Here is a 57,671-nt window from a genome sequence, read left to right as displayed (position 1 = left end):
CCACGCTGCCAGACGAGCGTAGCTTCGCCTAAGAGCCGGAACTAACCAAGCCGCCGATGCGTTCTCTACATCTATGCTCGAAGATTGACTTTTGAGCCATTTAAAAGATTGCCGACTTTCCCAACCGCGTAACAGATCGTCAATAGAGCGATGCAAACCTATCGCGATCATGGAAACAGACCGCTCGCTTGAGACAATTTTGCAAGACCTCCGCCGTCAGGAAAAGCCAGTGATCTTCAACCAGTATCACCGCCAATTTCTCAATCTTCTGCGGGATGCGATTGGATCGCCTGCACGAAGCTGCCCCGACACCCGCAGAACGACCCTTACCCTTCTGCGAAATGGATGGATCGAGCGGCGCTCAACAAAGATGGCGTCGAATACCGCATAACTGAACTAGGCTTGGCCGAATTGAGCCAGCCACGATAATTGCCATGTCGCACATCGGGGAACGACGGACGTGTCGACTGCTATGCAACTGATCTGGCCACGTGAGGGCGCAAGATGAACGTGCCCTGACGGATTTGCTGGCGCATCGCCGAAAGTTGCTCGCTCAGCTGCAAGCCGTGTCTGGCATCAACCCACAAAACACGGTCAAAGCGATCCAAGAAGAGCTGGCGTTGATCGAAGCCGGCCTAGAAGAGCTTAAACTTCCGCCCGGTTCGCTGCCTGAGAACGAGTGGAGCTAGCGATGCGCGAAAACAAGATCAATTGGGACAAAATCGGCCGGGTGACGGTGCCGGGTCGATACAAGTGTTTCTTCGGATATCTCACCGTCACGCCTGACGAACCTCAATGTGTGGGCACGGTATCCGGACGCGACGTTTACTTTGATCACGCAAACGGAGTATGAGCAGTCAGTTGGGGACCTGGGCGCGTTCGACATCGGCAATCCTGAACGGTATGACGGCACGCCGTCGTCGCCTGCGGCACAGCCTCGATGGGCGCCGTCTCCAAGAGGATAGCGATCGGCGCTACCTCGCGGGTCGTAAACGGAACTCGTAACGGTCAAGAACCCGAAGCATTTGACGCCGTCCATCGCGAGCTGCGACTGCGCGGCCCTCTCTATCCAGATCGTTTCGCCACTTCGGCGACGATTAAATCCCGCTCCTGTAAATAAGCCTTCTGGGTCTCGATCAGGGTGTCTAGGACGGAAAGCGCGAGAGCGAGATCACGTCCCTCGCGCTTGAGCTTGGCGATGACCTTCTCTTGCTGACTGATGTGTTGTTCGCCCTCGCGAAGTCGGCGTTCGGCGACGATCAAACGCTCGCGCAGGCGCGAAAGCGGCCGCTCCTGCCTCCGCTCCGGCTCAAAGCGGGCGAGACGGCGTGGACCACACCAAACCTCGACAGGGTCGTTCGCCACCGCGGCAGAGCCCAGCTGTAGAGCCTCTTCGGCGCTATTGCAGTCGATCTCTTGCGCGTTCAGTGTGCTACCGCAGTCGTCGAGCGTGGAGAGATAGCAGCGCATCGAAGTTTAGCAGCTGTTGTTCAGTCAGGAATTCCGACGCAGGCCTAGACGTTCCTTCTTGAGCACTCACCGGCCCGACCTTTTGGTGCGGCCTCTCAGTTCCCGAATTAACTTCCAGCGGGGATATCAAGCTTAATTTGAAGCTTTGATTGCGGCGACGCACCGGAGGGGTAGCTTTGCGCACCGGACATTGCCCCGTCCGGGTTCACCATGGCGAGGTGGTCGCGCCAAGATACTCGGCGCGGCGACTTCGTTTTGCCGTCGATAGCGCGAGCTTCGTTGTGACGAATGAACCGGACGATGATCCGCTTGACCTCATTGAGATGCGACGACAGATCACGGCTTTGCGCTCGCAGCATTCCGACAATCTCCCGGTCACTGCGATCTTGAACCGTTTCCTTGTTAAAACTGCTTTTCTCTCAGAGCCAAAAGATGCAGCGCACGTGCAACATCTGCGGTCTGAATTCACTCGGACGCTGCGAAGCGTTGAAGCAACCGTCTCGCGGGGCCGATCCGTAAAGCCCAAGTTATATAACGCATAGGCCCTTGCACTCGCCGACGCTGCGCCGATGCTGGATGCAGTCGCGAAGCCGTTCTCGTTTCGCGTATCGAGGCCTTCACGGCGAGGGGCCGTCGCCACAAGCGGCGGCCCGCCCATGAGCGGCCTAGTAAGCACGCCGCACTACTCGGGGCAGAGACGGCTGTCTCGGAGAACACCTGTGGGCAAGCGTGAGCACTGCGGCTTCGTCGGTTTCCAGCGCGATCTTCTGGGTGAGCATCACATCGCCGGCCGCCAGAGCACGTTCGGGAACGAAGCACCAGCCGGTCGCGGGCTGCCCAGATGCGTCGACCTCTACAACATTGCTCACGGTACCATAATGAACTCGATATCGTTTGCCGGTGTGAGAACCTGTGACTTCGCAATAGTTCTTGGCATCGAATTGCGCGCGCTGCTCGGGAGATAACCAATCCCGCAGAAGACGCCGCGCACGGGCTTCCGGGCCATTTTGCTCAATGAAGATCAAATAGAGCGAACGCAGAACGCAACCGCGTACTATCAACGCCTCTTCGTCTGAACAAAAACATTTTGCCGTGCCGCGAACAGTCTAACCGCCGACCAGGCGGGGGTAGAACAGCGTCTCATCGGCAGTCGGATCAAACTTCCCTGCAATCTTGAGATCGCCGGCCGCCGTCCGAGTGGCGGCGGTAAATCCCTGGTCGGTCAATTTTTGAACCGGCGTTCAGCCTCGGCGAGCCCCTTAGGGTCGTCTTGCTCAAAAAAGTGCCTGCGGTCGCCTGTGTGGTCCATTACGATCTGGGCAGCCATAGAATGAACTCCGCAGTTCGTAGCCCCTGACGAGCAAGAAGCTTTCGGACCGAGTTACGTTCCTAAATTCCGGACGCCGGCGCAGCGCACGAAGCTGATCGCGAAGCGGAAGGCGGCTTATGAAGCGGTGCATGGTCCAGCGAAGGCCATCGGCGCCCGCGCGGCCAATAGGACGAGAGGCGGGGCGACGCATCCGCCGACTTGGCGGCTGCGTCCTTCAGCCGACACTGCCGCCAAGACGGGCAAGCCCGAGCGGACGATCCAGCGCGACGCGACCCGCGCCAAGGCGCTAGGCCTTGATCTCGATCGTGTTTCAAGACGTCGCGTACCAACCGTCAGGAAATGGAACGAGCGGCCAGTGCGTGTATGGAAAGACTCACACAAGAAAGCCACTACGATGGTTGCACTAGCACGGTGCGCGATTGTCACCGCTATGGCGCTCGGGGGTGAGGGGGCTCTTCGGGCAAATCTTTGATTTTAAAAAAGAAATGGCGGGAATCCTTCCCTCTCCGGCACCTGACAATCAGCGCCGATTGATGCCCGGTAACATCGCCCAAGCGATAAGGCTGAAATTGCGCGGTTTTGAGGGATTGAGCTTCGCGTTACGGTAACAAACCCTAGCAATTTCAACGATTCTGACCAGACTACGAATCTGAGGACGCTGCGTTCTGAAAAACGGCAAGAGGTCGGCGAGTTCGGTCGATACTGAACTCGAAGTGAGTGATACTCACGGAAACTCGGCATTCATATTGTTTAAGTAACGCGGCCCCGGCGAAAATCCTGCACGGAACTGAGCTGCAGTGTCTCCGCGAAAAAATGGGAGATGCCCGATCTCCTCGTATGCGATTTGATACAAAGCAGCCATCCATACGTAATTTGATCCGGTCGTAAGGCATTTGAGACGTTAGTGCCTTGTTGCTGTGACTTCACGGGTCTCGATAGTGGCGACGACGATCTTTTGCAGTGCGCGGATTGAGAAGCGCTGGCGCTGCCACGCTCCCCCCATCGCTGCTAGTTCGTCCGGTGCAAACCCTGCTACGAAGCCTGCTTCACCGCTCTCACACGCCAGTTCGCGTGCGACGTTTGACGCAAGCGCTGGTAGATGTGCCAGTGTCGCCTCTGGTACGCGTACGATACGGAAGCGGTCTTTGAGCGGCGCTGGCAAGTTATCGACGCTGTTCGCTGTGGCGGTGTAGGAGATCCAGCTCAGATCCACGGGAGCATCGAGACCGACGTCGCGGTGACGGGCGGCGGTTTCGCGATCCAGGAACACCAGAACCGCATCCCAAAGTCGGCTCATGTGTGGAGAGGAGCCGGCCTTTTCGATCTCCTCGATCACTACAGCAGGGTTCGCGGTCAAGCAGGCCGACACAGCACGCATCGGTGCGCTTGGTATGCTGTTCGACCATGCTTTTGGCGAACCCGCGAACTGACCATCGGTGGCGCCGGAGCCATCATAGCGATAGACGCTGATTGCGAGCAGTTCGAACAGGCGCCGAGCCAGGCGAGACTTTCCGCTACCAGGCGGTCCAACGAGTAGGACGGGGCGGATACGAACCGGTTCGCCCTCGCGAAGGTCGCGCAGGACGAGTTCGACAGCGCTGGCGGCATGCGGGAATTCGGATAACAGGGCCGCTCGCACGGCGGCGAGGTCCTTGGTAACCTTGAGCGGCAACTTGGCGCCGACGAGCGCCCTGTATTCGATACGCAGCGAGCCGGTGAGCTTGGTTGCCGTCCTAGCGGGATAGACCACGAAGCTTGGGGGCGGGGGACCGACGTCAACTATTGACAGCGGGATCGAATCTTCCGACTCCTCAATTGGAGCACATTCCGCACGGTCTTCCTGCAACGCGTGCAGTAAATCAGAGGTCTTTCTGGTGTTCGGCATGCAAAAATGTACACCAGAAATTACCGGACGGGTCAATGGTCTGGAGGCGGGCATGGTTAAGCGAGTGCGAGTACGAACAAGCGACGTTAAATACGCTCCCCGCGCCAAGGTCGGTCGCCCCCTTGCGAGCGAGGGTGACGTCCGATCTGACCGCCTGGCGCAGCGTGTTCATCCTGATTTGATTGAGGTTTACGACCAGCGAGCCCGCGAATACGGATTGACCCGGTCGCAGCTGATTGAGCGGGTGCTAATCGACCATGCGAACCAGATCGAGGGAGCGCAGCTCGACAATATCGGCCGGTGGCTCTCCGGCGAAGCATGGGGCGCCCACAAATACATGCGGAAAAACTTGATTCATCCGGTCAGTGGTCTACCGCTCGCGATYGCTTCACGAAAAGAAGCGGAGCACAAGGCGATGCAGGATAAAGCACYGGCGGAGGACGTCGGCCCGAAATCTACGGACAACTCAGCAGCCAAGCGGACCAAACGAAAGTAAGATGATGGTTCTCGCCGCTTTGCAGCGGCCTAAGAGGGAGCGGGGTGCTGATCACACGATTTGGGAGCCCGTAACAGAACGGCAGTAAGCGCTGACTTACTGCCGTTTGAGACTGTCGGGAGCGCAATGTAGGACAACGGTAGAACACCGGTAGAACACATTGCGATCGGTAATCGCCCAAATAATTGAACCACTTAGCAGTCGTCAAAAATGGCCTGCTGAGGTTGACTGCGGCAAGAGAAGAGGTCGCTCTGGCGTCAGTCGAGCATATTGATCTCGGGCTCTTCGAAGTTGCTGTGGACGATGCGGGCAGCGGTGCGGCCCTCACTGACAAGCAAACTTTCCAGCGCCAAGGCGGGGTGATCGTCGATCAGAGATGGTGCGGAGTTATTTCTGCGATTTCCCTATTTGTGGCTTGCAGGGGCAGGTGGGACGATAGGGATGTGAAAAACCACGATGAGACTAATGCTTACGTCCTCTTACACAGAACGGGATTAGTAAATGAAGAATGATCCTGAGAAGTCCCCCGAGACGGCCATTGCGGCGGCCCTGCTCAATGCGTTCGTGATGCAGTTCGAGCCCGGTGTCATCCCTGCACGAGAGGTTCAGAACATGATCTTTGTAATGATGTCGTCGCTCATCGGCGACGGCTACAGCGGCGAGGACATCATGATTGTGCTGCGTCGGCTTCGCAAGCAGCTCAGCAAGGAGGGCACTGCGACCGCCGCGCATTAGCTACTGCGGTCGCTCAGATCGCCTAAGCTATGCTGGAGCCCAAAGGCGACGTGTGACTTGTGATCGTAATGTGACGTGACTGTGTGATCGGCTCTCGATACTTACGATTGCCGGTCACACGAATGCGGCCGTAAGGGCCCGGACATCCGCTCAAGAGGAGCGGCTGTCGATTTGGCTGCCGGCGTTTGACGTCTAATGTTCTGTGCCTACGCTCTGTATGTCGCTGCCGGTCGCGGCTCGAGTTCGATCACCAGCGTGGGATCAAAATCCGGATTTTCGCGCTTGTTGGGACCAAGCGCATATCCGCGCGGGTTCGCGATGACCCGCGTGATACCGATCGTGTAGTCGCGGTTCTGGTGAATGTGACCATGCAACCAGAGGGCCGGAGCATCTTCGCCCATCATCAGATGCTCCAGCGACGATGCATAAAGCCAATCGTGGGAATGGCTTCCAGGCGGGAGGCTCTGGCGCGAAGGGGCCATGTGCGTCACCGCGACCGTCTCGCCGTCGAACGGCGTTGCCAGCACACGCTCGAAATATGCGCGGCTCTCCCGGTGAAGCGCCAGAGACTGTGAGGGCGTGAAGCGATTCTTCGAACCGGAGCCTCCAAAGCGGATCTCTCTGTAGTCATTGTGATAGTCACGTTCCCAGTACCGGCCTTGGTCGGTCCAGCCTTTCTGTGACTGGCTCATGGCATCGCGCGGTGACCAGCCGACTGGCAGCACCGAAAAATCCGTCCACATGGTCGCTCCGATGAAGCGCGTGTCGTCGATCACAACCGTATCGTTCTGAAGCATCGTAATGCCGAGGTTCTCGGCCATCTTACGGCCTCGCGTCATCTGATCTTCGTAGAATGTGTTCTCTTCACCGCTGCCAGTCGGACCGCGGTAGAAGCAATGGTTGCCCGGGACGTACAGGATCGGAGCGCCAGCGAACTTCTCCGCTACCCACTCGAGCCCGCCCGTCATTGGATTATTCAYGTCGCCAATCATCACTGTGACGTCGCAATCAGCTTGCGGGACATCATCCCAGCGGTTGAATTCGTCGTCGATGTGCGTGTCGGAGAGGACGCGGATCTTCACGAGATCGCCTCCGCAGCAATCATCTGATCGCGCTTCGGGCGAACGAAGCGATCAGTGCGCTCACTCGCGGAACTGTCAGTTTCGGTCATTTTGAGTCCTCTGTGACGCCCCGAAGCGGCAATTAAGCATCTGTTAATATCTAAATTGTACACCAGAAAAGATATTAATGTAACCCCAAAAAGAAAGTAGCTGGAATGAGCAGATATGAGACCGATATCAATGCCTACGTTGGCGTTACGGCGGCTTCTGCGATGGTTGGCGCCGCGGCGGTATTCGCGGCAACGAGTGGCTCGATCAACCGCGCCATCATGATTGCGCGAACCAATGCGGTTCGTCGGCTCATCGCCGACCGCATTCGCAGGACTCGCGCAAGCCACCGGCAGCTCGAGCGAGACTTGGCGTTCGCAAAGTGCGATGCTGCCCTTGCTCGCTGGCACTTGGCTAAGCTCGCGAGAAAGCTGCCGCGGGACCTCCGGAGGTGAGATTCCGGTCACTCCCTGGCACGTGCGGTTCGGCACGGCTTTCGAGAACTGGCACGCCCGCGACGGGGATCGCGAGATGCAGATGGCCGTAAATGCCGTCAAATCCGCTTGTGACGAGCTTATCCAGTTCGTTATGGGACAGGCTGACTAACCAGTCGCTGACTATCGGCCTGATGTTCGGAAGTGGTGGCTGGATGTTGGCGATCGCCGCATCGGCCGCCCAGGCCATCGCCAGATTGGCCTCGACATCGCGCGCATGGAACGCATCGTGCGAGTTGGCAAACGGATTATCAGCGCCCACGTCGTGGCCGCTCTCATATTCGTCGTCGAGTATCCCCACAGGCTCGGAGAGCGCGGGGAAGAGCGCGTGCAGGAGACCGCGCAGCGGCAGCATGACAATGTCGAACACCATTTGGACGGCTCGGGCAAGACCAGCGAGAATTGAACGCAACATGACTTCCAGCTCCTGTTGGCATGTTGCAAAACGCAAACATGCTTCGAAGGCCAGTACGGCATGGGATTCTGAAAGTGGCAAACGAGGAAGATCGCGAAAGGTCGTCGTGCTCGCGGCTGATTGGCAAAGCCGCTGCTTTTGAGGTCGGCGTCACGTCCGACGCGRCGATCAAGTGGGAGTGAGAAGCTGCGACTTGAATCGCTTCGATGGATCGTACCGACGAGAAATCGAACGGACTTTAGCCAAGCGGGCCTGATTAATAACCCATCGCCGGCGCGCTCGCCTGGCGCCGTGCCGCTTCTTGCAATAGCGGTCCGACGCCGTACGGTCCGTGGCATGGTTCACCAGAACGGCAATTTCCTTCCGTGACAGACCGGAAGCCTTCATCGAGGCGATCGCAAAGTGTCGCAGCGTGTAGGTGCACACCCGCTTGATGCCGAGCAGCCGACAGGCGGTCTGAAGCCGCGCATTCAGATTAGCCTGGAGACCTTTGCGGCTGCCGTAGATTTGCTCGAACTTACGAATATTGGAGATCCATTCGTCGATTTCGGGGAACCAGCGCGCGCCGTATGGCGACAGGTCGGCCTGGCAGGTTTCGGTGAGGCCGCGACCATTTGTATGCTTTTCCGCGTCGGCAACGAGCAGCATACCCTGGCGCTGAACGTTAAGCATTTCTCCGGGGCGCCAGCCCAGGCGACTGGCCAAAACCAGATACCCCGCGCACCACCTCGCGAATTCGTCGTCCGACGATCGGAAGTAAGCGACAATGGCGCGCAGTTCTTGAACTGGCAGATGCTTACGCGACTTGATCGATGGTGTTTTTGCGGGCTGGGGGCGATCATTCTCAAGCGCATCGAGCAGCACGCCTTCGCAACTTCCCGGCGGGAAGCTGTCGAATTCCAGCAGGCCATCCAGCTCCTGCGCCAGCGCAACTGCATAGCGGCGCACCGTGCTGTCGGCCCAACGGCAGTGTTGCCGCAAGAACCACCGGACCGCGCCGAGCAGTGGAGACGTAGCCGGAGGGCCAGGGTTTTCCCTTCTGAACTGGTTGACCAGTCGCCAAGCTTGCGAGCTGTATGCTCGCTGGGTCTCTGGCGAGATGGAAGTTTCCGGAAACATTTTAGGTCGCCTTAGCCATGTGAGTTGATATCTCGACTCACGTTTGACCATGCGCGTCGGCAAATCCCAAAAAGCCGTTGCAGATCGCGTCGGAGGGTAGCGGTAGGACAACGGTAGGACACATTGCGATCGCTAAAAGGACATATGTTTCAATGGACTACGAGGCTGCCGAAACGGATGTTTCGAGCGCATTGGGCGATAGGCCAAACCAGCCGGCAAAGTGGGGGCTGACAAGTTGCACATCGTTGATGTGCTCCGCACTTCGATGTCGGCCGGGCGTGATTGTCGTCTGCAGTTCGATCCTGATGGGGCGCAATGGCCCAGCTTGTTGGGCAAGCTTGGTTTGTGGTCCAGGGAAGTTTGAGGCGTCCCTTGCGCAATATCCAACAACTCATGTGAGTGTCGGCGCGGCCGTGATCCAGTGAGGTCCGAGGCGAGTCTTACGCCTATCTGCGTGTGCCGTCGGAACGCGGGTCAATCGCGACAAAACCTTAGAGATATGGATGGTCTGTGACACCTCACGGCAGCGACCGCCGCCTGAACTCTCAGCTTAGTTAAATCTGAAAGTCGAGGCGGCCCTCTATTGGTTTGCCGACATCACCGGCGTCGGTCGCGGACCGACCACCACCACCACCACCACCGGCCGCGGCCGGTGGTGGTCGGTGAAGCATGTAGTCAGCGCCGACGTTGGCGCGATCTGTGCCGCAAAACACTCGAAAAGGCGCTATCTGGCGATATCGGCAGGTTGAAAACAGCGTTCTACTTCCGTTTGACGAGATTTATGGGGAGAGCAAACCGGGCTCAATTGCCTTCGAAAAAAACGCAACGCTACGATACGGCCTTGATGCAGTGTGCATCATAAGAATGGAGCAATTGAAATGAAGAAGCTTAGAGTAGACGGCGTTGACGTTGACGTGGAGGCCATACAAGCGGAGCTTGATGCTATCAACCGCGGAGCCACCTCCTTCACCATCACGGACCCCGCGAAGTTGACGAATTTCGCGCGCCTCGCAGAAAAAATGTTGACCTCCTATGATATTGCCAAGAGCGATCGCCCCGGCGCCAAGCTTGTCCTCCGTCCTTCTGGTCCCGCTGCGAACAGCTACAAGTACGCTGTCATCACGACGGAAGTGACGCTCACCCGAACCCGCGCCGGCTGGTATATGACCGATGTGAAGCGCGCCAAGGTCTATCCGAAGAGCCGCCAGCGCCTGGACATCACGATCACGGATCGCGCTGCAAATAACATGGTTAAGCGCTCGCTCGCCATGTTCGGCCGTGTGGCGGCCTAGTCCGCCCGCAAACCAAACACCTCTGATAAAACTCAATGCCCCCCGCGCAGTGCATCGTTGCTGCCGCGGGGACTAGCGTTGGAAAACATTTTCTCTGCTTCCAGGGCTGTAGCCGGGGCTCGCGTCGGATAGAGTAACGGGACGGACTACGAGGGAAATAGTCCGCCGGCATTGTGAAATGCATCTAACAGCGCTTTTGACCATAGCTCCATCGCCTTCAGTTTCTCGGGGATGCGCTGCGCTTGGAAATACCATCGCTTGCCCGTGTCGCCGACGCGGTCCAAGATATCTTTGTGATCTCCAGCAATCTCGTGCGCGATGATCAACGAGGCGGCAGCTTCGATGACACCCGGAGAGTGCGAAAGCGCTTGGCCTAACCATTGCCGAGCCCTTTCTGCTGCGCGCTGACAAGGCGGCCATTGCGCTAGCGAGTGTGGAGACCCGGAAATGGCACGGGGCTCGCAATCCGCGAGCCCCGCTGTGCGCTCGGCAATTTCAGGCCTTGTGATGGACAGTCTGCAGGCCGTAGACCGGCGTCGGGATGCTCTCGTAGCGAGCCTTCAACTGCAGGGAAAGGAATTGCGAGTAATGTCGCGACTGATGCAGATTGCCGCCGTGGAACCATAGGCCGTCCTGCTGCGTCGGCTTCCACATGTTGCGCTGCTCACCTTCCCATGGGCCGGGGTCCKTTGTCGTATTCGAGCCGAGGCCCCAGACCTTGCCGACTTTGTCGGCCATTTCCGGACTCACGAGATCGGCGACAAAGCCGTTCATCGAGCTATAGCCGGTGGCATAGACGATTACGTCCGCTGGCAATTCCTTGCCGTTGTCGAGCCTGACGCCGTTGGGCGTGATTTCCTCGACCTGTCCAGCGCACAGCTTGATTTTTCCGTCAATGATAAGCTGTGAGGCGCCGACGTCGATGTAATAGCCCGAGCCGCGGCGCAGATATTTCATGAATAGCCCGGAATCGTCGTCACCGAAGTCGAGCCTGAAGCCGGCCTTCTCCAGCCCGGCATAGAAAGCGGCGTCGTCCTGACGGATCTTGTCGTAGACCGGCTTTTGAAACTGATTCAATATCCGGTAGGGCAGTGAAGCGAAGATCAGATCGGCCTTTGCCGTCGTCATTCCGCCGCGGACGGCGCGTTCGGAATAAAGATCGCCGATACTCTCCATCAGCGAATCCGAGCGCACAATGTGCGTCGTTGAGCGCTGTACCATCGTTACGTCGACGCCGGCCTCGTATAGCGCAGCGCAGATGTCATGGGCCGAATTGTTCGAGCCGATCACCACCACCTTCTTGCCTTTGTAGCCGCCGGAGCCGGGATGGCGTGAGGAATGGTGTTGCTCGCCCTTGAACGTTTCCATGCCTTTGATTTTCGGCATGTTCGGCTTGGCCGACATGCCGGTCGCGAACACAAGCTGTCTGGGCCGCAGACTAATCTCTTTGCCATCGCGTTCGACGATGACGGTCCATTCCTTCCTGGTGTCGTCCCAACTGGCGCGTTTGGCCGTGGTGTTCGACCAGTAGTTCAGCTCCATGACCTTGGTGTACATTTCCAGCCAATCGCCGATTTTGTCCTTGGGCGAGAACACAGGCCAGTTCTTGGGGAAATCGATGTAGGGCAAGTGATCGTACCAGACGGGGTCGTGCAGGCAGAGCGACTTGTAGCGGTTGCGCCAGGAATCGCCGGCGCGTGCGTTCTTTTCGGCGATGATCGTCGGCACACCGAGTTGGCGCAGCCGGGCCCCGAGCGCAATGCCTCCCTGTCCGCCGCCGATGACAAGCACGTAGGGCTGGGTCTTGAAGCCAAGTTGCTCGACTTCCTCGTCACGCAGTTCCTTCCAGGTCTTGGCGCCGGGATTGACGCCATGCCTGGCGCCGAGCGGTCGGCTGAAGCCAGCCTTTTCCTCATGGGCCTTCAGTTCGGCCATGGTTGTCAAGAGCGTCCAGATCTGACCGTTCTGCAGGCGGATGAGTCCATATCCGCGCGCGACCTCGGTCTCGAACGTGATCCAAGATTCGGTCACGCCGCCGGCCTCGGTTGGCGTTTCACCCTCGGCGATTTTCCAGTTGCGCGGCTTCACATGCGCGAGGCAATGCGCGAGCATGTCGCGGACCTGATCGCGGCCTTCCATGGTCTTGATGTTCCAGGTGAAGGTAACGAGGTCGCGCCAGTAGCATTCCGGAGCGAACATTCCTACGGCGGCGTCGAGATCGCCCGCCGCAAGCGCGGCTTCAAACTTGTCGAGGAAAACCTGGACGCGCGCGCTAAGCGTGGTGTCGAGCATCACTTCCTCCCGGATGTCGTTTGCAATTGTTCTGCGCAGGCCGCACGACCTTACTCCAACCATCGCGGGAATCCAGACTCGCGCGGCAGGGTTCCCGGTCGGCTTCAGCGCCTCTCAGCGCTCGCCTGCAACAACGGCGCTTTGCCCACCGACGATCGGGCAGACTAAGAACTCCATTTGCTGCGGTGCATGCGTCCGGAATTTGGCCCGCAGGCTCCTGTAACGGAGGGGCAGAGCATACCGATTCGCGCTAAGCTGCGGCATGATCCGGGAGATCAACGATGCGATTGTCTAGCCTTGCCACTCTGGCGCTTGTCGCGGGAGCTTCCAGCCCAACTTATGTTTCTATCGTCCTGGCGGCTTCGGAATGTTCCAGATCAATGGAATTGGCGGATTGGGGCGAGAACTCGACCGGCGACATCAGCGTCGCGTCTGGGGACAGTTGCATCTTCCCGATCACGTTGCGCGGCACGGCGAGTAGCTCGGAAATCTCGCAAAAGCCAGCACACGGCAAACTGAAGAAGCTCAACGTTGCGACTTACGAGTACAGGACGAGGGCCAGATACAAAGGAAGTGACACCTTTGCCATCAAAGCAACGGGCAAGGGGCCGAAGGCTTCTGGCACATCGGTCATCACAGTGCACGCGACGATCAAGTAGGCGGGTCGAGCATTGGCGTGACGCCGAGTTGATGCGCGTCGCGTGGGGGCAGGGAGCAATAAGCGTGCCTCAACCCGTCCGAGACGCTCCCAGAACAGCACCCGGTGGCGGATCGTGATCAGGGCCTGGTTGAGAACGTAAGCCAACAGCATCGGCGGAGGTGATTTGAAGGCAGGATCCGGATTGGCCTCAATGCGATTGCGGTCTCGCGCGGGGATGCTCCATCCGCAACTCCGCGAGCTGCTTAAGCGGGTTGGGCCCAGACGCAAACTTGGTTTTGCCGGTATTGCAGCTAAGCTGCTCTCCGCTATGCCCAAAAAGACCCAGCCTCGGAGAGTTGGTTTTCGTTTAGCCAGAGGAGTGCCTGACGAAGACTCAATGGGACCACTCGCTCCCTACCAAGAGGCGGTGGGGTTCCATCTGTTAGATAGAGCAAAAAGCCATCTTTGCTTCGGAAAAGTGCTTCTTTTGCCTCACAACATTCAAGGGACTCTACGTCAAGAGTAGGCAAGCTGCGCTGGACGATCAGCTCCATGTTTTGCAGCATGGCGCTCACGACGCAGACTTCCTCTTAGCAGCCATCAAGTTGACGGCGTGCTGATGGGCAAATTGAACACGGTCCGATTTTCTTCGATCAAAAGCCATGCGCGGCAAAAAAATAGAAGTATGAAATATCTGACGTAGAGCGTGTGCCCCAATGATTAACAAGAGTTAGCGATTCTCGCTTTGTMGCTCGACTAATCGCTAGCGAAAATTGGCGAACYTCAGTGAGACRGTGCGCAAAAAGTAGGAGCTATCGCATCCTCTGGCGGAGCAAGGAGGCGAACGATGCGAACAGTCATTGCCATTGTTGTAACGGTGTGGGCGTCCTCGCCTGTGCTCGCCCTGACGCAGGGGGAGATTGAGGCCAAGCTACGTGCCGCGGGCTATTCGCAGATTCAGGAGGTCCCGAGCGGCAAGATCAAGACCTACCGAGCAATCAAGGAGGGTACGGAGCGGTCGCTCATCGTCGACAGCACCGGCCACATCAAGGAGCTTCGGTAGCGCTCTCGCTGGGTGGCCAGTGTTCGGTCAGGGACGCTGCCGAATACTCGCGCTAGGCGGCCCGCCTACCGTTTGTATCGGTTCACCTGCCGCACGGTCCAGCGGCGGGTGCGGCCTAGCGAGGCCTACCGTTCCGGGAGGTGCGTCGTTGCTGGCCGTACGAGTATCGAGGCGCTCTGACGTGATTGCCGTTCCAATGGCGATGGCCAGTGCGATAGCAGATAGGACTAAAGCTGCTCGATTCGGGTCCATCATTAGACCTCCGCGAAACGGCTCCATAGTGCCGGGATAACGCCGATCTGGTGATTTGGTTCTTAGGTTCGCCCACAAAGGTATCCGAACAACACTCGCGCAATTACGTGTTGGTCGGATAGCGAGGCACAACGATAACGATTGATCAAAAGTCGGAAGCGATTTTGTGGCTCGAAGAGCCGATCAATCAGGCGTAACTGCCTGCAATGACTCAGAGACAAGCATCCGCAAGTATTCGCTTGAAGACCCTTTAGGACGCAGCGGAATGCGCGCTGAGCAACGCGCTTCCCATTGCCGCCACTGGCCTGGGCGCTTGGCGCGCCGCGGCGCTGCGTGCGCCAAGCAATAGCGCGTGGCTGCGGCTCCTCCGCGCCTATGGAAATCGACGAAAACCTGATCCGCCGCGACCTGACGCCGGCGCAACGGGCGAAGCTGATCTCCAAGCGAAAGGCGGCTTGACGGCTCTATAGACAGTTGTGCCAAGGACACGGCGGCAAAATCCGGCAAGTCCGAGCGGTCGATTGAGCGCGACGTAACCCGCGCCAAAGCGCTAGGCTCCAACCTTGATCGTGTCGCCGGGAGGTCGCTGGACAAGAGGCGCTTAACTGGACGCGCGGGCGTGCTGCAGACCACAGTAGCGCTTGTTCCAGATTTAACCTTCCGCGACGACATCAAGCTTAATCCGCGTCTTCGATTGCGCCCGAGCTGCGGAGCGCTAACCTCTCTGCACCGGACATTGCCCCGTCCGGGTTCACCATGGCGAGGTCGTCGCGCCAAGATATTCGGCGCGGCGGCTTTGTTTATCTACCGCAACGGTATGAGCTTCATTTGGCGAATAAGCCCGACGATGACCGGTTCGATCTCGTTGAGATACGACGACAGATCACGAACTTGCGCTCGCAACACTCTGACAATCTTCTCGTCACATCGCGATTGAACCGCTTCCTCGTGAAGATTGCATTTTTATCTGAGCCGAAGGATACGGCACACGTGCAGCAGCTGCGGTCCGAATTCGCGCGGACTCTGCAAAGTATTGAAACGATCGTCACCCGGAAGCCATCTGCGAAGCGATCTGGTGTCGTTAAGCGGCCCAAGTGATACTAACGCAGGTGCGCTCTTGCACTCGCCGGGTCCGGGGCCGATGGTCGATGTAGTCGCGAAGTCGTCCTCGTTTCGCGATCCAAGATTCAGCCGACTTAAGCCGATCGTTTGCGATGGTTCTTGCGGTGTTTGCCTTGGGGGCGCCCGTGCGATCGCTCCAGTACTTTCGGCAGAGAAGCCGCCGCTGGAGGAGCTATTGGCGAGGCTTGCTCGACCTCAACCGGCTCGGCTGGGTCGGGGGGCCGTATGGCCGGCGTTGCACCCAAGGCAGCCTCCTCGAGTTTGGCAAGGAAGTCGCGTCCTTGGTTCGTGATAGTCCATGCGCCGCGTTCACGAGTGATGAGTCCTTGGCTGAACGCATCAAGATCCGGCGCAAGTTCAGCGAGACGCTTCATACGCAACGTCCATTCAGGGCCGCTCGTATAGAAAACCGCGAGATGCAGCTTGATAAGCTCAAGGTTTCCCCGGCCGTCTGGCTGCCCTGCCAAAATCTTCAATATGGAAAGCTGAAAACTCACGCGCGCCACTCGAACGCAACGACTCAATCCTTACAATCTATCGGTTCTGGCCAACGGCTCATAGATCGGCCGTCAAGCTTCTCGCGGAGATGCTTGCTCGGTAAGCCTAACCGCCAAGGTTAATCGTGCCTGGAGGGTCAAAGACAGACTTCGACAAGATAAAGGCGCTTGTAACGGAACCGATCCAGGCGGCTCCTTCCGTTACCGAAACACATCCGCCGATTCGTTAGGCCATAACTCCATCACCGCCAGCCTTTCCAGGATGGTTGGGCCATGAAGTACCGGCGCTTGCCGGTATCGCTGGCGCGGTCCAGATCGGATCTGTGATCGCCTGGCATTTCATGAGCGACGATGAGCAAGGCCGTGCTTTAAGCAAAGTAGGTTTGGTCCAAATTACCGACGCAATACTCCGACGCCGTGGCGCGATCGCGCCCGACGCATTCGAACCGTCGCTCCACAGGTCGAAGTTACATCCGAGTTGCCGTTGGTCTTGGCAGATAGATGCGCGATGCCCGCTCAAAAAACAGTACCAAGATTGTCGATTTTGGCTGTACCACCGCGCGATGTCATGGCGCTCGCGAGTGGGGCGGGATTGCAGGGGCGAACATGCAACATGTGTCATTTGAATGCGGGTGCGGATGAAGCTCGCGCCGCCGCGCATGTTCAACGAGCGGTCACTCGGTTCTCACGATCGTGATTGGAATGACGAACGCCTATAAGCGTATCCCCATTGGGATTGAAATGCACAGCAAGCTCCGGGACGATTTGAATACGGCAGAGAATGACCATCTTGTCGCGCCTGTTGGCGCTTGTCGCAGTCGCGTTATTGCCCGCTATCTCGATTCAGGCGTACAACGAAGTTAACCTTCGACGCGCGCGCCAAGTGGACGTACAGAATCAGGCGCTCGGTCTCGCTAAGCTCGCCGCCGAACAGCAGCAACAGATCGTTCAGGGCATTCGGCAGGTCCTGATTGCGCTGTCCGAACTCCCTGCGATAAAGGCGAAAGATAGCAAGGGGTGCAATGCGGCGATGGCGGGGATGAGGTCCCGGTTTCCGGCTTTCCTCACTTTCGTCGCTACCGATCTGAGTGGCCAGCCCTTCTGCGATACGAACACGGATCGCAAGCCGGTGAATGTCTCCGGGCGTCCCTACTTTGCGGATGCGTTGAAGACGGGCGCGTTTACGGTGGGACAATTCTCGATCGGTCTGTCCGTCGATCGGAAACTCATTCAGTTTGCTCTGCCTTTCTACGGAGATAATGGTCAGCCAGGGGGCGTCATCATTGCGCCTCTCGGCCTGGACTGGTTAGCGGACTACATCGCGCGCGCGGGTGTTCCGGCGGGAGACGCGCTGGCCATCACCGATCGCAACGGCACCTTCCTTGCCCGCTACCCGGACAATGACCGATTTGTCGGTAAGAAATTGGTTCGCGCTGGTGATGGGAGGCAGTATGGCGACGGTCTCGCAGCCGACCTGGTTGATGTCGACGGCGTCGAGAGGATCGTGGGTTTCTCGGCTCTCGGGCCCGATTCTGGGGGACTTCGCGTCAGCTTCGGTCTCGACAAGGCGAACGCCTTTGCCGAGATCCAGAGCCGGACCCGACATGACATCTTCCTCATCGCCCTCAGCGCCATGATGGTGCTGGGCCTGACGCTGCTTGGCGCCCGGCAATTCATCCATCGGCCGCTCGGACTATTGGTTGACGCCGCGAACCGATGGCGCCTCGGCGACTATGCTCGCCGTGTGAACATTGGCGGCAGTTCTGAAATCGCGGGTGTAGCCGGCGCCTTCAACACCATGGCCGATGCGCTGGATCGCCGCGAGCAGGAATTGTCCGATGCAAAAGAGAAGGCCGAGGACGCCGCGGCCCGGCTTACGATGCTCTTCGAAAGCACAACCGACAGCGTCGTGATTGTCGACCACGATTGGCGGATCAGCTTCTTCAACCAGAGGGCCTGGTCTCAGATCGCTCAGGGGCGTGATCTGATTGGAATGCACCTGCAGGCGTCGCTTCTGGATGCCCCCGATACGGGAATCGTCGAGCAGCTTCGGGAAGTCATGTCGGACCGCCGTCCGGTTTCGTTCGAAGCGCACTGTCCTCGTCGTGCCGCTTGGTATGCGATCAACGCGTTTCCTTCTGGCGAAGGGATCGCGATCTTCTTTCGAGACGTCACCGAGCAAAAGCATGCCGTGGAGGCGCGCCAGCGCATCGAGGAGCAGCTTCATCAGAGTCAGAAGATGGAGTCCGTCGGACAGCTCACGGGCGGTGTTGCCCATGACTTCAACAACCTGCTTGCCGTCGTTTCGGGAAACCTTGATCTCATCGAGCGCGCGGCAAATGACGGCAAGATCCGGCGCTTCGCCGCGACTGCGCGGCGCGCCGCCGACCGGGGGGCGAAGCTCACCGCACAGCTCCTCGCTTTCTCTCGACGGCAAAAGCTCAACCCTAAACTGATCAATGCCAGCGAGCTGATCTCCAACTTCCAGGGGCTCGTCCGTCAGGCGGTCGGCGCAGAATGCGAGGTCAGGCTGAAGATCGACGAGCGATTGTGGCTCTGTCAGGTGGATCCATCCCTGCTGGAGACTGCCCTTCTCAATCTAGCGCTGAACGGTCGCGATGCGATGCCGGGCGGCGGAGTGCTCGAGATCGAGGCGCGGAACGTCGTTCTGGACGGGGAAGCCGTCGCTGAATGTCCGGCCGGATCATATGTGAGGCTGTCCGTCTCGGATACGGGGCAGGGGATGTCTCCCGAGGTACGAGACCGGATYTTCGAGCCCTTCTTCACTACCAAGGAAGTTGGCAAGGGCACTGGCCTCGGTCTCAGCATGGTGTATGGCTTCGTCCGGCAATCCGGTGGCTATATTTCAGTCGAAAGTGCCCCTAACGCCGGCACCACGATCTCACTGTACCTGCCGAGAGCCAATCAGGAGGCTCGCGACGAGGTGGAAGCCGAACAGACCCGGGCTATGCCGGGAGGCTCCGAGCGAATTCTTTTGGTCGAGGACAATGAAGATCTGTTGGAAGTCGTGTCTGCAATGCTGACGAGCTTTGGCTATCGGATTCGCCTTGCTCACAACGGTACCGAAGCCATCCGGATTCTCGACAGCGATCAGGGGTTCGATCTTCTGTTCAGCGATGTCGTCATGCCGAATGGTCCCAATGGCGTCGAGTTTGCTCGCGAAGCAAAGCGGCGGATCAGCAGGATCAAGATACTACTTACGTCGGGCTACGTGGGAGACGTGCTCGCGCGTCACGGGGCGACAGACGAGTTCCCTATTATTCACAAGCCCTTTGGCGTGTCCGAACTCGCTCAACGTCTGCATTCTCTCCTTCAGAAAGAAGATAGTTAGGCAGGCACGAAGCCAGAAGGCATCGCGCCGTCCATAGCGACAATGCGTAATCGTCTCTAGAGCCGCGGGTGGCGATACATGCGAGCAAAGCCTTCAGTGTAACGAAAGTAGAGCTTCCAGCGCGGTGACCTATTGGCGGTTTGAGGGGCTGAGGACGCTCGTGGGGCGGCCAAGCGTCATCGCGTTCAGGAGCCGGAAATTCCCATATACATCGATGCCATGTTGGCGGATCAGCACTGATCTGCGGGTTAGAGCCGATGTTAGGATCAGCGAACTTCCGGGTCCTCACGATTGACACGACGCGAAGAAGTCGTCGGCCTGGAGCGCTCTTGACGCTTGCGATGCGGTGCTCCGGCAGTCCTCGGCCCAGCATTGCATGTTCCGCACGCCATGATGCCCGATCGATGCGACGGCTTCTCCGATCGGGCGCGGCCAAGTCTCCCGAAAACATCCGGAAAACACTGCTTCACCCGCCGCGCCGAGGCGCTGGCGAAGCGAGGATGGTCGTCCGACGATCGGACCAAGGTCCTACGACCATGGTCGGCCGAAGCGCCAGACCTCGGTCCCACGAGGTCGTTGGACCTTGTACCCTGTCCCGTTGTTCACAGAAAAATCTAACCTGAGCCCATAGGAGCCATCCGACGCGGACGGCTCGCAAAAATTTCAACAGCTCGGCCGCCGCGGCGGACCGTGCGCCACAACAGGTGAGGCCGCCATGGTTGCATACATCAGGAGCGATCTGGATTTCATTCTCGCGCAGATCAAGGTCGCGGAGAAGCACGCCGCCTATATCGTCAATCCGCTCGACCCGAACGCCGCGCCGCTCTACGGAGCCGGTCTGGCCGGCCAGGTCGGCTCCGTCCCATCCTACAACCTCAGCATCGGCCTTCGTACCGTCGACGGACAGAACAACAACCTGCTGCCCGGCCAGGAGAAGTGGGGCGCCGCGGACATGCCGTTCCCCGAACTGCTGGATCCGACCTTCAGGCCCGCGGAAAACGTACCGGGCAATTTCCTGCCGCCGGGCGCGCCCGCCGTGCCGACGTCTTACGCGCCGTCCAACAACCCGGGTTCGATGGTGTTCGATTCGAGCCTGCGCACCATCTCTAACCTGATCGTCGATCAGACGCTCGCCAACCCGGCGGCGATCATGAAGGGCCTGCAGTCCGGCGGGATCGTCGAGGCCACGTTGGCTAACGTCGCCCTCGTGCAAGATATCTACAACGCCTTCAAACCCGCGCTCGACGCCGAGTATCAGGCCCGCGTGGTGATGCAGAACGCCAAGGCGGCGGCGAACCAGCTGAGCGACGGCGACGAGTCCACCGTTCCCGGCGCGGCCGAACAGGCGGCGATCGACGCCTTCGCGGCGGCCACGGCGGCGCACAACAACGTGCTCAACGATCTGGCGGTGGCGCGCGCGGTCCGCGATGCGGGCCTCGAGCCGTTCGGGATCACAATGGACGGCGACAACGTCCAGGTCGTCAACGTCTCTCCGGACGTCGGCCTGTCGGCCCCGTTCAACTCCTGGTTCACTCTGTTCGGCCAGTTCTTCGATCACGGTCTGGATCTCGTCAACAAGGGCGGCAGCGGCACCGTGTTCGTTCCGCTCCAGCCGGACGATCCGCTGTACGTGCCGGGTAGCCCGACCAACTTCATGGTCCTGACCCGCGCCACCGTCAGCCCGGGCGCCGACGGCGTCATGGGGACGGCCGACGACGTGCGTCCCGTCAACACCACGACGCCGTTTGTCGACCAGAACCAGACCTATACGTCGCATGCCTCCCACCAGGTTTTCCTGCGCCAGTATGCGCTCGACGCCAACGGCGTCCCGCACGCTACCGGCAAGCTGATCGAGGGCGGCGGAGACCAGCCGGGCGGCATGGCCACCTGGGGCGAGGTCAAGGAACAGGCCAGGATGCTCGGCATCCTCCTGACCGACCAGGACGTCGGCGCGGTGCCGCTGCTTCGCACCGACCCGTACGGCAACTTCATTCCGAATGCCGCGGGCTTCGCCCAGGTGATCACCGGCGTCGGCGCCGACGGCATTCCGAACACTGCGGACGACATCGTCATCTCCGGCACCTCGACGGTGCCGGTCAGCGTCGCCACCGCGATCCGTATCAACGCCGCCTTCCTTGCCGATATCGCGCACGATGCCGTGCCGAACGGCATCGCCGACGGCGACATTGAAATCGGGCTGCTCAACCCCGGCAACAACCCGGCGGTCTACGACAACGAACTGCTGGACGCCCACTTCATCGCCGGCGACGGCCGCGCCAACGAGAACATCGGCCTGACCGCGGTCCACCACATCTTCCACTCCGAGCACAACCGGCTGGTCGAGCACACCAAAGAGATCGTCCTGGCCTCGAACGACCTGGCCTTCCTCAACGAATGGCTGGCCGTCGACCTCGCCGCACTGCCGACGACGCCCTCTCAGATCGCCGCCCTCGTCTGGGATGGCGAACGCCTGTTCCAGGCCGCCAAGTTCGGCACCGAGATGCAATACCAACATCTCGTCTTCGAGGACTTCGCCCGCAAGGTGCAGCCCAACATCGACTTCTTCGTCGTGCCGGACGGATACCACGCCGACATCAATCCGAGCATTGTCGCCGAATTCGCGCACGTGGTCTACCGCTTCGGCCACTCAATGCTGACCGAGACGATCGACCGGCTCGACCCGACCTTCACTAACGACCAGATCGGGCTCATCGAGGCCTTCCTCAACCCGATCGAATTCGACTCGGGCCACACCGTCGCGGACAGCGTCGCCGCCGGCAACATCATCCGCGGCATGACGCGGCAGGTCGGCAACGAGATCGATGAGTTCGTCACGAGCGCGCTGCGCAACAATCTGCTCGGGTTGCCGCTCGATCTGGCTACCATCAACCTTGCGCGAGGACGCGATGCAGGCGTGCCGTCATTGAACGTTGCGCGCCGCGACTTCTTCGAGGCCAGCAGCCACGCCGAAGAGCTGCGGCCCTACGCGAGCTGGGTCGACTTCGCGAGCCACCTCAAAAACGAGGCTTCGATCATCAACTTCGTCGCCGCCTATGGAACGCACACGCTGATCACCGGTGAGACGACGGTCGAAGGCAAGCGCGACGCGGCCATGGCGCTGATCTTCGGCACCAGCTTCGGCGACGTCGTCGTTCCGACCGACCCGGCCGAGCTCGCGGCATTCAATGCCGACCGCATAGCCTTCCTCAACGCGACCGGCATCTACGCCGGCGGCTCGCTGGGCGGCCTCGAGAACGTCGATCTCTGGATCGGCGGTCTCGCCGAGAAGGTCATGCCGTTCGGCGGCATGCTGGGCTCCACCTTCAACTTCGTGTTCGAGGTTCAGCTCGAAAAGCTGCAGGACGGCGACCGCTTCTACTACCTGCAGCGGCTCGACGGGCTGCATCTGTTGTCCGAGATGGAGAACAACACCTTCGCCAAGGTAATCGGCCTCAATGCCGACGCCGGCCATCTGCCTTCGGACGTGTTCTCCACGCCCGGCCTCATCCTCGAAGTCGACCAGACCCGGCAGTGGAATCCGGGGCTCGATTCGGCCGATCCGACCGGTGGCACGATCCTGACCCCGCTGGTCCTGCGCGACAACCCGGCGACCGATGGAGCCGAAGCGAACTACCTGCGCTATACCGGCGCCGACCACGTCCTGTTGGGCGGTACCGACCAGGCCGACACGCTGATCGCCAGCGAGGGTGACGATACCCTCTATGGCGACGCCGGCAACGACCGCATGGAGGGCGGCGCCGGCAACGACCAGTACATCGGCGGCGACGGTGACGACATCATCACCGACCAGTTCGGCGACGACATCATGCGCACCGGCCGCGGCCACGACGCGGTCAACGCCGGCCAGGGCGTCGACCTGATCGTCGCCGACGAGGGCAATGACTTCATCGTGCTCGGCGCCGACAGTCTCGATGAGGCCTTCGGCGGGGTCGGCAACGACTTCGTTCTCGGCAGCAAGACCACCGAGCAGACGCTTGGCGGCGAAGGTGACGACTGGATCGAGATCGGCGCCTGGACCGGCGCGGTCGGCGACAATTTCGACGACCAGTTCCAGCTCGATGCCGTCAAGGGCCACGACGTGTTCCACGGGGACGGCGGCTTCGACGAATTCATTGGCGAAGGCGGCGACGATATCTGGTTCGGCAGCCTTGGTCGCGGCAAGTTCGACGGCATGTCCGGCTACGACTGGACGACCTACGCCAACATGAATCTGGCGGTCGACGTCGACCTCAACCGGGTGATCCTGCCCGGTCTGCCGGTGCTTCCGGGCAACGCGGCGCTCGACAGTTTCACCCAGGTCGAAGGCGCGTCCGGATCGGCCCACAATGACGTCATCCGCGGTTCCGACGTCACCGCCGACCTCGTGCCGACCGAAGGCTTCCGCGGCAGTGCCCTGGATGCCGAGGGCATCGCCCTCATCACGGGCCTGCAGGCGCTTCTCGCCGGCGCGGGACCGGCCTCGTTCGATGCCAACGGCAGCTTCGTCGGCGGCAACATCCTGCTCGGCGGTGCCGGCAGCGACCTCATCGAAGGCCGCGGCGGCGACGATATCCTCGACGGCGACCGATGGCTGCGGGTGCGCATCGCGGTGATGTCCGACTTCGACGAGAACGGCCCGGTCGGCAACACCGTGCTCGAGTTCCACGACAGCATGACGACTCTGGTCCAGAAAGTGTTCTCGGGTCAGATCAATCCTGGCCAGCTCAAGATCGTCCGCGACATCGTCTCCGACGGCGCGGCGGCATCGGACATCGACACCGCAGTCTACTCCGACGTCCGCGCCAACTATTCGTTCTCGGCGCGCGCCGACGGCACCCTCGTGGTCTCCAACACCGGCGGCCTCGATCCGCTCGATGGCACCGACCTGCTGCGCAACATGGAGAGGTTGCAGTTTTCCGACGGCACTCTCGGTATCGTCGTAGGCACCCCGTTCAGCGACAATGGCCTCGCCCCGCAGGGCCCGCCGTCCGACAACCGTCCCGTGCTGAACGGTTCGGCGACCGACGACATCATCGTCGGCCTTGCCGGAGCCGACGTGCTCAACGGTCTCGGCGGCAACGACATCCTGGTCGGCGGTCCGGGTTCTGCGACGGGAACGATTGCCGACAACTTCAATTCGGGCGGCTATTCCGGCAACGATGGTAATGCTGCAAACTTCGCCGGAAACTGGACGGAAAACGACAACAACAGCGCCACGAGCGGCGACATCGAAATCGATGGCAATCGCCTTCGTTTCAACGAGACCGTCGATGGCGGCGAAACCATCGAACGCTCGATGAACCTGGCGGGGGCTACGGCCGCAACGCTGTCCTTCAGCTACGAGGATGACAATCTCGGCGTGGGCCAGAGTGTCATCGTCGAGGCCCGCAACAGCGGCAGCGGCACCTGGGAGGTTCTCGGCACGCTCGGCAGCACCACCGCGACAGGCAACGGCAATTTCAGCGCGACGCTGACCGCCGCCCAGATCGGCGCGAACTCGGGAATCCGCTTCCGGACAACCGGCGACGGCAACAACTGGGACAACGGTGACAATTTCTACGTCGATAACCTGACGATCACGATCGTCAGAGCCGGCATCAACGGCGGCGTTGACACCCTCAACGGCGGTCTCGGCAACGACACCTACGCGTTCGGGCTCGGCGACGGCAACGACCTCATCAACGAAGCTGTCAATGCCGCCAGCGGCGGCACCGCCGACCGCATCTCGATCCAGGCTCCGAACGCGGTCGACGCGTCCGGTCAGCCCATCATCGACCCGGTGACCCTGCTTCCGGTACCGACGATCACCGCGTTGGACGCCTTCGACAGCAGCACCGCGACCCAGACCGGCGACCTGGTCATCAATTACAGCCTACCGACCGGGCCTACGGGCTCCGTCGCCCAGTCCATCACGGTGGCAGGCCACTTCACCGGCAACAACGCGCAGACCGGCGTCGAACGCATCAACTTCAACGGCGCGACTTTCGCCGGCTATGCGCTCGGCGCGGAGGATTACTTCATCAGCCGCTCCGATCCGGCCGACCGGGCAGGCGGCGACGTCGACATGTCGCTGAATGCGGTGACCAACACTCAGGCCAACTTCGTGGTGGGCGAGCAGGGCGTCGACGACGAGATCACTGGCGGCGGCCTCAACGACCTGATCTTCGGCGGCACCGGCAACGACGACCTCGTCGGCGGGCTCGGCGACGACCTCCTGGTCGGCGGTGCGGGCAACGACGATCTCGACGCCCGGCTGAACCTCGCTGGTGACGACTTCGAAGGCGCCGTCGGCGCCGACACGATGGTCGGCGGTGCGGGCAACGACACCTACGGCATCGACGATCTGCTCGATGTCGCGATCGAGGCCCAGGACGAGGGCACCGACACCGTCGAGACCTTCCTGGCCGAGCTTTCCATCGCGAACATGGCCAACGTCGAGAACCTCACCTACCGCGGCGTCGACGCCGACCAGTTCATCGGCACCGGCAACGCCGGCAACAACGTCATCACCGGCGGCGATCTGGCCGACACGCTGAGCGGTCTGGCGGGCAACGACACCCTGAACGGCGGTCTGGGCAACGATACGCTCGACGGCGGCGACGGCAACGATACCCTCAACGGCGGCGACGACGTCGACACGCTGACAGGTGGGCTCGGGGCCGACACCCTCAACGGCGGAGCCGGGGCCGACGTCATGGCCGGCGGCGCCGACAACGACATCTACGTCGTCGACGATGCCGCCGACGTGGTGACCGAACTTGCGGCCGGCGGCACCGACACGGTGCAGTCCTCGGTCTCATACACAGTCGGGGCCGAAGTCGAGAACCTGACGCTGACCGGAGGCGACGCCATCAACGGCAATGGCAACGCGCAGGCCAACACCATCGCCGGCAACGGCGCCAACAACCAGATCTTCGGCGGTGGCGGCAACGACACCATCGATGCCGGCAACGGTACCGACCTGGTCGACGGCGGTACTGGCGACGATACGCTGAGCGGAGGCACCGGCGGCGATACCGACACCATTATCGGCGGCGCCGGCAGCGACACCATCGACGTCAGCGATGGCAACGACGTGGTGGTCTACAACGCCGCCGGGTTCGGTGCCGATACCATCACCGGCTTCGACTCGACCGCGGCCGGGGGCCAGGACCTGATCAACCTCAGCGCCCTCGGCATCACGGCCGCCAACCTGGCGACGCGTGTTGTCGAGACCCAGGTGGGCGCCAATACCGTGCTCACGGTCAGGGATGCGTCCCTGGCGACGATCGGCACCATCCAGGTCAACAACACGACGACGGCCGCGATCGACGCGTCCGACTACGTCCTTGCGCAGGCCGCGCCGGCGCCGTTCGGCACGGCGAGCGCCAACGCCGACGTCATCACCGGCAACGGCGGTGCCAACCTCATCGACGGCCTCGGCGGCAACGATACGCTGAGCGGCGGCGGTGGCGACGATGTCATCCTCGGCGGCGAGGGCGCGGATACCCTCAACGGCGACGACGGCAACGACACGTTGACCGGTGGCACCGGCAGCAACAACGGCGCTTACGTCGACAGCTTCGGAGCCGCGTCGTATTCGAACAGCAACGGCACGCTCGCGTTCACGGGAAACTGGACTGAAGGCGGCGGCGAGACGACCAGCCCGACAGCAGGCGACATCTCGATCACCGGCGGCCGCCTTCAGTTCAATCAGGGCGTCGATGGCGGCGAGACGATCGAGCGCGCCGTCAACCTCGCCGGCGCGACCGCGGCGACGGTGTCGTTCACCTACGAGGACGACAATCTCAACGGCGGCCAGACCGTCATCGTCGAGGCACGGAATGTCAACACCAACGCCTGGGAGGTCTTGACCGGCGGAACGCTGGGAGGCGGTGCCAACGGCACCTTCAACTTCAGCGCCGCCCTGACGCCCGCCCAGATCGGCTCGAACTCGGCCATCCGCTTCCGGACTACCGGCGACGGCAACAACTGGGACAATGGCGACAACTTCTACGTCGACAATTTCACGGTCAACGTCACCGCGCCGGGCCTCAACGCCGGGGCAGACACGGTCAACGGCGGTGCGGGAGACGACACCATTGTCTGGAACGCCAATGCGACGGCGGTCCCGACCGATGGCCGCGACATCGTCAATGGCGGCACCGAAGGCACCGCGGGCGACACCTTCGTCATCAATGGCAACACCTCCAGCGAGGCCTACACGATCTATACGTTGGCCGCCTGGGATGCCGTTGCCGGCAACGACATCGCGAGCTTCGGCGGGCGTACGCCGGAAATCGTCGTCACAAGAGGCGGTTCGGCCTTCGCCAACGTGATCGCGGAACTGAGCGAGATCGAGGAGATCCGCATCAACGGCATCGAACCGACTGGAGCGACGGGCGGCGCGGGAGCAGGCGATACGTTCACGGTCGTCGGCGACTTCACCGCGACCAGCCTGCGCCTCAACACCATCACGATCGATAGCGACGAGGGCGACGACACGATCGACATTTCGGCCCTCACCTCGGCCCATCGCATCGTGTTCAAGTCCAACGGCGGCAACGACACCATCATCGGCGCCCTCCAGGCCGAGGACGTGATCGAGCTTCCGGAAGGGGCGGATCCGGCGACCTACCACCTGGTCGAGAACCAGGACGGCACCAAGACCATCTCGAACGGAACCCATTCGGTCACCTTCTCGGGCATGGTGCCGCCCCAGTTCGAACCCAATGAGCCGGACGAGGACGACGAGGAAGAAACCGAAACGCCGAACGAGGATGACGAGGCGCCAACGGCGGGCGGTGACGACGAAGAAGAGACCGAGACCGCAACCGACGGCGTGGTCCGGAACGGCACGGCGCAGTCCGATACGCTGGTCGGCACACCCGGCGACGACAGCATCGTCGCCTTCGCAGGAGACGACATCGCCGTCGGCCATGCTGGCGCCGATGCGATCTCGGCCGGCGAGGGGGCCGACTTCGTCAACGGCGGTGCTGGCCGGGACGTGATCTTCGCTGGCGCGGGCGACGACCACGTGTTCGCCGGAGCCGACGCGGACATCGTCTACGGCGATGCCGGGGCGGACCGCATCTTCGGCGATCAGGGCGACGACCTGATCAACGCCGGTGCGGGCGACGACACCGTGTTCGGCGGGGCCGGCAACGACCTGATCGTGGCCGAGATTGGCGATGGCAACGACGCCTATTTCGGCGACGAAGGCGCCGGTGGGTCGGGCACCGACACGCTCGACATGTCAGCGGCGAGCACGGCCGTCACCGTCAACCTGGGTTCCGGCCCGCTCGCGAACGGCAGCGCCTCGAGCTCGCAGACCGGCAACGACACGCTGTGGGGCATCGAGAATGTCACCACCGGCTCCGGCAACGACGTCATCGTCGCCGGCACCGCCGCCAACGTGATGAAAGGAGGGCTCGGCGACGACACCTTCCGCTTCAGCTCGGTGGAAGCGGCCAAGGGCGACACCATCGTCGGCTTCGAGCCGGGAGACCGCATCGACCTCAGCGGCATCGACGCGAACTACGCCGTCGACGGCAACCAGAGCTTCACACTGGTTTCCGATGCCGCGTTCACCGCGGCCGGGCAGCTCGCGGTGAGCTACGAGACTCACAACGGTCAGGAATTCACCGTCATCCAGGGCAACGTCGACGGCAACGCCGCCGCCGACTTCAAGATCGAGATCGCGGGCCACCAGAACCTCGGCTCCAACGTCACGCTCTAGCCTCACGACCCTATGCCGGAACGGGAGACCATCTTTCCGTTCCGGCCAGATCTCCGTTCCTCGCACCTGAGGGCATCCAAACAAATGGCTAAACCGAAAGAGCTCACACCCGCGAAGCGCCGGCGCCTGGCCGAGCTGACAAGGGGCTTCCGCAGCATCGTCCTGTTTCTGTTCGTGGTCTCCGGCATGATCAACGTGCTGGCGCTCACCGGCTCCGTCTACATGATGCAGATCTACGACCGCGCGCTGACCAGCGGCAGCATCCCCACCCTGGTGATGCTCTCGGTGCTCGCGATCGGGCTCTATCTATTCCAGGGTGCCTTCGACGTCGTCCGCTCCCAGGTGCTGGTGCGGGTTGGCGCCCGGATCGACCGCAAGATCGCGCCGCTGGCGCATCGCGTCGCCATCGACATGCCGCGTTTCGGCTTCTCCACCTCCGAAGCGCTGGAGCGCGGGCGGGACGTCGACACCGTCCGTGGCTTCCTCGGCAGCCAGGGCCCCTCGGCGTTGTTCGACCTGCCCTGGATGCCGATCTATCTGGCCTTCATCTACTTCCTTCATCCGATGCTCGGCGCGTTGACCTTCGCGGGCGCGCTCGTCCTCGTCGTGCTCACCGTGGTCAGCGAAGTCATGACCCGCCGTCTCATCGTGTCCACGCGCAAGGCGGCGACGGAACGCAACGGCATCGCCGACTGCAACGCGCGCAACGCCGAGGTGCTCAAGGCGATGGGCTTCGCAGGCCGCGCCGTCGTCCGCTTCAACGAGGCCAATGCCGAGCATCTCGATCTGCAGACGAGGGCCAACGACATCACCGGCGGATTCGCCGCGGTTTCGCGTGTGCTACGCATGGTGCTGCAGTCGGCCCTGTTGGGGCTCGGCGCCTACCTCACCATCAAAGGTGAGCTTTCGGCTGGCGCCATCATCGCGGTCTCGGTCGCCTCGGCGCGCGCGCTGGCCCCCGTCGATCTCGCGATCGGCAACTGGAAGGCCTTCATCGCCGCGCGGATGGCCTACCAACGGCTGCGCGACACCGTCATCGCGCTCGCCTCCGCCGACGAGCCGATGCGGCTACCCGACCCGACCGCCCGCCTCTCCGTCGAGAAGATCACCGTGGCGGTCCCCGGGACCGGACAGGTGGTGCTGAGCGAAGTCGCCTTCGAGCTCGAGGCCGGCCAGGCGCTCGGCATCATCGGCCCCAGCGCCGGCGGCAAGACCACGCTGGTGCGCGCGCTGACCGGCATCTGGCCGGCGCTGCGCGGCAGCGTGCGGCTCGACGGCGCCGACCTGACCCAGTGGCGCGAGGACGACCTCGGCAGGCACATCGGCTATCTCCCCCAGGAGGTCGCGCTGATGGACACCACCATGGAGGAGAACATCTGTCGCCTCGAGCGCCAGCCCGACTCCCGCAAGGTGATCGAGGCTGCCAAGGCGGCCGGCGTCCACGAGATGATCGTCAGGCTGCCGGAGGGCTATCGCACCAGGTTGGGGCCGCAGGGCTGCGCGCTTTCCGCAGGTCAACGCCAGCGCATCGCGCTGGCGCGCGCGCTTTACGGCAATCCCTTCATGGTGGTGATGGACGAGCCCAACTCCAATCTCGACGGCGAGGGTGAGGCGGCGCTCACCGCGGCGATCGAGGGCATCCGCGCTCGCGGCGGCATCGCCATCGTGATCGCGCACCGCCCGAGCGCGCTGGTGGCGGTCGATCTCGTCGCCATCGTCCAGGCCGGCCGCATGGTCGCCTTCGGCAAGAAGCAGGACATCATGACTCCTGTCCTGCAGCCTTCCGCGCCAACCCCGGCCGGCACGATTCCCGTAGAAGCCCAAATGCGGAGGCCTGCATGATCAACGTCCAGGCCACCCGCAAGTCCACCGTCGAGACTGCCCCCGGCCGCGAGGACTACGAAGAGAAGCAGGATCGCAGCCGCCGCTTCGTGCCGCTGATCTTCTTGCTCATCGTCGGATCCTGCACAGCCTACCTCAAGAGCTTCCTGCCAATGAAGCTGGGGGCCAGCGAGGACCATGAAAAGGTCCGCGGCTCGGGCGAGGAGGAGAACCTGAAGGAGGACGCGCTCGCGGCGGCCGAGGAACCCGCGGAGGAGCAGCCTGAGCCGCCCCGGTCGTCGGGCTGGACCGAGGAGGGCAGGATCGTCGCGCACGCCGAGGAGGAGCGCGCCGTAGGCGGCGGTGCGACCGATTTCAGCGCCCGGGCGCGCACCGACAAGCCCGAGCTGAACAACAAGGGGTCCGGCGCGAGTCCGAAGGTCGCCAACGACAACCACCGGCCTCGCCAGGAGGACCCCGCGGCTGGCGGTGGCGGTGGTGGAGGAGGTGGCGGCGGAGGCGGAGGAGGTGGCGGCGGCGACAGACCGCGCGACCCGCCGGCGCCGGATCACCGCAACCGCGCGCCCCGCGTCTCGGGCGCGGTGCATCTTCCTGACGTGGTGGCCTGCCATGGGCTGGCGATATCGATGGCGGCGCTGCTGGCCGGCGCCACAGATGCGGACGGCGACAATCTGACCGTGGTCGGCATCTTCTCCTCCTCCGGCTCTCTGGTCCGCACCGAGGACGGCTGGGAATTCGACCGCGCACCGAGCATGCTCGGCGAGGTCAAGCTGACCTACGCGATCAGCGACGGCTCCCACATCGTCATGCAGACAGCCTACTTCAATGTGGTTGAGGCGCCGCCCATCGTCGGGACCGAGAGCGACGACATCCTGCTCGGCACCCAGTGCGCCGAAACCATCGCGGGACTCGGCGGAGACGACAACATCGACGCCAGAGGCGGCAACGACCGGATCTCGGGTGGGGCCGGCGACGACCACATTTTGGCGGGCGCGGGCCACGACGTGGTCTATGCGGGCGACGGCAACGACACCGTGTTCGCGGGCACGGGCAACGACGTGGTGTTCGGCGGCACCGGCGACGACCGTCTGTGGGGCGACGAAGGCGACGACACCCTGCTGGGTGAGGAGGGAGACGACCACCTCGACGGCGGCGCGGGCCGCGACATTTTGCTGGCGGGAGCCGGCGACGACACCCTTGAGGGCGGCGACGGCCACGACCATCTCGACGGCGGCGAGGGCGCCGACCGGATGTCCGGCGGGAGCGGCAACGACATCATCGCCGACGGTGGCGGAAACGACGTCGTCACCGGCGGCGCGGGCAACGATATCGTAATGGCGGCCGCCGATGCCGCGGACGACGGCTTCGCTGGCGGCGCCGGCGTAGACACGCTGGACTATTCGTCGGCTACGCGTTCGATCGGGGTGGATCTGGGCTCGGGTACCGCCTCCGGCGCCGACATCGGCAACGACGCGATCGCGGAGTTCGAGATCGTTATCGGCGGCGCGGGCGACGATACCCTCACGGCCGCTGGATCGGCTTCGGCCTCGATCGACGGCGGCGGCGGAAACGACGTCGTGGCCGGGGGCGCCGGCGACGACACGCTGACCGGCGGGACCGGCAACGACACGATCTCGGACGGCGGCGGATCTGACACGGTCGCCGGAGAGGCCGGAAACGATCTGGTTCTCGCTGTGGCCGATGCCGCGGACGACAGCCTCGACGGCGGAGCCGGGACCGACACCCTCGACTATTCCTCGGCCGTCAAGAAGATCGCCGTGAATCTCGCCTCGGGCCGAGCCTTCGGTGAGGACATCGGAGAGGACGCGATCGCAGAGTTCGAGATTGTCGTCGGCGGCGCGGGCGACGACGTCCTGACGGGGAGTGCGGGAGCCGACACTCTCGCCGGCGGGGCCGGCAACGACATCATCGCCGACGGCGGCGGAGCCGACAAGGTGGACGGCGGCAGCGGCGACGACGTCGTGCTGGCGTCGGCCGACGGCACCGACGACGCCTATGATGGCAATTCGGGTCAGGACACCCTCGACTATTCGGCGACCACCGTCACCGTCACCATCGATCTGCGCAGCGGCACCGCCATGGGACGTGAGATCGGCAAGGACCTGATCGATGGCTTCGAGGTGATCATCGCGGGCTCCGGTGACGACGTGATCATCGTCGGCGGCGGCGCGGTGGTCCTGACCGGCGGCGCCGGCGATGACTGCTTTCAGTTCCAGCGCGGTGATGACGGCGCTCAGCAGCAGGACGTGGTCAAGAAGATCACCGACTTCACAATCGGCGACAAGATCGTGGCCGCGACCTATCAGATTACGATCAAGGAAGGCTGCGACGCCGAGGAGCAAGTCGCTGACCTGTTTGAACAGATCTACCTCGACGAGAACCACGGCGGCCACAATCGCCAAGTGCGCTTCCGCTTCGAGGAACTCGCCGAGGGCAAGTACACCGCCATCGACGTCGATTACGGCAACGACGACGCAGACGGCATGACGATCGAAGTCGCCGGTCACCACCATCTGCAATTCTCGTCGATTCATTCCTGAGGTGAAGCCATGAAGCATGTCGCTGCATCTGAATTCGCCCGCTTGGAGCCTCCGGCTATCGACGCGCCCCGCGAACGGCCGTTGCGGCTGTGGCCGCGCATCGTCGCCGGCCTCGTGCTGAGCGCGCTACTGGTCGCCGGTTGCGGCGGCTGGGCCGCCTGGGCGATGTTGGAGGGCGCGGTGGTCGCCGCCGGAACGGTCAAGGTCGACCAGAACCTCAAGGAGGTGCAGCACCGCGACGGCGGCATCGTCAAGACACTGTCGGTGCGCCAGGGCGACCAGGTTCGCGAAGGCCAGGTGCTGGCGACCCTCGATGACGTCCAGATCAAGGCCGAGCATCTGATCGTGCGCGCGCAGCTGGTCGAGGCGCTCGGGCGCCGTGCCCGCCTGGTGGCCGAACGCGACAACCTGACGTCCGTCGAGTTTCCCGGCGACATGCACGCGTTATTCCCTTCGACCGCCGGATCGGTGATCCACGGCGAGGCCCGTCTGTTCGCCGGCAACAAGACCGCGCGCGACAGCCAGAAGGAACAGCTTGAGCTCAGCATCGCCCAAACCGGCGAGGAGATCAGGGGCATGGCGGCCCGCCTCGCCGCCAAGGAGGAGGAAGGTAAGCTCGTCGGTGCCGAGCGCGAGAAGCTGCAGTCGCTGTTCGAGCGCAAGATCGTCGAGTACCAGCGCGTCTATACCTCCCAGCGCGACTACGCCCGCATCATGGGCGAGCAGGGCGAGATCCAGGCGAGCATCGCCCGCGCCAAGGTGAGGACCAGCGAGATCCGCGTGCAGATCATCGCCGTGGACCAGAACGCCTCGACCGAGGCCCAGAAGGACCTGCGCACAGTGGAGGCGCGCATCGCCGAGCTTCAGGAGCGCAAGCTCGCCGTCGAGGACCGGCTGTCGCGCACCGAGATACGTTCCCCGGCGTCCGGCTACATCAACGAACTGTTTGCCTACACGGTGGGCGGCGTCATCACCCCGGCGGCCAAGATCGCCACCGTGGTGCCGGAGAACGCCGACCTCAAGTTCGAGATTCGCATCTCGCCGGCCGACATCGACCAGGTGAGGGTTGGACAGCCGGCGCGCATCCGCCTCTCCGCCTTCAACCGCGCCACCACGCCGGAGCTGAAGGGCAAGGTCGCGATGGTGTCGCCGGCCTCGGCCCGGGATCCGTCCAACGGCCAGGAGCACTACATCGCCCACGTCCGCCTGCTTCCGGCCGAGGTGGACCTGATCCAGCACAAGGGACTGAAGCTCGTTCCCGGCATGCCGGCGGAGGTCTTCGTCTCGACCCAGGAGCGCACCGCGGCCTCCTATCTGGCCAAGCCCGTCATCGACCAGATGACACGCGCCTTTCGGGAGCGCTGAGCATGACGCATTCTCCCGCCGACACACCGACGACGGCATCGACGGCCGAGGTGGCCGCCGGAGTTTTTGCGGTAACCCTTCCGGGTAAGGGTGGCGTCGAAAGCCGCGAATCGGCGGCAGTTTCGGCGGTGGTTTCCGGCCTAGCGCCGCAGCCCGGGCATCTTGCCACACCGTCGGAATTTCCCGGGACGAACTTTGCGACTTGCTGTTTTCTTTCGGGTCCGGGGGTTTTGCTTTCCTCGTCAATGTCTTGGACCGCCGTTTCCCGGAGGCGGAACTATTCATGATGCCTTTTTAGGGTGGGTTTGATGAGCGATATTTCGATCGCGATTGTCGAGGACCAGCCTTTGATGATGACGGCCCTCACGACCTTTCTTTCTACGCCGACCGATTTCAAGATCGTCGCCTTCGGCGCCACCGCCGCCGACATGATCCGGCTGGCCCGTTTCCATGTCCCCAGGCTGATGATTCTGAGCCCCTCCGTCCCCGACGAGACCTACGACGCCATCCGCACGATCCGCAACGTCCTGCCTGCGATCAAGATCGTCGCCTACACCTCCCAGCACGGCGTCGACCATGCCGTCCGGGCGCTCGACGCCGGCGCTCACGGCTACGTCCTCAAGCGCTCCTCGGCCGACGAGTTGATGGCCGCCGTCCGGGCCGTGCTGAAGGATGAGACCTATATTACCCAGGGCTTTGCGGTCCGGGTGATCGACGCGCTCCGCAACACCGACGTCCGCCACCGCGTCGCCGAGGCCATCAAGCTCAGTCAGCGGGAGGGGCAGATTGTCCGGCTGCTGCTGCGTGGCATGACCAACAAGGAAATCGCCGCGACGCTTCGCATCACCGAGAAGACGGTCAAGCACTACATGACCGAGCTGATGCAGAAGATGCAAGCCAGGAACAGGGTCGAGGTCATCATCGCCGCCCAGAGGATGTCCGAGTACCGACTCCAGTCGCTCGACGCCTGAAACAGGAAAAGGGATTCGCGCTGCCCGCCCGGCCGGTTTAGTCCTTCGCCCGAATCCTGTTCGTATCCGACTTCAATGTCGTTTTCTGTGCGCATGCCGGAGCCGACGACTCCAGCGACACGCCTTCATGCTGGCGTGGCCGACGAGCAAGCGAACCGGGCAGGGCGGCTATTTCGGGATTGGTTTGCGGTAACCTCAATACGTCCCGCGGTCGGGCATCGTGTTTTTTCGGAGTATCATGCGCCTTTTGGAATACGCGATCGGTAGCGGCCGGAACGCGATGGCGAGAATGAACGACAGGAAGCGGTGGAAGCCTTTCTCCGACGTCTTACGGCTTGTCGAAGGCCAGTTGGTTAGACTTCAGCACTCGTACCGTCTCGGAAGCGGCCGTTGGACCGCTGATGCTTTGGCGATACGCCGCAGGCGTCTGGAAGGCACGAACGAACGCGCGGTGCATATTAGCCGGGCTGCCGAACCCAACCCTGTGGGAGATTTGCTGGACGGACAGYGGTCGCCGAGGCTGCCCGTCTCGTCCAAGCGAAGAAAATCTCTCGTTGCAGATATCACCCGAACAACTTGTCGGACCTTCGGGGGCACGGCCGTCATCGCGAAACGCCATGTCAGTCCCAACCGCGCCTCAGAAGAGCGTGCTTGCAATGTTTAGTATTTAGTGTTTCGCTAAACAAATCGAGCTTGGCTGAATCCCTAAGAATCCAGGCAGGCGCGAGGAAACGTCCATTTAGTCGTTCAGCCCGTGAAGGACTGTATCGCTCTGCTCGAAGCATTCGAGCGGGTTGGAGAGTCGCGCCATGTCGATGGCCGGCCCCACTGGGAGGGAAAGCGTTATGAAACAGACAGTAAAGGCGCTTCTTACTACGTTCGGAGTTCTCGCATCCGCCCTCGGTGTGGGAGTGGGGACTACTCCTGCGCATGCGCAGGCCAAGACCATCACGCTGTGCTGGGCCGCGTGGGATCCTGCCAACGCCCTTGTCGAACTGTCGAAGGATTTCACCGCCAAGACCGGCGTCGGCATGAAGTTCGAGTTCGTGCCGTGGACCAACTATGCCGACCGCTTCCTGAACGAGCTCAATTCGCATGGCTCGCTGTGCGATCTCATCATCGGGGATTCGCAATGGATCGGGGGCGCCGCCGAGAACGGTCAGTACGTCAAGCTCAACGATTTCTTCACGAAGGAAGGAATCAGCATGGACGACTACATGCCGGCGACGGTGGTCGGCTATTCCGAGTGGCCGAAGAACAGTCCGAACTATTGGGCGCTGCCCGCCATGGGTGACGCGGTGGGCTGGACCTATCGCAAAGACTGGTTTGCGCGGCCTGAGATCCAGGCGGATTTCAAGGCCAAGTACGGCCGCGATCTCGCCGTGCCGAAGACGCTCGATGAACTGCGCGACATCGCAAAATTCTTCCAGGGCCGCGAGATCGACGGCAAGAAGGTCTATGGCGCTTCGATCTATACCGAGCGGGGCTCGGAAGGCATCACCATGGGCGTGTCGAACTACCTCTATGATTACGGCTTCCAGTATCAGGATCCGAAGAAGCCGTATTCAATGGACGGGTTCGTCAACTCGCCCGGCGCCGTGAAGGGGCTCGAGGCCTACAAGGAGCTCTACAAGTGCTGTACGCCCCCCGGCGCATCCAACTCCTACATGTCCGAAGGGCTTGATGCGTTCAAGTCGGGGCAAGTCGCGCTGCAGATGAACTTCTTCGCCTTCTTCCCGGGCCTCTACAAGGATCCGAACGTCGGTGGGGACAAGATCGGCTTCTTCAGCAATCCCGCCGGCCCCGCGACCCGGGCGACGCAGCTCGGTGGGCAGGGCATCTCGGTCGTTTCTTATTCCAAGAACCAGGCCGAGGCGCTGCAATATATCAAATGGTTCTCCGGTGGAGATGTGCAGAAGAAGTGGTGGGCGCTGGGCGGCTATTCGTGCGCCAAGTCAGTGTTGAACGATCCGGGCTTCCCAAACAGCGCGCCGTTTGCCGGCGAGTTTTTGAAGTCGATGGGAATGGTCGTCGACTTCTGGGCCGAGCCTTCCTATGCCCAACTCCTGCAAGCCGAACAGAAGCGCGTGCATGACTACGTGGTGGCGGACAAGGGCACCGCGCAGGAAGCGCTCGATGGCCTGGTAAAGGACTGGAAGGCGATCTTCAAGGAAGAAGGCAAGAAGTTCTAGGGCAAACGCCTGGAGCGCACGCCGAGCGCGCTCCAGGCTCTCTTCGGTAGAACCCGCAGGCGTCGCATAGTCGACAATCGCGACGCCAGGATTGACCAGGGCCATGAACGATTTGAGCACTTCGTCGCAGATTACCTACCGGGCCGTCCCGATCCGACCAGGCGTGATACGTCGCATCCGCGGCCTTTCGGACCAGGCGCTCGCATGGCTCTTCATCACACCGACGATCGTGCTGCTGCTGGCGATCAATATCTTCCCGCTGGTATGGACGATCTACCTGTCATTTACCAACTACCGCGCCAATCGGCCGAACGCGCCGACGCTATGGCTGGGGACCGATTGGTACCAGTCGATCCTGACCGATCCGGATATCTGGGCGGCAATGCAGGTCACGGCGCATTTCGTGGTTTGGACCGTGCTGATCGAGACTGTGCTCGGATTCGGCCTTGCGTTCCTGATCGACAAGAAATTCCGTGGCCATGGCCTGTGGACCACGATCATTCTGTTGCCGATGATGCTCTCACCAGCGGTTGTCGGCAATTTCTGGACCTTCCTCTATCAGCCGCAGATCGGGCTGTTCAACTACGTGGTCGCCTTCTTCACGGGGCGCGGCGCTTCGTCGTTCCAGATGCTGGGAGACGTGACCCTCAGTCCCTGGGCCATCGTCATCGTCGACGCCTGGATGTGGACGCCCTACGTGATGCTGATTTGCCTGGCGGGGCTGCGGTCGATCCCGGATTACATTTATGAGGCGGCGGAGGTCGACCGCGCGTCGAATTGGCGGCAGTTCTGGTCGATCACGCTGCCGATGGCTCTGCCGTTCATCATGCTCGCGGTGCTCTTTCGCGGGATCGAGAATTTCAAGATGTTCGACATGGTCAACCTCCTGACCGGAGGAGGGCCAGGCTCGACCACGGAAGTCGCTTCGATCACACTGAAGCGCGCAGCCTTTGAGAGTTGGCGAACCGGCTATTCCTCGGCCTTCGCGATCATTCTGTTCGTGACAGTGTTTGGCCTTGCCAACATCTACGTCAAGGCGCTGAACCGGGTGAAAAGCAGATGAGCGCCTCAAACGCAGCCCACTCAGTCGTCGAACCGTCGACCGGCACTCGCCGCTTTGCCGGCCTGCTCGTCGTACTCTATGCCATCATAACGATGGTTCCGCTGATATGGATCGTGCTCACCTCGTTCAAGTCGCCTGACGATGCGATCTCCTATCCGCCGAAGGTCCTCTTCAAGCCCTCCCTTGAAGGCTATTGCAATGTCTTCACAACACGCTCGCGTCAGACTCAGGAGTTTATCCAGACGCTGGGGCCGCCGCAGGGGCTTTGTGACAACATCGCGCGCAGCCGCAACATGGTTGTCGCCGGGCCGTCGAACTACGTGCCGCGCTTCATCAACTCGCTGATCATCGCCTTTGGCTCGACCGTGCTTGCCGTCGCGCTCGGTACGCTCTCGGCTTATGGTTTTTCGCGCTTCCGCGTGCCTCTCAAGGACGACCTCCTGTTCTTCATCCTGTCGACCAGAATGATGCCGCCAATCGCGGTCGCGATCCCGATCTACCTGATGTACCGGACCGTCGGGCTATCGGATACCCGTCTCGGGATGATCCTGCTCTACACTTCGGTGAACGTCTCACTCGCTGTCTGGCTACTCAAGGGCTTCATCGACGAAATCCCCCGTGAATACGAAGAAGCAGCAATGATCGATGGCTATACGCGCTTTCAGGCGTTCGTGAAGGTGGTTCTACCGCAGGCGACGACGGGGATCGCGGCGACGGCGATTTTCTGCCTGATTTTTGCGTGGAACGAATACGCCTTTGCTGTGCTTCTGACCTCTGGCAACGCTCAGACCGCGCCCCCATTCATTCCGATCATCATTGGCGAAGGCGGCCAGGATTGGCCGGCCGTAGCCGCCGGCACGACGATCTTTCTTGTGCCGATCGTCGTGTTCACGGTGCTGCTTCGCAAGCATCTTCTGCGCGGCATTACCTTTGGAGCCGTCCGCAAATGAACCTTGATGTGAACACGTCAACGCCGCACGTCAGCCTGATGAGCAGAATGTTGCGTCGCGGTCCGCTCGAGGCCATCGCGACGGCGATCATTGCCGCGGGCGTGGTCATGCTGATGCAGCCGTTTTTTCTGACGCTTTATTCCTGGTCTTTCGCGGTCACTCTCTTTGGGACGGTGATGTTCACGATCGTCTCGAAGGTCCGGGAGTAGCGCTCGATGGCACAGATCAGGGTTGAAGCGCTCAACAAATCCTTTGGAGAGTTTCACGCAGTCAAGGGCGCGAGCTTTACGGTGGATGACGGACAGTTCCTTTGTCTGCTTGGGCCGTCCGGCTGCGGCAAAACGACAACGCTGCGGATGATTGCAGGACTGGAATTGCCGACATCCGGCACGATCAGGCTCGACGGTGAGGACGTGACGATGAACCGTGCCTCCGCGCGAGATATCGCCTTCGTCTTCCAGCTATTTGCGCTCTATCCGCACATGAATGTCCGGCGCAATATCGGCTTTCCGCTCAAATGCGAGGGCATCGGAGCCGCGGAGTGCGACCGGCGCGTGGTGGAGGCCGCTCGGATCCTGCGTATCTCCCACCTCCTTGATCGGTCGGTTTCGACCCTCACCGGCGGCGACCGTCAGCGCGTCGCGCTTGGGCGGGCGATCGTCCGCAAGCCGAAGTGCTTCCTGATGGACGAGCCGCTCGGAGCGCTCGATACCGAGATGCGCGAGGCGATGATCCAGGAATTGCGCGCGCTGCATGACCGGCTTGGCGCGACCACCGTTTACGTCACGCATGATCAACTGGAGGCCATGGCAATGGCGGACCTGATTGCGGTGATGAACAACGGCGTGGTCGAGCAGATTGCGAGTCCGCGCGATATTTATGACCGGCCTGTTTCGCTCTTCGTCGCGGACTTTATCGGTTCTCCAGCGATGAATTTCTTGCCGTTTCGCGGCAGCCTGCAAGCCGGGGCGCAGGCGATCCGGCTCGGGGATCGCGACGTTGCGATACCCACCGCACGCGAGGCTCTGGTGGAGAGCGACCTTGTCCTGGGCGTCAGACCCGAGCATGTGCGTTTTTCCGATAGCGGCATGGTGCGGGGCGAGATCTACGGGTCGGAATATCTCGGCACGACRCAGATCGTGACGGTGACGACGCCTTACGGCGCTCTCAAGGCCCGCTCGCCCGCCAGCATGCCCTTTCGGATTGGGATGAATGTCGGGCTCGATTTTCGGCCCGATACGTTGTCGCTCTTCGACCAGGGGTCGGGACGGGCAATACGCACCGCATTGCACGAGGGAGGCAAGCATGGCTGAAGTCGAGATCGGGGCGGTCTCCAAGGCGTTTGGCAAGACGCAAGCCGTCGTCGATCTGTCCCTCACCATTGGAGATGGCGAATTCGTTGCGTTGCTGGGGCCGACCGGCGCCGGCAAGACGACGACGCTCCGTCTCGTTGCCGGATTAGAGGCGCCCGACAGCGGTTCGGTCCGCATCGACGGACGCGATGTGACCAGTGATGCGCCGGCGGATCGTGACGTCGCCTTCGTATTCCAGCAATATTCGTTGTACCCGCATCTGACCGTGTTCGAGAACATGGCCTTTGCGCTACGCGCGCCGACTCGGCGCCTGCCGGAGGCCGAAATTCGCGCAAAGGTCGAACAGGTTGCGCGTCTTCTCCATATCGAGGCCAAGCTCCACAGCAAGGCGACTCAGTTATCGGGCGGGCAGATGCAGCGCGTTGCGATTGGCCGCGCTCTGGTGCGCTCGCCCTCGATCTACCTGATGGACGAGCCGCTTTCTTCGCTCGATGCCAAGCTGCGCGGTGAAATGCGCCTGGAGCTTAAGCGCATCCAGATCGATCTCGGCGCGACGATCCTCTACGTCACCCACGATCAGACCGAGGCTATGACCATGGCATCGCGCATTGGCGTGATGGAGGCCGGGCGGCTGATGCAGATCGGCACGCCGCGCGAGATTTACGAGAACCCGGTCAACGCCTATGTCGCTGCCCGGCTCGGCCAGCCGATGATCAACCTGCTGCCGGCAACTCTGTTTGCCGGCGTTCCGCCCGGCGTTAAGACGATTGGCGCTCGTACCGAGCACCTGGCGATCGCACGCAGCGGCGGGGACGTGTCGGCCACCGTCACGCGGGTCGAACATCTCGGCGACCAGAGCCATGTCCATCTCGATCTCGGCGGCCAACCTGTCGTGACGTTGGCGGATCCTGAGGCGAGGTTAGACGTCGGCGACGTCGTGTCGCTACGCCTTAACAGGCCGCTGTTCTTCGATGCGGCCGGCGGGAGGGTCGCGGCATGAGTCTCGATCGGACCTCTAGGGAGAATCTGGTGCGGGCGCTTGYGGAATCGGTGATCCAGCACGCCGACGAACTGACCAGCCTCGACCAGGCGATCGGTGACGGCGATCATGGGCTGAACATGAAACGCGGCTTCGAGGCCGTGCTCGCGACGTTGCCCGGCCTTGCGGACAAGTCTCTGCCAGAAATGCTGAAGTCGATCGGAATGACGCTGGTCATGAAGGTTGGCGGAGCCTCTGGGCCGCTGGTTGGCACCTTCTTCATGGAGTTGGGCAAGGCGCTTCCAGAGCAGCCAACACGCGCGGAGTTTGTCGCGGCTACGGATATGGCAATCAACGCCGTAAAGGCGCGCGGACGCTCGGAGGCAGGACAGAAAACCTTGCTGGATGTCCTAGTGCCCGTGCAAGCGGTATTGGCTGCAGGCGGCGATGCGCGGGCGATTGCGTTAGAAGCGGTGCAGGYGGCCGATCGCACGACGCCGATGCTCGCTATTCGCGGCAGGGCTTCTTTTCTCGGCGAACGCTCCATTGGTCACATGGACCCGGGTTCGCGCTCAGCGTCCCTGTTGATCGGGGCTGCAGTCAAAGTATTGGAATTCGAGGCAAGGTCATGAACAATCCAAATGGCGGCAATGTCGGAATCGTTATCGTTTCACATTCGCCCAAGATAGCGGAAGGCGCGGCAGATATGGTGCGCCAGATGGTGGGCAATGCGGTGCCGCTCGCCTGGACCGGCGGCGATGTCGATGGAGGGCTCGGCACGAATGTTGCTGGAATCCTGGAGGCGATCGAGGCGGCGTGGTCCACGGCAGGTGTTGCTGTGCTCGTTGATCTCGGCGGTGCCGAGACAAATTCCGAGATGGCGGTGGAAATGTTGGCTGAAGATCGAAGGGCGCGCGTCGTCGTCTGCAATGCTCCGGTGGTCGAAGGAGCGGTGATTGCAGCGACGGAATCCTCGGGTGGCTCATCGCTCGCAGCCGTCAAGCGTAGCGCGGAGGAATTCTATGCATGATGCCCACGCCAGCCGGGCAGGTGAGACGTCGGTGCCGCTGACCGCCTCGGCGGTTCTCGTCAACAAGGTCGGACTTCATGCGCGGCCGTCGGTCAAGCTCACGCAGTGTGCGAAGAGGTTTGCCGCAAAGATCGAACTCGCCCTCTCTGGAGACGGGCCTTGGACGGATGCCAAGAGTCCGGTGAAGGTGATGCGTGTAAAAGCTCCGCAGGGGGCGACGCTGCATTTCCGGGTCGCCGGACCGGACGGAGAGGTGGCGCTCGCTGCCATGCTTGCGCTTGTGCATGACGGTTTTGGTGAGGCTTAACGGCAGTGGCAGAGATCCAACTTATCGGCCGTGCCGCATCGCCGGGCCTCGCGTTCGGGCCGGTCGTCGTGCTGACTGCGGCCGTGGCCGGGCGAATGGCGAGCGAGGATCCGGAGCAGGAGGCTGCAGCGCTGCGGGCGGCGATCGGGGGGGCGAGGGCGCAACTCGCCGAGCAGATCAAGACGATTCAGAGTGAGGCGGCAGACATTCTGGAGTTCCAGGCCGCCATGTTGGAAGACGATGCACTAACAGATACGGCATATGAACTTATCGCGATCGGGATCGCTGCCGACCATGCCTGGCGCCGGGCACTCGACCTGGAGATCGCCGGCTATCGCGCGGCTGAAGATGAATATTTCCGTGCCCGGGCCGTTGATATCGTTGACATCCGCGATCGCGTGCTTGCGCATCTGGGCGGTGTGGACGTTGTCGCCGGAATCGCGGGCGGTTCGATTGTTGCGGCTGAAGATATCACGCCGTCGACCTTTCTTGCGACTGACTGGTCGCAAGGCGGCGCGATCGCGCTGGCCAGTGGCTCACCTTCCTCGCATGTCGCGATGTTGGCGCGTGCGCGCGGGGCGCCGATGGTCGTTGGATTAGGTCCGTTGTCGTGGCATGGACAGCCACCAGTCTTGGCGCTGGTAGACGGCGACGCCGGAAGGGTCATCTTCGATCCGGAGCCGGAGACCATCCGGCTCTTTGAGCTGCGCATGGCGGCTGCGAAGGCCGAACTGGCTGTCACCGAGGCGACCAGCCTTGCGCCTGCCTTCGTCGCCAATGGTCGGCGGATAGCGGTTCTGCTCAATGTCGCCGGGCCTGAAGACCTTGCAAACCTTGATCCCGCAGTTTGCGACGGCATCGGCCTTGTACGCACGGAATTCCTGTTCGAGGCGGCCCACGGCCTGCCGGACGAGGAAACGCAATACAGGGTCTATCGAGACATTCTCGTCTGGGCCCAAGATAAGCCGGTGACGATCCGGACCTTGGATGCAGGCGGAGACAAGCAGGTTCCCGGTTTGACGGTCGAAGGTGAGAGCAATCCGTTTCTCGGCCTCCGCGGTATCCGCCTCTCGCTCGCGCGGCCGGAGGTGTTTCGCATGCAGCTCCGCGCGCTCTGCCGTGCGGCTGTCCATGGCACGCTGAAAGTGATGTTGCCCATGGTTGCGGTCCCGTCGGAATTGGACCGCGCGAACGAAATACTTGACGCGGAGTTCACTGCCCTCCAAGCGAAAGGAGTTGCCTGCGCTCGTCCGCCGCTCGGCATTATGGTCGAGGTTCCAGCGGCGGCGCTCTGTGCAGCAGATTTTGGCGCTGCATTCTATTCCATCGGTTCGAACGATCTAACCCAGTACACCATGGCGGCGGCGCGCGACATCGGCGCAGTCGCTGACCTCAATGATACCAGCAATCCGGCTGTGCTGGCACTGATAGCCGCGACCGTCGAGGCCGGGCTAAAGCGTGGCGTCGAGGTTTCGCTCTGTGGCGACGCCGCGGCCAACACTCACCTGACGGCGGCGCTGCTCGCGACCGGATTGACAACTCTGTCTGTGTCGCCGATTGCCGTCGCACGGCTCAAGGCCGCAATCGCAAAGGTGAGTTCATGAAGGACGATGTCGGCAAGGACACGCCCGGTGACAAGAATGTCGCAGAATACAAAATAATCCTGCGAAAGGTACTCGACAATCGGCCCTCGGGGACGCGCCTGAAGCTTGCGGCGGCGCTGGGCAAGAATCGTTCGTTCGTGAGTCAAATCACGAATCCGGCTTATCTGGTGCCGATCCCGGCGAAGCATGTCGCGGTCATCTTCGACGTCTGCCACCTGTCCAGCGCCGAGCGTGCGGCATTTCTCGATGCGTATGGCCGCGCGCACCCCGGAAGACTGCGCGCACCCCACCGCGAAGCGCGCACGCGTGTCATTACCGTGACCGTTCCTGAACTTGGTGACGACAAGAGGAATCGTGCGCTCGAGCAGCTCATCGTGGATTTAGCCGCGCAGCTCGCGCGCTTTGCGGAAAGCGTCGGTTAGCCATTGAATCGAACTTTAGACCGGACTGGGAGAACGCTCATGAAAAAGCTGATCAACAGCGCCGATACTGTACTCGAAGAAAGTCTTGACGGCCTCGCCGCAGCGCACGCGGATATCCTGCTTCTCGGCGCCGAGCGCAAATTTGTGCGCCGTCGCACGTTGAAACCGGGCAAGGTYGCGCTGATTTCGGGAGGCGGCTCGGGACATGAGCCGCTGCATGCGGGCTTTGTCGGCCTGGGCATGCTCGACGCGGCTTGTCCTGGCCAGGTCTTCACCTCGCCGACGCCAGATCAGATGATCGAGGCTGCGGAGGCCGTCGACACCGGCGCAGGTGTGCTGTTCATCGTCAAAAACTACGAAGGCGATGTGATGAATTTCACCATGGCAGCCGAGATGGCCGGCCGAGAGGTTGCGAGTGTGGTGACAAACGATGACGTGGCAGTCGAGAAGTCGACCTACACGACCGGTCGGCGTGGCGTCGCTGGAACGTTGATCGTGGAAAAAATGGTCGGCGCCGCTGCCGAGACCGGAATGCCGCTTGCCGCGCTCAAGGCGCTCGGCGATGAAGTCAACCGGCGTACGCGCTCGATGGGCGTAGCTCTATTGCCATGCACTGTGCCGGCCGCCGGACGGCCAAATTTCACGTTGGCCGACGATGAAATGGAAATGGGCGTCGGCATTCATGGCGAGCCTGGCCGGCGCAGGGTACCGTTGGCTTCCGCCGATGCGATCACCGCCGAGGTGCTCGACGCGATCCTGAAGGATCTTGCGCCGAGCAAGGGCAGTGAAGTGCTGCTTCTCATTAACGGATTTGGTGCGACGCCTCTGATCGAACTCTATCTGATGGTCAATGCTGCAAAGCGGACTCTGGATCACGCGGGGATCACGGTGACGCGCTTCCTGACCGGTTCCTACGTCACATCCCTCGACATGGCCGGTGTCTCGATCACCGTATCGGTGCTCGATCGCAAAGCCACGACATTATGGGATGCCCCGGTGCAGACCGCAGCTCTGCGTTGGGGCGTCTGATTTCCGCGCGCGGCTCATGTTTTGCTGCAATCGAAGTCCTATCGACTCCGCCCCGCTTAGGCCCGTCCATGCAGGGGAGCCGTTTCTCGTCGGCTCGATCGATCGCATAGTCGCGTCCGCGCCGCCAAGGTAGTGTGGCTGCCGAGAAAACCTGGATCGAGGGCAATGAGAAGTAAGATTCGACAAAAAGGACCCGATCGGAGGATCCACTCGTAGCGCAAAAAGGGACGTTGGGGTGTAGATGTTGGAGCTGAATAGCTCCCGCTGGCTGAATCTAGCTCAAACTTCCCAATCATGGATCGGAGCGAGAGTTTGATTGTTTCAATAGTTGGAACAGTGCGTATGCACGATGTGTGCACCGAGAGTTCACAAAAATCTAACGCACTCAATTTGGGGAGCCAACATCGTTCCAAATTCTGAGCCGGTAACGACCCTGGTTTGTCTGCGGCAGACCCGCATGACTGTCGCGTTTGAGACGTTTGCGTTGGTTCAAATCATGGGCCAGATTTAAACCCGCCATTCGACAAGCTTCTGAGTTTAGGCGAACGATCGGAGGAAATATCGCAGATCTGCGTCGTGTGGGGAGAGGCGTTAGCGGTCTCCTGACTCGCACCCTGACGCCTCATCTTGTCGGTTCTCGCGAGCCGGTCCGCCCGTGCCGGGTGTGCCCGCCGCCTTCCGTTGTGCCCGGAGCGCCGTCATCCGCTATCCGTAGCGGCTTGCCTGTCCCGCGCGACCGGGCGCATCCTCTCTCGCATGGGCAGCAATCGTTCGAGTAGAGGAGCAGAACAGATGAGCGACCTTGTCGTAATTGCATTTCCAACCGAGGCGAAGGCGGAGGAAGTTCGTCAAAAATTGCTGGCCATGCAGAAGGAGTATTTGATCGAACTCGGCGATGCCGTGATCGCGGTGAAAGACAGCAACGGAAACATCAAACTAAATCAACTGATCAATACCACGGCTGCTGGTGCGGCTACTGGCGCCTTTTGGGGCACGCTGATTGGCCTGATCTTTTTGATGCCGCTTGCTGGTGCTGCCCTTGGCGTCGCGTCCGGCACACTCAGCGGATATTTAACGGATGTCGGCATCAACGACAAATGGATGAAAGAGACCGCTGCCGCCGTTCAACCCGGAACCGCAGCGCTCTTCGTACTGGTGCGCAAAGTCACGGCAGACAAGGTTCTTGAGAGGCTAAAAGGCGAAGGCGGCACGGTGCTAAAGACTTCTCTCGACCACACTAAGGAAGCCGCCTTGCAAGCGGCGCTGGCGGAGGTCAAAGCGGCGGTACCGGCGGCTTCGCCTCCTGATTTGCCGGGCGCTTGAAACGATGGCGACCGCCTGCCGACGACCGCTCTCGGCATTACCGCAGCCCTCTCTGGCCCAGTGACGCCGCGCCGGGTACGGTCATTGGTGCAGTTCCGGGTCCTTTGTGAGGGCCAGAGGCAAGTGCCGGGACCGCGCGACCGCGCCGTATGAATATATTTGCAATTCATCATACCGCGTTAAATTTAGTGCGATCCGTTCACGTGCCTGAGCCCGAGGCACAGCGTTGACCTAGATCAAACCATTGATGGCGGTGACGTTCTTCTGAACGGAGAGGGCCGCGTGAGTGTCCGGCTGGGCTTGTTCTTTAATTCCCAGGATTTTGATCTATTTCGCCAAATGCGTGAGGGATGCAGATGTCGGACAATCCCATCGACGTGATCGAAGCCGCCATTCGCTCCGCCTTCACCAGTTACCCAAAGGAAGACGACCCGGATTGGAGAAGTCCGCACTGGATCAAGTCTGAAGAGTGCACGCACTTGGCACAGGGCATACTGCTAGAATTGCACGCAAACGGATTTGAAATCGTGAAGAGGCAGACCTGATAGATCGGCGGCGGGCCCGCGCAATTGGTCATTTGAGGTGACCAGATCTCGCGACGTGACACAGGCTCGACCCAGGCGGCCAAGGCGCGCCGCTCGACCGGCACCTTGCGGGCGTTACCATTCTTGCCCGTGCGCTTCCCAACTGCGGCAGATGTCGCAGTTGATTTCTTTCGCTCGAACCTTCGTTGCGGCATCGCCTCTGCGCCAGTGCCGCCGGCCGCACCGCCTCGACCGCCTCGATCACGCCAGAGGCGCGTGGGAAAGGGAGGGAGAGCTTAAGTGGAGCGGGGCTGATGGCAAGAGCGGTCAGACGCGAACCAACGATGCCCCTATTTGCTTTCCGGGGTCCCTCGGAGACCAGGGCCAAACGGGGGGACCGCGCGACCGCGCCCTTTGAGGATATTTGGAGTTTTTTTGATTTTCGAATTTCCTTTCGTACCATCTCGCAGACAAAGGCTGGTGCGCACTTGCGCCACATCGCGCGCCGCCTTTGTGTACGGGACCGCATAAAATTAAACCAGGAATGCGCGATGGCAAAAATCCTCGTTGGCGTTGTTGCGATGCACCGAACAACGTACGCTCGGCGAGCGGCTCAGGCTGTATGTCGAAGAGAGCTTCCATAATGCTTGAAGAAGTTATCAAGCTTCACTGGTTCGCCGGTATCTCGCCAGAACAGTCTTTTACCGAGGCTGGCCGCCACTGCGAGGCGGTGGTGGCCGCCGATTAAAGTATGGTCATCGGATGCTGTTGCGATGATCTCGCCGTCTTCGTCCACGATTTTCATGTGCTGCCTCCAATCCAGCGTGCGGCCAGGCCGCCGCGATGGTGCGCAATCTATCTAACCTTATGCGGGCCCTGGGCGTTCCAACCCATGAAGATCACGGCTTCCGTATTCGACATGCGCCACATCGCCGCCCTTTGTGTACCAACTGGCAAGGTACCAACTGGCAAGGCCCGATTGCGGAGGGCGCGCGCCAGCACTCGACGGTCCCGGACCTGGAAGCCGCCCGGCGATGACAAATGGGCAAATTGTTTGTTGTGGATCAATTCCAAGGTGCCCAGACAGTCGTACGCTGCGCTGAAAACGAAGGAGGTTCCACATGGCATCAATCTTCTCGACGCCCCATCCAGAAAAATGCCCTCAATGTGGTTCTGGGTTGGTCCATCTAGAGTGGCGTGAGCGCGTCAATGCCCAAGAAATCCATGACCTTTGGCGCTGCTTTAACTGCAAAAGCGAGTTTGTCACCGCCCCCACTCCTGATGAGAGAGAACCCTCGGTCGTCGAGATAACCAAGCCCTTCTTTACGAGCCTAATAGTCTAATCGACTGGCGTGGCTCGCGCTTTACTTGACGCCTTGACCGCCGACGCGCGCCGTTCGGCGGAGATCGTGCGGCGTGAAGCGCTTGAGACCCAATAAATCACAGAGCCGGGGCGTCTTGCTCTTGTCCTTGTTCCGGCACCAAACGCCACTCTTTGCGACGATTGGGCAAATAGGTCCTTGCCGTTACCTACTGTGAGCTTCGTCAGGCAGGATGCGAACGAGCAAGCGCATCCGGTCCTCCACTGGCCCAGGAAACAGGCTAAGGTCGCAGCCCCCATCAAGGGTCAAAAGGACAAGCTCGATGACCACAATCAAGTTCTTGGCGACTGGATTGATCGCGATCACCGTCCTTACAACGACCGCCGTGGCTCGCGAGAAATTCGCAGCCGGGCCAACGCGCATCACGGTGTACGGCAAGCCCTGTCATATATTCAATACCGGCCCCGGCGGCTGCTGGATTGTCTGGGAGGGCATTCCAATATGGTTCGGTCCGTCGGTCCGGGGCGTGCCCGGCCGCATTTGCGACAATGGCGACAATCCGAGGATATGTTGAGATGCGGACGATAGGAGGTGCGCAGCGGTATCCGAGGCAATCGCTGCGCGGTTCGGCCCTCGGCGGCGTCGGTCAGCGCGGTGGCGGCGAGAAGTACGCGCGGGTGCTTGTGCTCGCGTTTCGGCACCGTCTCGCTGAAGTGCCGGATCGCATCGCGCAACGTGATGAGCTCGGTGCCGCTGGGCAGCACGATCTGAGCGTCAAAGCGGCGTAAGCAACCATCGGATTCAGCCATGCTGACGCCAGTCCGACGGTATCCGTTCGCCGCAATCAAAGCGCGCGTATTTCTCGCGAGTCCACGCCTCATGAACGCGCGAGGCCCGGAAATTGGCCTCTGTGCTTTTGGGCAGGATATTCGCTCCATGCCACCTCGAACGCCGCGCGGGAGCCGCCTCGAACGACGGCGCCGAGCCTTTGCGGTGCTCGCGGGGCTTCGAGCCGRGATAGAAGCCGCACTGCCATTGCCAAACCTCGGACGAGTCTGGGGTTTCCGACGGCTTTTGCTATGCTGCCGACGTGATGTCGTCAAAGTGGATGTGCCAGCAATCGCTGCGGTGCGGATCGCGCCGGCGGGTGAGGACGGGCATAGGCGCATTTGAGCGGGGCCGGCAAGGTGCGGCGACCCGGATTGGCCGCGCTCGCTACTGGTCGAGCGGCCCCTTCCAATCTGTAAAGTCGTATACGGCCCACCATCGATGCAACGTCTGCCCGCACGCTTTGCAATCGAAGCGCCCGCTTGCCACGACCGGCCGCCTTATTTGGATAGCGCTGTGAAGCGTCCCGCAAAACAAGCAACTAAAAAAGACGCGCATTGGTCATCGATCCCCGGTCGAAGTGCACCCCGTGCGTTGGCCAACTGGGTCGCCATAGTAAAAAGGGCAGTTTGTATCTTGGCAGTTCAGGCCGAATATTTGTGAGTTCGCGCCAACGAGGGTCCTCGGTCGCGATGCGGCGCGGTGGGCCCAGGGTGCAGTGAGTGCACATAATTCACAAAGGACAAAAGGCCCGGCTGGGCCGGGCCCCATTGCATGCCACTCGCGTCGGTGACTTGTGAGTTCAGAGGCCAAAGGACCAACCGATTGCGAGACGCTGGCTCACTGGCGAATCAGTACCGTAATTTGTCGACACAATTGAGGCCAACGACGGTCGTCCCCGAGCATCTCAAGCTCGGCACTATGCGGCAGTCACGGCCATGGCAGCGATCCTCACGGCCTATCCCTTCGGCGGCTGCAATTCCCCAGCAAACCACCTGGCGACCTCGGGCGACGTGATCGGATCGGCTTCCTCGCAATGCAAGCATGTCGGCCGGAGTGGGCCCTTGCCATCCGGTCGCGCTATCAGGACCAGCGGCTTGCCGCAACGCGCACAATTTAAGGTTTTGGATATCCCGTCCATCGCCTCATTATGGCGCGTGGAACCGGAGAGTCCAGATATTGATGGCGATCTCCGCGACTGACACGCACACAAATTCGCGAATGCCTCATCAGGCTACCGCATCGTCCAGCCACAGTTCGAGCAGCGCGCGATCTGCGTCGCATCTCCTCGGCCGCCAAGAGCACCTGGGCGCGCGCAGGCGCGGCATGCACCTGCGGCAGGTCGGTAGCGCAAGCATGGATGACGCTTATTGCGGCTGGGTTCGCCTGGGATCGAATCAACATCGATCTAGCAATGGTTGGCCTGGGCCTAGCGGCGGCGTCTTGGCTGATCGGGTACGCGCTTCGATACGTTCTCACGGGCGGAGATGATGTCATGTCGAAATTGAAGAGAGACAGTTGAATAAAGGCCACTTCAGTTGGTAGCTTCTGGACGTCGCCTGTTGGCGGCCCTTAGAAYGAGCTGACACCGGCCTCAAACGGCAAAGCGACGCGGATCACTCCATCCGGAACAGCCTCGAAGCCGCTTCTGCGCCGAAAAAGGCCAACTTGGAATGATCACATCAGGTTCACGCGCCTGAAGCTTTACTGGGCCATTGCCGAGGTGTTGCTCTTGCGAAGTCTGTCGAGGTCCTCATCAACCGCCAGAGCCATCGGCGTATTCCGCGGCGTCATCCGGTACGTCTGCAAAGAGGGTGCGGCCGCGACCAAAGCTGGCCACGCCGCCTCCGCGTCGGCGGCATGGCCGGTACGAATAAGCGACGATAGCCAGACCGCCTTGCAGACACCTATCGCAGGTGTTCGATCCATACATTCGCGGGCGAAACGCAGCGCATCCTCGTAATCCTGCACGGAATAGCGCAGCCTTGCCCCGTAGAGCGCGTAGTGTGCTGGGCGTACCGGGTTCCAGGAGATCGCCTTCTCGAAGGCTTCAATCGCTGCCTGGGTTCGACCGGCATAATGCAATGCACCGGCAAGGACGACCCAGTTGTCCGGATCGCCAGGGCCGAGCTCGATCGCCCGCTCGGCCGCGCTCACCGCTGACTCAGGGTCCTGACCTGCGTCGGTTACTAAGGACAGCACTCGCCACGAACTGGCACGCAGCGGGTCCAGCGCAATCGCGCGCCTGACGTCGGCGATCGCCTGCGGCAAGTCCTGACGACTGAGCCCAGGATCGTGATGGCCAAAAATCAGCATCTTCTTCACCAGTCCGAGTCCCGTCCACGCGGGCGCGTAGTTCGGATCAAGGCGGACCGCCAGTTCGAGTTCCTGCCGCGCTTGGCGGAGGCTCTCGGAACTTGGTGCCATGGTCAGCGCAAGCGTGCGCAGCACGCGCGCATGCACATCAAGCGAGGCCGGCGCGCGGCTCCGTAACGCCGCCCGGTCCGACTCGCGCACGGTTGCACCAAGCGAGGCGCTGATCCGAGAGATCAACGTTTCAGTAACGTCGGGCAGGTCCYGCGCAGTGGGCTCGAACCGGCCGCTCCAGACGATGCGGTTGTTGCCGGAATCGATCAATTGCACGTGGAGCTGCAGCCGGTCGCCGCGTCTCTCCGCGCTGCCATCCACAAGGTAGCGAGCGCGGGTCATCGCAGCGATCTGCGCCGGCGACAGGTTCTTGCCGCTAAGTTCGGCTGTGGCGAGGGTTGAGACGATGTGCAGGTCGGGGTTGCGCGCAAGTTCGGAGGCAATCATGTAGGCTAATCCGTTGCCGTCCGGACTGCCTTCCTGAGAGGTGTTAAGTACGCGCAGGGGTAGAACTGCAACATCGGCCACCATCCTGTTGTGTACCTTGGGAGGCCCGGAGCCGGCGCCGAGCAGTAGAAGTTGCCAGACCGCCACGATCGCGACTGCCACCATCGCAAGGGCGGCGGCCAGGCGATGGAATCTTCGCACATCGCGCGGCGCCGTGTCGGCCGCGTCAACGATCAGAAGGTAACCACGTCGTGGCATCGTTCGCACGACTTGCTGCCGGCTGTCACCGAGCGCGCGCCGGATCTCGACCACGCATTGCACGAGCGAGTCGTCGGTGACCGAAACGCCCGGCCACACTCGCGCACCGAGATCGAGTTTTGTAACCAGCTCTCCGGGACGGCGCCCCAATTCAAGCAACACTGCCAGAGCCTGAGGCCGCAGCTCAACGGCCTGGCCGTGCAGGTCAAATAACTGCGCCTGATCCAAATTGAGCGTGTATCCGTTCAGCCGCAGGCAGGTCATGCGCACACCTCCCGCCATTGATCTTAGCGGACCGGAAAGTGCGTCTCAAGGCAGCGGCAGAGCCCGATTTCGTCCTTTATCGTGCCTTTTCGTACGGTTTTCCCGCAGACCTGCACTACGTTGACAACCGGAGAGCCGCTGCCCTGAGCCCGCGGTAACCGAATAACGCGATACCGAGAAAGCTGCACCGCGCTCACAGGGCGCACAGTGTGTCCAGTGCCAGACGGTGGTCTCTTTCTTCTCGCGAGATTGCAAATGCGGAAGAGATTTTCGATAGCTATCACAGCGGGAAGGGCGCGTTGCGGCGGAGTCGACCGTCATTCGCGCGCGCGCCGGGGCAGCCGTTACTTCATTGTGTCGATACTGTGCGCGGCCTGCATCGTTCAGTTCGCAACCAATCCAGCGCGGGCTCAATGCACGGCTCGCGATGTCTTGCAAAACCAGCTGAAGCTCAAGACGCGCCCCGCCGAAGTGTCCCAGCAACTCATTCAGTCCGGCCGCGATGTGGCGACATGGAAGACCATTACCATTGGTACCTTCGCTGATCCGCTTGGACTGCGCAATAAGCTGGACGGCATGGGCTGCGGTATCGGGGGGCAGGCCGCTGAAATACTTGCTCGACCGACATTCATCCTTGGCTCTCGCAAGACAGACGTGGAGCTTGTCCTCGTATCGCCAGCCCAGCTTGGATTCACGTCCGATACTGTGACCTTGGCTGATGTTTACGCGCGTGCTCGACAGCTCGGCTTCGAACTCGCGGCAGCCGAAGTCGGCCCGCAATTGCGCATCCAATATCTTGACCAGCCTATCGGCGAATTTCTCATCATCGGAATGGAGCCAATCAAGACGTGGAGTGGCGAGCCGATTGTTCTGAATGTAGCAAATGGCGGCGCCGGATTGATCCTCATCGGCCAGGACGGCAGAGCCGCCTCCGAAATACACGTGACATCTCGGTTCATCTTCGCGCGCTCGCATCAATCCGCACCCGGCACTGGACCGATCGATCAGGCAGCGGCGTTTCTGCCACCATGAAGAGGAACCAGCAGCGAGGCCACCATGCTTCATCGTGTCTCCATCGCAGCGGCATTGATCGCCGGAGCGATCGTCGGAGGTGAAGTCGCCAACACGGCCGCCCTCAATTCGGGGTACCGAGTGGTTGCCGGCAGCGAGCAGCCATCGGTCGATGTCGAACTCGTTCTTGCTGTTGATGTCTCCTATTCAATGGATCCTGGCGAGCTTTTGCTTCAGCGCGAGGGTTACGCGGAGGCCATCGTTTCCAACGAATTTCTCCAGGCGATCAAGGCCGGGCGGAACCGAAGGTTGGCCCTGGTCTATGTGGAATGGTCTGGACCGAGCGATCAGAAAATCATCGTGCCGTGGAGATTGATCGACAGCCGCGAATCTGCAGCTGCGGTGGCGGCGGAAATCGCGAAAGCGCCGGTTCGCATGGGCTCACGCACCTCGATCTCTGGCGCGATAAATTTCGCATTGCCGCTGTTCGATGCGGATCCGTATCGTGGACTGCGGCGTGTGATCGACGTTTCCGGCGATGGCGTGAACAACGACGGAAGCCCAGTTACCATCGCACGTGATGCGGCGCTGGCAAGGGGCATTACCATCAACGGATTGCCGATCATGCTCGAAGGAAGACTTTCGTCGCAAATGGACATCGACGACCTCGATCTCTATTACGAGGATTGTGTGATTGGCGGGGCCGGCTCATTTATGGTGACGATCAGAAGCCGTGACGGGTTCAAGGAGGCGATCCGAACAAAGCTCGTGCTCGAGGTTGCCGGCGGCGTGCCCCGGGACCGGATCGTTTCGGTGACCGAAAGGGAGCCGCGAATATCCTGCCTCATTGGTGAGGCAATATGGGCGAAACGAAGCCGGTGGTGAGCGCTTCGGTACCTTTTGGAAGGCGCACAGTTCGATCCGCGTTGAACGAGCGTAGTACGTCTGCTCACGGCCCTCAGCCGACATAATTGGCGTTATGGCTGACTTCTGCTTTACCGGAGATGTCCGACTTCATCATCAAATGCGGAAACTGCTTCCGTCGGCCGGAAAGGCAAGGATCGTGGATGCTGTCCCCCCCCCACTCATCAGCAGGCGAGCTTGCCTAACACCCTCGCGGGCTGTGCACGAACGAAAAGAGCACGTATCCGGTGTGGTCGTCGCGCTGGGGGTAGCGAAGCTCGCTCCGTGCTGTTGTATTGGCGCGGCAGCTTCGGGCCTGGTGACCCGGAACGGACCTCGTCAAGCGAACGCGGCCGTTGCAGACGATCTGCACAGCGCGTACCGTCGCCGATGCCGATACAAGGAGCCCCAATGACTGATCGAGACAAGATTCTGATTGCCCTTGGCGAAAAGCCTCTGAAGGTTTTCGAAATCATGAAGCGCGTGAACATAAAGCATGAGGACGATTGCCAATCGCTCTTGTTGAAGATGCGTGACGACGGCGCCGTGAAGTTCGATATTCACAAGGGATATTGGCACGCTGTCTGACAATTTTCGATTGATCACCAGCGGCTGGTAGAGTTGCTTGCAAGTTTCCTTAGCGAAGAGAAGACTAGCCGCGTTCAACGACACTCTGAGTCAATGTGGCGCCAGTTTCGACTGAGGCATGGCGCGTGGAACATCACCGACGTCGTCAAGATCGGGCGCCTGGCCGTAGCCCATGCGTTTCATCTGTTCGTGGACCTGTGCCATTTCGGTCTCGCTGAGGCGCGGAGGTTCGCCGATCGCCAGCGCGTGGACATACATCTTCGCCAGGGTCTCCACCTCCACGGCAAGCCAAAGCGCCTTTTCAAATGTCTGCGCCGTTATGATCAAGCCATGATGGCCGAGCAAGCAGGCATTTCGTCCTTCGAGCGCATCGACGGCATAATCCGACAGCGCTTGTGTGCCGAAGCAGGCATAAGGCGAACAACGGATATCGTTGCCACCGGCTACCGCGACCATGTAGTGGAAGCAGGGAATGCCACGCTCGTGCACGGCGAGAATGGTGCTGAAGGTGGAATGCGTATGAAGCACGACGTTTATGTCGGCCCGCGCTCGCAGAATATCGCGATGAAAACGCCATTCTGAAGAAGGGCGATGGTTGCCCTGGTAATTCGCGGCAAAATCCATCGCGACAATGTCTTCTGACCGCATGCGCTCGTAGGGCAAGCTTGTCGGTGTGATTAGCATGCCGTTTGGAATCCGGTGCGAAAGATTGCCGGAAGTCCCTTGGTTGAGACCGTTTCGGTTCATCTCCTTGCAGGTATCGACGATGCCCTGGCGGAGATCGGCATGATTGCGGTCTGTCATGATGGGTGCTCCGAAAAAGAAATCCAGGATTGATAGGCGGCGGAAAGGGTGCGTTTGCACTCATCCTCGCCGAGCGGCGTGACAGCTTCAAGCACCACGCTCGAAACCGGAATCGTACGCGAA

Annotated in this window: 46 protein-coding genes and 1 pseudogene (1 of these 47 running past the window's edge); 30 read left to right on the top strand and 17 right to left on the bottom strand. The window is 61.3% G+C overall.

Annotation, left to right across the window (positions count from 1 at the left end):
* The first annotated feature begins 491 nt into the window (after positions 1-491).
* A complete protein-coding gene (locus AB4Z51_RS04845) occupies positions 492-689 on the top strand; it encodes a hypothetical protein (RefSeq protein ID WP_135215670.1) in 198 nt (65 codons plus the stop codon).
* A gap of 376 nt (positions 690-1,065) precedes the next feature.
* Here the strand turns inward: AB4Z51_RS04845 and AB4Z51_RS04840 are convergent, their stop codons facing one another.
* The 5 genes and pseudogenes from AB4Z51_RS04840 to AB4Z51_RS04820 all read right to left on the bottom strand — a co-directional run bounded on the left by AB4Z51_RS04840 (position 1,066) and on the right by AB4Z51_RS04820 (position 4,685).
* On the bottom strand, positions 1,066-1,470 hold the full coding sequence (locus tag AB4Z51_RS04840) for a hypothetical protein (protein ID WP_135215669.1): 405 nt from the start codon (positions 1,468-1,470) through the stop codon (positions 1,066-1,068).
* A gap of 107 nt (positions 1,471-1,577) precedes the next feature.
* On the bottom strand, positions 1,578-1,829 hold the full coding sequence (locus tag AB4Z51_RS04835) for a hypothetical protein (RefSeq protein WP_167768171.1): 252 nt from the start codon (positions 1,827-1,829) through the stop codon (positions 1,578-1,580).
* Positions 1,830-2,135: 306 nt separating this feature from the next.
* Positions 2,136-2,531 (bottom strand): hypothetical protein, encoded by a 396-nt coding sequence (locus AB4Z51_RS04830; protein WP_167768170.1) that lies wholly within the window; start codon positions 2,529-2,531, stop codon positions 2,136-2,138.
* 45 nt (positions 2,532-2,576) lie between these two features.
* A pseudogene (locus AB4Z51_RS04825) lies at positions 2,577-2,797 on the bottom strand (hypothetical protein).
* A 904-nt stretch (positions 2,798-3,701) separates the two neighbouring features.
* On the bottom strand, positions 3,702-4,685 hold the full coding sequence (locus tag AB4Z51_RS04820) for an AAA family ATPase (RefSeq protein WP_167768169.1): 984 nt from the start codon (positions 4,683-4,685) through the stop codon (positions 3,702-3,704).
* Here AB4Z51_RS04820 and AB4Z51_RS04815 point away from each other — a divergent pair.
* Both AB4Z51_RS04815 and AB4Z51_RS04810 read left to right on the top strand, forming a co-directional pair.
* Positions 4,684-5,181, top strand: coding sequence for a hypothetical protein (locus AB4Z51_RS04815; RefSeq protein ID WP_441497111.1), 498 nt, complete (start codon positions 4,684-4,686; stop codon positions 5,179-5,181). The genes AB4Z51_RS04820 and AB4Z51_RS04815 overlap by 2 nt on opposite strands.
* Positions 5,182-5,682: 501 nt before the next feature.
* A complete protein-coding gene (locus AB4Z51_RS04810) occupies positions 5,683-5,916 on the top strand; it encodes a hypothetical protein (RefSeq protein WP_441497110.1) in 234 nt (77 codons plus the stop codon).
* 206 nt (positions 5,917-6,122) lie between these two features.
* On the opposite strand, the gene AB4Z51_RS04805 is transcribed toward AB4Z51_RS04810, so the two are convergent.
* From AB4Z51_RS04805 to AB4Z51_RS04790, 4 genes are all read right to left on the bottom strand, one after another.
* Positions 6,123-6,998 (bottom strand): metallophosphoesterase, encoded by an 876-nt coding sequence (locus tag AB4Z51_RS04805; RefSeq protein ID WP_441497109.1) that lies wholly within the window; start codon positions 6,996-6,998, stop codon positions 6,123-6,125.
* Positions 6,995-7,435 (bottom strand): hypothetical protein, encoded by a 441-nt coding sequence (locus AB4Z51_RS04800; RefSeq protein ID WP_135215664.1) that lies wholly within the window; start codon positions 7,433-7,435, stop codon positions 6,995-6,997. The genes AB4Z51_RS04805 and AB4Z51_RS04800 overlap by 4 nt, the downstream gene beginning before the upstream one ends.
* A 4-nt stretch (positions 7,436-7,439) precedes the next feature.
* On the bottom strand, positions 7,440-7,934 hold the full coding sequence (locus AB4Z51_RS04795; RefSeq protein WP_135215663.1) for a hypothetical protein: 495 nt from the start codon (positions 7,932-7,934) through the stop codon (positions 7,440-7,442).
* Between the two features lie 168 nt (positions 7,935-8,102).
* The gene (locus AB4Z51_RS04790; RefSeq protein ID WP_135215662.1) at positions 8,103-8,882 is read right to left on the bottom strand and encodes a site-specific integrase; all 780 of its coding nucleotides are present in this window, start codon (positions 8,880-8,882) and stop codon (positions 8,103-8,105) included.
* Between the two features lie 1,049 nt (positions 8,883-9,931).
* On the opposite strand from AB4Z51_RS04790, the gene AB4Z51_RS04785 reads away from it, so the two are divergent.
* Positions 9,932-10,345 (top strand): hypothetical protein, encoded by a 414-nt coding sequence (locus AB4Z51_RS04785; RefSeq protein ID WP_135215661.1) that lies wholly within the window; start codon positions 9,932-9,934, stop codon positions 10,343-10,345.
* Between the two features lie 146 nt (positions 10,346-10,491).
* Here the strand turns inward: AB4Z51_RS04785 and AB4Z51_RS04780 are convergent, their stop codons facing one another.
* Both AB4Z51_RS04780 and AB4Z51_RS04775 read right to left on the bottom strand, forming a co-directional pair.
* Positions 10,492-10,671 (bottom strand): hypothetical protein, encoded by a 180-nt coding sequence (locus AB4Z51_RS04780; protein ID WP_135215660.1) that lies wholly within the window; start codon positions 10,669-10,671, stop codon positions 10,492-10,494.
* Between the two features lie 169 nt (positions 10,672-10,840).
* Positions 10,841-12,637, bottom strand: coding sequence for a flavin-containing monooxygenase (locus AB4Z51_RS04775; protein ID WP_441497108.1), 1,797 nt, complete (start codon positions 12,635-12,637; stop codon positions 10,841-10,843).
* 281 nt (positions 12,638-12,918) lie between these two features.
* On the opposite strand from AB4Z51_RS04775, the gene AB4Z51_RS04770 reads away from it, so the two are divergent.
* Positions 12,919-13,296 carry a hypothetical protein gene (locus AB4Z51_RS04770; protein WP_167768166.1) on the top strand — a complete coding sequence of 126 codons (378 nt, stop codon included), beginning with the start codon at positions 12,919-12,921 and terminating at the stop codon, positions 13,294-13,296.
* A gap of 828 nt (positions 13,297-14,124) precedes the next feature.
* Positions 14,125-14,340 carry a hypothetical protein gene (locus AB4Z51_RS04765; RefSeq protein ID WP_135215658.1) on the top strand — a complete coding sequence of 72 codons (216 nt, stop codon included), beginning with the start codon at positions 14,125-14,127 and terminating at the stop codon, positions 14,338-14,340.
* 1,448 nt (positions 14,341-15,788) lie between these two features.
* Here the strand turns inward: AB4Z51_RS04765 and AB4Z51_RS04760 are convergent.
* Positions 15,789-16,211, bottom strand: coding sequence for a hypothetical protein (locus tag AB4Z51_RS04760; protein WP_080586612.1), 423 nt, complete (start codon positions 16,209-16,211; stop codon positions 15,789-15,791).
* A 781-nt stretch (positions 16,212-16,992) separates the two neighbouring features.
* On the opposite strand from AB4Z51_RS04760, the gene AB4Z51_RS04755 reads away from it, so the two are divergent.
* The 20 genes from AB4Z51_RS04755 to AB4Z51_RS04660 all read left to right on the top strand — a co-directional run bounded on the left by AB4Z51_RS04755 (position 16,993) and on the right by AB4Z51_RS04660 (position 48,777).
* On the top strand, positions 16,993-19,563 hold the full coding sequence (locus tag AB4Z51_RS04755; protein WP_135215657.1) for an ATP-binding protein: 2,571 nt from the start codon (positions 16,993-16,995) through the stop codon (positions 19,561-19,563).
* A 715-nt stretch (positions 19,564-20,278) separates the two neighbouring features.
* A complete protein-coding gene (locus tag AB4Z51_RS04750; protein ID WP_167768165.1) occupies positions 20,279-29,281 on the top strand; it encodes a peroxidase family protein in 9,003 nt (3,000 codons plus the stop codon).
* A gap of 84 nt (positions 29,282-29,365) precedes the next feature.
* Positions 29,366-31,123: a type I secretion system permease/ATPase gene (locus AB4Z51_RS04745; protein WP_135215656.1), complete on the top strand. Its 1,758-nt coding sequence runs from the start codon at positions 29,366-29,368 to the stop codon at positions 31,121-31,123.
* On the top strand, positions 31,120-33,684 hold the full coding sequence (locus AB4Z51_RS04740) for a calcium-binding protein (protein ID WP_441497107.1): 2,565 nt from the start codon (positions 31,120-31,122) through the stop codon (positions 33,682-33,684). The genes AB4Z51_RS04745 and AB4Z51_RS04740 overlap by 4 nt, the downstream gene beginning before the upstream one ends.
* A 9-nt stretch (positions 33,685-33,693) precedes the next feature.
* Complete coding sequence (locus tag AB4Z51_RS04735) at positions 33,694-35,049, top strand: HlyD family type I secretion periplasmic adaptor subunit (RefSeq protein WP_135215654.1); 1,356 nt, start codon at positions 33,694-33,696, stop codon at positions 35,047-35,049.
* Between the two features lie 308 nt (positions 35,050-35,357).
* Positions 35,358-36,020 (top strand): LuxR C-terminal-related transcriptional regulator, encoded by a 663-nt coding sequence (locus tag AB4Z51_RS04730; protein ID WP_028150089.1) that lies wholly within the window; start codon positions 35,358-35,360, stop codon positions 36,018-36,020.
* Between the two features lie 845 nt (positions 36,021-36,865).
* Positions 36,866-38,212, top strand: coding sequence for an ABC transporter substrate-binding protein (locus AB4Z51_RS04725; protein ID WP_063981213.1), 1,347 nt, complete (start codon positions 36,866-36,868; stop codon positions 38,210-38,212).
* Between the two features lie 103 nt (positions 38,213-38,315).
* A complete protein-coding gene (locus tag AB4Z51_RS04720) occupies positions 38,316-39,275 on the top strand; it encodes a carbohydrate ABC transporter permease (protein WP_014492573.1) in 960 nt (319 codons plus the stop codon).
* Positions 39,272-40,225 carry a carbohydrate ABC transporter permease gene (locus AB4Z51_RS04715; RefSeq protein WP_135215678.1) on the top strand — a complete coding sequence of 318 codons (954 nt, stop codon included), beginning with the start codon at positions 39,272-39,274 and terminating at the stop codon, positions 40,223-40,225. Before AB4Z51_RS04720 ends, AB4Z51_RS04715 begins: the two co-directional genes overlap by 4 nt.
* Positions 40,222-40,434, top strand: coding sequence for a hypothetical protein (locus tag AB4Z51_RS04710; RefSeq protein WP_135215653.1), 213 nt, complete (start codon positions 40,222-40,224; stop codon positions 40,432-40,434). Before AB4Z51_RS04715 ends, AB4Z51_RS04710 begins: the two co-directional genes overlap by 4 nt.
* A gap of 6 nt (positions 40,435-40,440) precedes the next feature.
* Positions 40,441-41,538 (top strand): ABC transporter ATP-binding protein, encoded by a 1,098-nt coding sequence (locus AB4Z51_RS04705; protein WP_063981215.1) that lies wholly within the window; start codon positions 40,441-40,443, stop codon positions 41,536-41,538.
* Positions 41,531-42,538 carry an ABC transporter ATP-binding protein gene (locus AB4Z51_RS04700; RefSeq protein WP_063981216.1) on the top strand — a complete coding sequence of 336 codons (1,008 nt, stop codon included), beginning with the start codon at positions 41,531-41,533 and terminating at the stop codon, positions 42,536-42,538. The genes AB4Z51_RS04705 and AB4Z51_RS04700 overlap by 8 nt, the downstream gene beginning before the upstream one ends.
* Entirely contained in the window at positions 42,535-43,149 is a 615-nt protein-coding gene (gene dhaL / locus AB4Z51_RS04695) for a dihydroxyacetone kinase subunit DhaL (protein WP_441497106.1), read from the top strand. Before AB4Z51_RS04700 ends, dhaL begins: the two co-directional genes overlap by 4 nt.
* Complete coding sequence (gene dhaM / locus AB4Z51_RS04690) at positions 43,146-43,547, top strand: dihydroxyacetone kinase phosphoryl donor subunit DhaM (protein ID WP_135215651.1); 402 nt, start codon at positions 43,146-43,148, stop codon at positions 43,545-43,547. The genes dhaL and dhaM overlap by 4 nt, the downstream gene beginning before the upstream one ends.
* On the top strand, positions 43,540-43,854 hold the full coding sequence (locus AB4Z51_RS04685; protein WP_028150081.1) for an HPr family phosphocarrier protein: 315 nt from the start codon (positions 43,540-43,542) through the stop codon (positions 43,852-43,854). The genes dhaM and AB4Z51_RS04685 overlap by 8 nt, the downstream gene beginning before the upstream one ends.
* Positions 43,855-43,859: 5 nt before the next feature.
* Positions 43,860-45,458, top strand: a complete 1,599-nt coding sequence (gene ptsP / locus AB4Z51_RS04680; RefSeq protein ID WP_135215650.1) for a phosphoenolpyruvate--protein phosphotransferase — start codon at positions 43,860-43,862, stop codon at positions 45,456-45,458.
* Positions 45,455-45,880 (top strand): hypothetical protein, encoded by a 426-nt coding sequence (locus AB4Z51_RS04675; RefSeq protein ID WP_135215649.1) that lies wholly within the window; start codon positions 45,455-45,457, stop codon positions 45,878-45,880. Before ptsP ends, AB4Z51_RS04675 begins: the two co-directional genes overlap by 4 nt.
* A 39-nt stretch (positions 45,881-45,919) precedes the next feature.
* Positions 45,920-46,909, top strand: coding sequence for a dihydroxyacetone kinase subunit DhaK (dhaK, locus tag AB4Z51_RS04670; RefSeq protein ID WP_135215648.1), 990 nt, complete (start codon positions 45,920-45,922; stop codon positions 46,907-46,909).
* 792 nt (positions 46,910-47,701) lie between these two features.
* Positions 47,702-48,232 carry a DUF1269 domain-containing protein gene (locus tag AB4Z51_RS04665; RefSeq protein ID WP_028150077.1) on the top strand — a complete coding sequence of 177 codons (531 nt, stop codon included), beginning with the start codon at positions 47,702-47,704 and terminating at the stop codon, positions 48,230-48,232.
* Positions 48,233-48,588: 356 nt separating this feature from the next.
* Entirely contained in the window at positions 48,589-48,777 is a 189-nt protein-coding gene (locus AB4Z51_RS04660) for a hypothetical protein (RefSeq protein WP_223153873.1), read from the top strand.
* 592 nt (positions 48,778-49,369) lie between these two features.
* On the opposite strand, the gene AB4Z51_RS04655 is transcribed toward AB4Z51_RS04660, so the two are convergent.
* On the bottom strand, positions 49,370-49,561 hold the full coding sequence (locus AB4Z51_RS04655; RefSeq protein WP_028150075.1) for a hypothetical protein: 192 nt from the start codon (positions 49,559-49,561) through the stop codon (positions 49,370-49,372).
* Positions 49,562-50,400: 839 nt separating this feature from the next.
* Here AB4Z51_RS04655 and AB4Z51_RS04650 point away from each other — a divergent pair.
* Together AB4Z51_RS04650 and AB4Z51_RS04645 are read left to right on the top strand one after the other, a co-directional pair.
* Positions 50,401-50,652: a hypothetical protein gene (locus tag AB4Z51_RS04650; RefSeq protein WP_135215647.1), complete on the top strand. Its 252-nt coding sequence runs from the start codon at positions 50,401-50,403 to the stop codon at positions 50,650-50,652.
* Position 50,653: 1 nt separating this feature from the next.
* Positions 50,654-50,866, top strand: coding sequence for a hypothetical protein (locus AB4Z51_RS04645; protein WP_135215646.1), 213 nt, complete (start codon positions 50,654-50,656; stop codon positions 50,864-50,866).
* A gap of 1,744 nt (positions 50,867-52,610) precedes the next feature.
* Here AB4Z51_RS04645 and AB4Z51_RS04640 read toward each other — a convergent pair.
* Together AB4Z51_RS04640 and AB4Z51_RS04635 are read right to left on the bottom strand one after the other, a co-directional pair.
* The gene (locus AB4Z51_RS04640) at positions 52,611-54,242 is read right to left on the bottom strand and encodes a winged helix-turn-helix domain-containing tetratricopeptide repeat protein (RefSeq protein WP_441497105.1); all 1,632 of its coding nucleotides are present in this window, start codon (positions 54,240-54,242) and stop codon (positions 52,611-52,613) included.
* Between the two features lie 45 nt (positions 54,243-54,287).
* Positions 54,288-55,307: a hypothetical protein gene (locus AB4Z51_RS04635; RefSeq protein WP_441497104.1), complete on the bottom strand. Its 1,020-nt coding sequence runs from the start codon at positions 55,305-55,307 to the stop codon at positions 54,288-54,290.
* Here AB4Z51_RS04635 and AB4Z51_RS04630 point away from each other — a divergent pair.
* Complete coding sequence (locus AB4Z51_RS04630; RefSeq protein ID WP_135215643.1) at positions 55,299-56,138, top strand: DUF1194 domain-containing protein; 840 nt, start codon at positions 55,299-55,301, stop codon at positions 56,136-56,138. The genes AB4Z51_RS04635 and AB4Z51_RS04630 overlap by 9 nt on opposite strands.
* A 429-nt stretch (positions 56,139-56,567) precedes the next feature.
* Positions 56,568-56,744 carry a hypothetical protein gene (locus AB4Z51_RS04625; RefSeq protein ID WP_167768162.1) on the top strand — a complete coding sequence of 59 codons (177 nt, stop codon included), beginning with the start codon at positions 56,568-56,570 and terminating at the stop codon, positions 56,742-56,744.
* 90 nt (positions 56,745-56,834) lie between these two features.
* Here the strand turns inward: AB4Z51_RS04625 and AB4Z51_RS04620 are convergent, their stop codons facing one another.
* Positions 56,835-57,548 (bottom strand): class II aldolase/adducin family protein, encoded by a 714-nt coding sequence (locus AB4Z51_RS04620; protein ID WP_063981226.1) that lies wholly within the window; start codon positions 57,546-57,548, stop codon positions 56,835-56,837.
* A protein-coding gene (locus AB4Z51_RS04615; RefSeq protein ID WP_135215642.1) for an FGGY-family carbohydrate kinase crosses the window boundary here: on the bottom strand, positions 57,545-57,671 show its end. The gene runs 1,289 nt beyond the window's last position; only the last 127 of its 1,416 coding nucleotides appear in the window; its start codon lies beyond the right edge, outside the window — the gene reads right to left on this strand; its stop codon occupies positions 57,545-57,547. Before AB4Z51_RS04615 ends, AB4Z51_RS04620 begins: the two co-directional genes overlap by 4 nt.

This window comes from Bradyrhizobium sp. 2TAF36, assembly GCF_052114925.1.
Taxonomy (GTDB): Bacteria; Pseudomonadota; Alphaproteobacteria; order Rhizobiales; family Xanthobacteraceae; genus Bradyrhizobium; species Bradyrhizobium barranii.
This window is presented reverse-complemented; position numbering and strand designations above follow the sequence as displayed.

Bases quoted from the DNA above. Each gene is read 5' to 3' on its own strand.
- AB4Z51_RS04840 (WP_135215669.1), bottom strand. From the start codon at position 1,470: ATGCGCTGCTATCTCTCCACGCTCGACGACTGCGGTAGCACACTGAAC.
- AB4Z51_RS04835 (WP_167768171.1), bottom strand. From the start codon at position 1,829: ATGCTGCGAGCGCAAAGCCGTGATCTGTCGTCGCATCTCAATGAGGTC.
- AB4Z51_RS04820 (WP_167768169.1), bottom strand. From the start codon at position 4,685: ATGCCGAACACCAGAAAGACCTCTGATTTACTGCACGCGTTGCAGGAA.
- AB4Z51_RS04810 (WP_441497110.1), top strand. From the start codon at position 5,683: ATGAAGAATGATCCTGAGAAGTCCCCCGAGACGGCCATTGCGGCGGCC.
- AB4Z51_RS04795 (WP_135215663.1), bottom strand. From the start codon at position 7,934: ATGTTGCGTTCAATTCTCGCTGGTCTTGCCCGAGCCGTCCAAATGGTG.
- AB4Z51_RS04785 (WP_135215661.1), top strand. From the start codon at position 9,932: ATGAAGAAGCTTAGAGTAGACGGCGTTGACGTTGACGTGGAGGCCATA.
- AB4Z51_RS04770 (WP_167768166.1), top strand. From the start codon at position 12,919: ATGCGATTGTCTAGCCTTGCCACTCTGGCGCTTGTCGCGGGAGCTTCC.
- AB4Z51_RS04765 (WP_135215658.1), top strand. From the start codon at position 14,125: ATGCGAACAGTCATTGCCATTGTTGTAACGGTGTGGGCGTCCTCGCCT.
- AB4Z51_RS04750 (WP_167768165.1), top strand. From the start codon at position 20,279: ATGGTTGCATACATCAGGAGCGATCTGGATTTCATTCTCGCGCAGATC.
- AB4Z51_RS04745 (WP_135215656.1), top strand. From the start codon at position 29,366: ATGGCTAAACCGAAAGAGCTCACACCCGCGAAGCGCCGGCGCCTGGCC.
- AB4Z51_RS04740 (WP_441497107.1), top strand. From the start codon at position 31,120: ATGATCAACGTCCAGGCCACCCGCAAGTCCACCGTCGAGACTGCCCCC.
- AB4Z51_RS04735 (WP_135215654.1), top strand. From the start codon at position 33,694: ATGAAGCATGTCGCTGCATCTGAATTCGCCCGCTTGGAGCCTCCGGCT.
- AB4Z51_RS04730 (WP_028150089.1), top strand. From the start codon at position 35,358: ATGAGCGATATTTCGATCGCGATTGTCGAGGACCAGCCTTTGATGATG.
- AB4Z51_RS04725 (WP_063981213.1), top strand. From the start codon at position 36,866: ATGAAACAGACAGTAAAGGCGCTTCTTACTACGTTCGGAGTTCTCGCA.
- AB4Z51_RS04720 (WP_014492573.1), top strand. From the start codon at position 38,316: ATGAACGATTTGAGCACTTCGTCGCAGATTACCTACCGGGCCGTCCCG.
- AB4Z51_RS04715 (WP_135215678.1), top strand. From the start codon at position 39,272: ATGAGCGCCTCAAACGCAGCCCACTCAGTCGTCGAACCGTCGACCGGC.
- AB4Z51_RS04710 (WP_135215653.1), top strand. From the start codon at position 40,222: ATGAACCTTGATGTGAACACGTCAACGCCGCACGTCAGCCTGATGAGC.
- AB4Z51_RS04700 (WP_063981216.1), top strand. From the start codon at position 41,531: ATGGCTGAAGTCGAGATCGGGGCGGTCTCCAAGGCGTTTGGCAAGACG.
- dhaM (WP_135215651.1), top strand. From the start codon at position 43,146: ATGAACAATCCAAATGGCGGCAATGTCGGAATCGTTATCGTTTCACAT.
- AB4Z51_RS04685 (WP_028150081.1), top strand. From the start codon at position 43,540: ATGCATGATGCCCACGCCAGCCGGGCAGGTGAGACGTCGGTGCCGCTG.
- AB4Z51_RS04675 (WP_135215649.1), top strand. From the start codon at position 45,455: ATGAAGGACGATGTCGGCAAGGACACGCCCGGTGACAAGAATGTCGCA.
- AB4Z51_RS04665 (WP_028150077.1), top strand. From the start codon at position 47,702: ATGAGCGACCTTGTCGTAATTGCATTTCCAACCGAGGCGAAGGCGGAG.
- AB4Z51_RS04660 (WP_223153873.1), top strand. From the start codon at position 48,589: ATGTCGGACAATCCCATCGACGTGATCGAAGCCGCCATTCGCTCCGCC.
- AB4Z51_RS04655 (WP_028150075.1), bottom strand. From the start codon at position 49,561: ATGAAAATCGTGGACGAAGACGGCGAGATCATCGCAACAGCATCCGAT.
- AB4Z51_RS04650 (WP_135215647.1), top strand. From the start codon at position 50,401: ATGACCACAATCAAGTTCTTGGCGACTGGATTGATCGCGATCACCGTC.
- AB4Z51_RS04645 (WP_135215646.1), top strand. From the start codon at position 50,654: ATGCGGACGATAGGAGGTGCGCAGCGGTATCCGAGGCAATCGCTGCGC.
- AB4Z51_RS04630 (WP_135215643.1), top strand. From the start codon at position 55,299: ATGCTTCATCGTGTCTCCATCGCAGCGGCATTGATCGCCGGAGCGATC.
- AB4Z51_RS04635 (WP_441497104.1), bottom strand. From the start codon at position 55,307: ATGAAGCATGGTGGCCTCGCTGCTGGTTCCTCTTCATGGTGGCAGAAA.
- AB4Z51_RS04625 (WP_167768162.1), top strand. From the start codon at position 56,568: ATGACTGATCGAGACAAGATTCTGATTGCCCTTGGCGAAAAGCCTCTG.
- AB4Z51_RS04620 (WP_063981226.1), bottom strand. From the start codon at position 57,548: ATGACAGACCGCAATCATGCCGATCTCCGCCAGGGCATCGTCGATACC.